Consider the following 57671-nt stretch of genomic DNA (forward strand, 5'->3'; position numbering starts at 1 on the left):
GTATTAATATCGCGCATAAGAACGCCGGTTTGTTAGATGTGTTTGCTCGCACGAACATCATCAATCAAATCGGCGTTCTTGTTTCTGTGTTTCCCGGGATTCCGTGAAGAACCAAAAAAAAGCCCCGCGACCGAATGAGGCACGGGGCAAAAAATTGGTTGGTTGCGGCCAACCAAAGGAGCATTTTTAAATGCGGTTACAGGCATTCCTGCGCGGCACGTTCGAAACTCGAAGGCATGAAGTTCGACGCCAGCAAGTGGCGCTCATACAAAAACACCTTGCCGCCGTTCGGGGCTTTGTAGGCTTCCAGAACGTTGTCCGCGGCGACTTTGCTCGGCACCACGATCCGGTAGCCGCGTTGGGTTTGCGAGACGGTCGGGCTCAGTGCGCTGCCTTGCAACTTCGGCACCACGCAATCAGCGTACTCGGCAGGCGTTTTTTTCGTCTGCAAGGTCAGCGTCGGGTTGTTCGGCGCGGAGGCGCAACCAGAGAGCAGCAAGGTGGCGAAAGCCATGGCAGGAACAAATAAAGGGCGCATCGGTGAAGTCCTGAAATAAAAGTCTGTTTCGTTGAGCAACGGTTCGGCGTCACGGTCGCTGTCGTTGCGGTTATGGTTTTGGTGTCTAGCCAGCGGTCACCAGGGCCTTGAGTGAGTGATCGAACTGCTTCAAGGCGCTTAGTTGCAGGTCGCGTTGCTGGTCAATCTGAGCGGCAATCTCGGCTGCAGCTCTGCTGTGTACCCAGACCGAAGGCATTTGTTTCTCGACGGCGCCTTCGGCCTTGCCGATGTATTGCAGGTTGGCGTCGTAGAACCGCGCGGCGAAACGGGCCTCGACCTGACTGTTGCGTTGGGTCAGCAGGCGGTTATGCGTATCGAGCATCACCACCACGTCCGGATGGGCCCGCACCAGCGCATCGAGGTTGTCGTAGACCGTCACGGACAGGAACTGCTGCTGCAACGAGTTCATCAGCCAGTCAATTGCCAGCTCCGGGTCGGAGCTGTTGATGAACGCGTCACGAATCCGCGCATCCAGCGCATCGCGCGCGCCGTTCACCGCCACATCGTGGTAACGCTCAAGGTATTGCAGGTTGTCCTGGGTGTTTTCGCTGTACAGCACACCCACGGTTTGCGAATGCTGCAACCCGGTGCTGGCGCCGGCGATGGGCAGAAAATGGCACGATTGGGCGTCGTCTGCGCAGGCAGTTGCAGCAGTAGCAACCCCGCCCATCAACAGGGCGACAATTGCCAGTCGGGTCAATGTCTTCATCGCGCAAATTCCTTGAGCAGCGTCTTCGATGGAGGCGATTTTCCGCCTTTACCTGACCAAGCAGAACTTGCGTTTCTTGATTGTCACTATTACTTGAACCGATAGTTGCGCCGCGTGCAGATTGCTCACACTCAATCACAACGACAAAACACGGCTTCAGTTCTTGCGTTCGCTCTTTCCTCCAGGTGCCTCCTCGATCACGCGATGCTCAGCTGATTTCTACCCTGCGACTTTGCCGAGTAAAGCGCGCGGTCTGCACGACCGATCAGTGACTTGTCATCAGGGTCGTTGCCGTCGGCGACATAAGTCGCCACCCCCAGGCTCACGGTCACGATCCCGAACGGACTCGCCAGGTGCGCCAATCCCTCGGCCGCGATACCCGACAGGATCGCCTCAGCCACCGTGCGAGCTCCAGGCCCGTCCGTATTGGGCATCACAATGGCTATTTCTTCTCCGCCGTAGCGAGCAGTCATGTCACCTGGACGACGGACACAGTGCTTGATCGCCTGACAAATCACGCGCAGACATTCGTCCCCCGCGAGATGCCCGTAGTGATCGTTGTAGCGTTTGAAAAAATCCACATCGATCAAGATCAGTGACAGAGGGCTTGCGAGTCGCTTGGAGCGTTTGAGTTCGATAGCCAGAAACTGATCGAAATGGCGGCGGTTGGCGAGACCGGTGAGCGTGTCCTCACTGGCGAGAATCTCCAGTGTCTGGTTAAGCTCGATCAGCGTGGTCTGGGTGGCGAGTAATTTATTCTCTGCCCGGATACGCCGACTGATGTGGGAAATCAACCTGCGCCCCAACGCGACCAAGAGTCCCAGCAGCAACAGCACTACAGCGACAGACTGTTTTGTCTGACTCAACCACGCTTGCATCGCCTCGTCCTGCCCCACTGCTACTGTCGTCACGAAGGGATATTGATCGCTTCTCTTGAACGCATAGAGGCGATGGATACCATCGACGTTCGAAGCAAAGTCCACGGTGCCTGATGAGGTGTTGCGCAAGTATCCGGAAAATATTGGCGCGCGAGACAGGTCACGACCGATGTCTTCCACCTGAAATGGATACCTCACCAGCAGGCGCCCTTCGGATGAGGTCAGGCTGATCGCACCGAATTGCCCCACGTGAATGCTTCGATAAAGTTTGAGGAAATGCTCGAGACTGATGGTCGCGGCGATCACCCCGGCAAAACTGCCATCCGGGTGATCGATCCGTCGGCTGACCGAAATCACCCAGGCGCACGTGGCACGGCTGAGAATCGCCGGGCCGACAAAGATGCCGCGGTCCGCAGTGTCGCGGTGATGCTGGAAGAACGCACGATCGGCGTTGTTGCTATTGGGTGAAAACGGCCTGTTGGTCGAAAATACCCAGTCCCCTTGGGCGTCATACAGCACCACGCTATTCAATTGCGGGAGTGCATCCATCTCTTGCTCAATCAACAGGCTCAGCCGTTCGAGCTGCTGCGGGCCACTGCCGTCTTTCTCGATCCTTTCAGTCAGGCCCAGCAGTAGCACTTCACTTTGCTTGAAGGTGCCCTCGGTGTAAGTGTTGAGTGCATGGGTCAGATTCAATGTGTCGGTTCTGATATCACTCAAGGTGTTCTGTCGGGCTGTCCATATTTGCCAGGCCGTCAGCAGCACCACCGATACACACACCAGGAAGATCAGGAAAGTGGCAAGTCGAAGATCACGTTTCAAGGGAGTACCGGGCGGTTGAATACACTTGTGTCAAAGGCTTGCGCATTATAGAGGGCTTTCGCACAGCACTGCTGATGCATGGAAAGGTCAGACCTACTCAATGTTGCCTTGCGCCGGGAATGCCTCCACCCTCAGCTTCTCCATCACCAGCTCAATGAAAGCCGATACCGCCAACGGCAGATGTGGCGCACGGCGGATATGCGTACGACTTTGACTCCTCGGGTGTACCCGGTCGGCGTAGGAGCTGCCGAAGGCTGCGATCTTGAGGCCCCATCGCGAGCAGGCTCGCTCCCACATATGACCGCGTTCTCGGGGTGGATACGGTTCAGTGTAGGAGCGGGCTTGCCCGCGAAGGCGTCCGTCGTTACACCGCTAAACAGCAGTCTTGAACCCCTCCTCCCGCTGCAACGCCCGAGCCTGGATCACATCCAGTATTGCGCAACCTTCACGCGTCAGCAGGTGCACCGCCCGGGTGACGCGGGTCAGGTCGCAGTCGGAAATGCCTGTGAGATTGAGGCTGGACAAGGTGTCGGTCAGATCGCGAACAACAGTAAAGCGGTGCATGGCGCAGGCGGCCAAGTCGCTGAGTTCTTTGTGGGTGTTGATGAAGAGCACCGGGGTTTCGGCGTCATAGGTGTCGATGGGGAGGTAACGTGGCATGACTTGGTCGTACATTGATGTAACTCCTGTAATTAGAGCTACCACCATTCGCGGCCAAACGAAGAAGGTGGCGGCCGTACGCGGGTTGGCCGACCGGACAGGAACCGGCACACCCGAAGGTGTCCCACGCACAGCCGCCATAACACAAAGGTGCTGGCTAGCTGAACGTTCCTGTATCCGACCGGCCAAGGTCGTTCGCGGTGTTTTCCGCGAGCCCGAACTATAGGGGTCGATACCGAAACGCGGCAACAGGGTACGTTGTAGGAAACGTCTTGGAAAGTTGTGCGCCACAAAGTTGATCGTTCCTACGCTCGCGTGGGAACGATCAACACTCAATCATCCTCATGCAATTTGATCCCGCGTTTATGCAGCAGGTACGGCACCAGCAACACCAACAGCGTCAGCACCAGAACCGACGCCGCAATCGGTTGTGTCACAAATATCATCCAGTCGCCCTGACTGATGGACAAGGCGTTGCGCAGTTGTTTTTCGGCCATTGGGCCCAGCAGCATCCCCACGATCACCGGGGCGACGGGGAAATCGAAACGCCGCATCAACACCCCGGCCCAGCCGATGCCCAGCATCAGAAACAAGTCGAACGTTGAGTGGCGCATGCCGTACACGCCGATGGTGGCGAACACCAGAATCCCGGCGTTCAGGTACGGTCGTGGAATCTGCAGGAGTTTGACCCACAGGCCCACCAATGGCAGGTTCAGCACCAGCAGGATAGCGTTGCCGATGTACAGCGAAGCCACCAGCGTCCAGACCAGGTCGCCCGAGGTCTGGAACAGCAACGGCCCCGGTTGCAGGTTGTAGTTCTGGAACGCGGCCAGCAAAATCGCCGCCGTGGCGGAGGTCGGTATGCCCAGGGTCAGCAGCGGCACCAGCGAACCGGTGGCGCTCGCGTTGTTGGCCGCCTCGGGGCCGGCAACCCCCTCGATGGCGCCCTCGCCTTTGCTGGCCGCGAACTCTTTCGGGTACTTGCTGAGTTTGCGTTCGGTCGAGTACGACAGAAACGTCGGAATCTCCGCGCCACCGGCCGGAATCGACCCGAAGGGAAAACCGATCAAGGTGCCCCGTAGCCACGCGGGAATCGAGCGTTTCCAGTCGGCGCGGGTCATCCACAACGAGGTCAGGCGATGTCGGCTGCCCGTTTCTTCCTTTTGGTAGAGCACGCTGTACAAGGCTTCACCGACGGCAAACAACCCCACCGCGACGAGTACCACTTCGATGCCATCGACCAGCTCGGGCACCTCCATGGTGTAGCGGGCAATGCCCGAGGTCGAGTCCAGGCCGATCATGCCGATGGTCAGCCCGATCCCCAACGAGACAAAGCCGCGCAGCATCGATGCGCCGAGCACCGCCGACACCGTAGTGAATGCCAGTACCAGAATCGCGAAATACTCCGCCGGCCCGAACTTCAGCGCCAGCGTGGCAACGAGTGGAGCGAACAGCGTCAGCAAGATCGTCGCGATGGTGCCGGCGACAAATGAACCGATAGCGGCCGTCGCCAGGGCCGGGCCTGCGCGCCCGTTGCGGGCCATGAGGTTGCCTTCCAGGGCCGTAACCATGGAAGACGACTCTCCGGGGGTGTTGAGCAGAATCGAGGTGGTCGAGCCACCAAACTGAGCGCCGTAATAGATGCCGGCGAACATGATCAGCGCCCCGGTAGGATCGACCTTGGCGGTAATCGGCAACAGCAACGCGACAGTCAGCGCCGGTCCGATTCCCGGCAAAACACCGATCGCGGTGCCCAGCAGACAGCCGATAAAACCCCACATCAGATTGATCGGCGCCAACGCGGCGCCGAAGCCGGTTGCCAGACTCGAGAGAATGTCCACCTTGTCGACCTCCTTCGGCCCGGATCAGATCCAGGCGTTGATCAAGGGCGGAAGGGAAACCCCTAGCCCGGCGGTGAAAAGCCAGTAAATCGGCAGCGTCAGGGCGATACCGATGGCCAGGTCCCGCACCGGGCTGCGACTACCAAAACCGCGTGCCGAACAGGCAAACAGCAGTGCAGCGGCCAATACGAAGCCGATGTAGGAAATGAGCAAAGCGACGCCCACCAGCCCCGCTGTGACCCAGCTCGCCCCGGCCTTGCCGCCGGGTTGAGCCTGGGTAGTCTCGTGGTCGTCGGAAAGGTTGCGAAAACCACCGGTGAGCGCCTGATAGCACAGCAACAGGCCGACGACGCCCAGAAACGCCGCGACGGCGTAGGGATAGACGTAGGCTGCCATAATGACGAAGCCCATCTCGGGAGGAAATCGCGAGGCGCCGAACGCCAATACCGCGCTGATGGCGACTACAGCGACGCCAATTGCCAGTTGGGCCGGCATGACTTTCCAGCGCCCGGCCATCTCAAAGCAGCCCGACTTTAACCAGCATCGCCCGCAGGCGCCCATGTTCTTCCTCGACGAACTTGCCGAAGTCATCGCCGGTCAGAATGCTCGGTGACCATGCATTGGTTTTTACGTTTTCTTGCCAAACAGTACTTTTGGTCGCGGTCAGGACGGCTTCGGTCAGTTCTTTGCGCTGTTCAGGCGTCAGGCCCGCTGCGCCGTAAACGCCACGCCAGTTGCCGATCGTCACGTCGTAGCCAGCCTCTTTGAGGGTCGGCGCATCAATGCCTTCAACGCGGTTGGGCGCGCCGATGGCGAGTAAACGGAATTGTTTGGACTGGACGTATTTGGCAAGCTCGGCGTAGCCGCCGGTGATCACCGTGATGTGGCCACCCAGCACCGCGGCGACGACTTCGCCGCCACCGGCGAAGGCGACGTAATTCACCTTGTTGACAGGGACGTCCATTTTGCTCGCCAGTTCGGCGATGCCAATGTGGTCGATCGACCCCTTGGAGCCACCGCCCCATTTGATGCTGGACGGGTTGGCTTTGAAGTCCTTGATCAAATCATCCAGGGTTTTGTACGGGGAGTCGTCGCGTACGGCGATCACGTTGTATTCGGTAAACAGCCGGGCGATCGGTGTCACGTCCTTCAAGGTGATTTGCGGTTTGTTCTGCTCGATGGCCGCGACCATGATCGCGCCGACCACAATCAGGGCATTGGCGTCGCCCTTGGTGCCGTTGGCAAATTGCGCCAACCCCAAGGTGCCACCGGCGCCGCCCTTGTTCTCGAAGGTCGCGGACTTTGCCGTTTTCGCCTCGACCATGGCTTTGCCCAGGACGCGTGCGGTCTGGTCATAACCACCACCGACCGAGCCCGGGGCCATGAACTTGACGGTGTCCAGCGCAAAAACCGGTGATGCAAGCGCGGCGGCGGTAGCTAAAACGGCGAGGTTGCTGCTGAATCGACGGGCCAATGCAAACATGAGTCGTCTCCGGATAGCTGTTCTTGTTGTTTTCGATCAGGGAAGAGCCCCTGCTCGTTGAACATGCGTCTGGAATAAGCGTAGGTCATAGTTGTGTTTGTTGGTGTGCTTTCAATGGTCTGTCTGCCCCTAATGCATGACAACTGCAGGCCTGTGGCGAGGGGGCAACCCCAATGCCGGTAAGTTAAGGTGCGCAAACTTGTGGGAGCGAGCCTGCTCGCGATGGCGGACTCACATTCAACATTTCTATCAGCTGATACACCGCTATCGCGAGCAGGCTCGCTCCCACAGGGATTGCGCCTGTCCCTGTGTTCTACCAAATGGCGGAAGGCAGCCGGAGTCGAACCTGCCCGGGAACGGATGCCGTCCCCAACCGGGTTTGAAGCCCGGCCGCGCCACCGGGCGCGATTGCCTTCCTTGATCTCAGTCTGTTGCTTGTTGAGCCAGTGCATTGTCGAGCCGAATGTGGCGCCGGTCGCCAAAGCGTCGGGTCAGGCCGAGCCGGTCGAAGTACTCAAGAATCTGAATGCTGCGCTTGCGCCCCAGGCCCACGGCATCGCGAAACGCGGCGACCTGAATCACCGGCTCATCGCTGGCCAGTTGCACCAGCATAGCCGCCAATCGGCGCACCAGCGTGTCGGTGTAAAACAGGTCACGGACCACTTGATGCAGCAGCCCCAACCGAGCCATCTTGCGCAGCAGCAGGCGCACGGCGGCCTCTTCATGGCCCGTCGCTTTAGCCAGATCACGCACCCATGGCGGATCGAAACCCGCTTGTTCGAACAGCGGCTGCAACTGTAGCCACAGGATTTCGTCGTCCTCGCTCAAACGCACTTGATGATCGGGTAAATGCAGCCATGGGCCGCTGGCGGCAATCGCACCGCTGGCCAGCAATTCGTCGAGCAGGCTGACAAAGGTCGGCCGGTCCAGCGCGGTGCCGGCGAAACGACGCAGGCGATCCCTGTCCGGTCCCATTTGATCCGGCTCGAGTTGATGAAAGCGTGCGAGGTGCTCCAGCAGCGGTGCTTTCAGGGCTTCCCAGCGCACAGCACTGAACAGTAACGGCCCCTGCCGCGTCTCGATCAAACGCACGTCATCGGGCAACACCCAGGTTTCGCGTGGACGATTGAACTGGCACTCCAGACGCTGCGGATCGAGGCCGGTGTCGCTGTTGGCCAGCAGCGCCGGCAGTGCGGCTTCCAGGCTGGTCGTGGTGGCCAGCGCTTGTAGCTGTGCCAATCGCTCGGGGCTGCGGCGGTGTCGGGCCGGGGCGAACGGGTCCAGTACCCGGCCACCGCCAAGGGTGCGTTGCGCACTTTGGTCACGCAGGATCAAACGGTCGCCCTTCACCGCCAGCATCGGCGCGTTCACCAGCAGTTGCGCGAACATCTGCTCCCCCGGTGCCAGGCTGGCGCCCTCCAGCAACGCCACGCGCCCGGTCACATCCTGAGTACCGAGGTGCACGTGCACCGGCTGAAAGTGCTCGAAGCTTCGCGCCTCGCTGGCCAACAAGGTCATCTCGATATCCAGACGCTGGGTCGGCGCATGCAGCCATTCAGCCAACAGCCAGTGACCACGGTGAACCTGCTCCAGGGCTAAACGGTCGGCACTCAGGTTCAGCGCAACGCGCTGCCCGGCCGTGGCGCTGTCGGCCGCCTGATTCTGCGCATGCAGGCCTCGCACCCGTACGGGTTTGCCCAGCGGGCTCAACATCAGCGTATCGCCCACGGCCACCAGGCCGGACAACGCGGTGCCAGTCACCACGATACCGGCGCCGGCCACGCTGAAAGCCCGATCAATCGCCAGACGAAAGCCGCCACTGACGCTGCGTTGAAGCACCTCATGTTGCGCATCCGGCAAGGCCTGACGCAGTGTCTCGATACCCTCGCCGGTCACGCTCGACAGCGCGATTTGCGGCGCGTCGGCATAAGGGCCGGGGGCGAGCAATGCTTCGATCTGTTCACGGACGGCTTGCACACGAGCAGGATCGACCCGGTCGCATTTGGTAATCGCAATCAGTGCCCGAGGAATGCCCAGCAACTCGACAATCGCCAAGTGTTCGCGGGTCTGGGGCATGACGCCGTCATCAGCCGCCACCACCAGCAACACCAGATCAATCCCCTGAGCCCCGGCCAGCATGTTGTGGGTGAAGCGCTCATGGCCGGGCACGTCGATAAAACCGGTCAGGGCGGCGCCCGGCTCCAGCGCCGCGTAGATATAGCCGAGGTCAATGGTCATGCCGCGTTCACGTTCTTCCCGACGACGGTCGCCGGCCTGGCCGGTCAATGCCTGGAGCAAAGAGGTCTTGCCGTGATCGATGTGCCCCGCCGTGCCGACAATCACCCGTCCCGGCCCTCCTCCTGCAACTGATCGAGTTGCGCCAGCCACGCGGCTTCGTCGTCGAGTTGACGCAGGTCCAGCCACAATCCGTCGTCATCGATGCGACCGAGCACGGCAATCGGCAGCTGACGAAACGCCGCCTCCAGCCCCAGCAATCGTCGCCCGCGCAGACGTTTGGAAACGTTGGGCCGCAGGCATAACGCAGCACTGGGCAGTCGCGCCACCGGTTGGCTGCCGCTGCCGATCATGCCCAGCGCCGGCACCGCGCTGACGCTCCAGCCATCGCCTAACACCTGCGCCAGTGACGGTTGCAGGCGTTCGGCCTGGGTGAGAATGTCGGCTTGAGGTCGGGTCAGCAGGCGCAGGCTCGGCAGGCGTTCGGCCAACCGATCGGGATCGCGGTACAGCGCCAATACGGCTTCGAGGGCGGCCAGGGTCAGTTTGTCGACCCGCAGTGCACGCTTGAGCGGATTCTTCTTGATCTTCGCGATCAGGTCTTTGCGGCCGACAATCAACCCGGCCTGAGGCCCGCCGAGCAGTTTGTCACCGCTGAAAGTGACGATGTCCGCACCATCGAGCAGCGCCTGGCGCACCGTCGGTTCGGCAGGCAAACCCCAGCGAGTCAAATCCAGCAGGCTGCCGCTGCCCAGGTCTTCGAGCAGCGGCAGCCCGTGACGGTGAGCCAGCTCGGCCAACTCTGCCGTCGGCACTCTCGCGGTGAAGCCTTCGATGCTGTAATTGCTCGCGTGTACCCGCATCAGCAGACCAGTGCGCGGGCCGATGGCGGCCTCGTAATCCCGGGCATGGGTGCGGTTGGTAGTGCCCACTTCGTGCAGCCGCACCCCGGCGCGGGCCATGATGTCGGGAATGCGGAAGGCGCCGCCTATTTCGATCAGTTCACCACGGGAAATGATGCCTTCCTTGCGCGCGCCCAGGCTGTTGAGGGCGAGCAACACGGCGGCAGCGTTATTGTTGACCACAGTCACCGCTTCGGCGCCGGTCAGCTCGCGAATCAGCCCTTCAATCAGGTCGTCCCGGTCACCGCGCTTACCGCTGTGCAGGTCGAATTCCAGATTGAGTGGATAGCGGGCGGCCAGTTGCATGGCTTCAATGGCTTCTTCCGGCAACAACGCGCGGCCAAGATTGGTGTGCAGCACCGTGCCGGTGAGGTTGAACACTCGGCGGACCTGGCTGCGATGCTGGATCGCCAGACGCTCACCCGCCCTGCCCGCCAATACGTCGGGGGCGATTTCAACAGCATTGAGTTCACCCTTGAGCACCGGTTCGCGCAAGTCATCGAGCAGTTGCCGCAGGCCGGCCAGCAGCGCGTCATGCCCATAACGTTCGGCCAGCGGTTGGCAGGCGGGATGGCGCAGCAAGCTGTCGATGGAGGGCAGCCGCAAGGCTTGGCTGGCGGAGGGTGCAGACATCAGAGGCTCCCGGAAGCGAATGACCGTCGCGTCTGAGTGTAGCCGCTGGGCTCATAGGGATAGGCTTAGGGGGATAAGCTCAAAGGGATGAGCTCAGTCACCTCCCGGTGCCAGCATCAGATTCGGCGATAGGCGCTGGTAGCCTTCCTGCTCCAGGCGCATGTCCAGCATCAGGCTGGACAGGTCCGCCGAGAGTGCTTCGGCTTCGGCGTCGTTTTCCAAGTAGATCAGTTTCAGGTAGCTGTTGCAGCCGGGGCAGACTTCCGCTCGCAACGGTGCCTGATTGGCAGCATGACGGTCATCCTCGAAGCTGACGTATTGAAGCCCCTTGCTCTGTTCGCAATACACGCATTTGACCCGCACCGCATGCCATTCGCAGGCGCACAACGAGCACACCAGATAACGCAAACCGTTGTATTTGCCGCGATGACGAATCACTCCGGCCATCGCCGGCGAACCGCAGGCCGGGCACTGGCTGAGGCTGTCGCCGCGCTTGAGTTCGAGGTCGGGTGAGCTCAGCAGCCAATGACTCCAGGCGGCTTGCAGCGCTGCACCGAGGAACGGCACCAGCGCTGCCGGCAGCATTGAATACTGGCCGCTGACCAAGGCAATCGCCCACGCTTTGAGCAGGCCTGGGTTGGCGCTGCGCAACGTCGCCACGGCGTTTTCTACCGCTGATTGTGGCGGTGGCTGATAGCGTTGCAACAAAGCTTCGAGAAAGGGTAGCCAAACATTTTCGCGCACCAGACTGTCGGCGGCGAACGGTGGCAAGCCATGTTCCACGCACACCCGAAGACGTTCGGGATCGGGCATGGCGGCCACGGGCGGATCGTCCATCAGGTGCTGCTGGACGTGACACAGCCCCGCGATCAAACGCAAATAGGCCGCCATCGGATGCCCGTCGGCCAAGCGCTCCAGACGCAGCGCTCGCAACGTGAACAGGTTGTTCGGTGGCAGGTACAGAAACGGCGGTGAACTCGCCGCCGCTTCTATCTGCCCAGGCTCGAGGATCGTGGCCAAGGGGTCATCCTTTTTTGGTGATCGGTCGCTCAGGCGTTTCGTCTTGGGTCACTTCCCGGTACCAGAGCTCATGGTGTTTTTTCGCCCAGGCGCGGCTGACTCTGCCACGCACCATGGCGTGGACCGAGCCGCGAATCCAGATACCCGCATAGATGTGGACGATAATGCTCAGCACCAGGATGAACCCCGCCAGCGCATGCAGCAGCATCGCCCAGCGAATACCGGTGATGCCGAAGTACGCACTGAACCAGGCACGCCAGATCACCAGCCCGCTGAACAGCAGCACCAGCATGCAGATCAGCAACACCCAAAACAGTAGCTTCTGTCCCGGATTGTATTTGCCGATCGGCGGCACGCCCTCCTCCTCGTTACGCATGACAGTCCCGACGCGCCTGAGCCACAACCGGTCGTTGGCGATGAAGTAATTCGCCCGCCAGAAACTGAACACCAGGCCGAGGAACAGCACAAACATCGCCACGCCCATGTACGGATGCAAGATGCGCGTCCACGAACCGCCGCCAAACAGGTTGCTGAGCCAGAACAACCCTGGATGAAACAAGGCCAGCCCCGACAGCGCGGCCATGAAAAACACAATCGCCACCAGCCAGTGATTGGTGCGCTGGTTGGAGGTGTAGCGCAGGATCGGTTTGTCGTTCACGGCCTGTCCTCCCCGCCGGGTTTCGTCGGATCAAAGGTGTGCACCGATGGATCGAATTCATGCACCGCTGGGTCGACGATGACTGGATTTTCGTCTTCCTCGACCAGTTGCGGCCCGACGCGCACATAGTGGAAGAACCCGGCCAGCACCGCCGCGCCCATGGCCAGTAACGCCAGGGGTTTGCTCAGGCCTTTCCACAGGTCCACCAGTGGACTGATCGCCGGGTGATCCGGCAGCCCGGCATACAGCCTGGGCGTGTCGGCATGGTGCAGCACATACATGACGTGGGTGCCGCCAACCCCTTCGGGATCATACAAGCCGGCGTTGTCGAAGCCGCGGCTCTTGAGGTCGACGATGCGTTCGGCGGCGTGTTCCTTCATGTCTTCCTTGGTGCCGAAAACGATGGCGCCGGTCGGGCAGGTTTTCACGCAGGCCGGTTCCAGCCCCACCGCCACCCGGTCCGAGCACAGCGTGCATTTATAAGCCTTGTGGTCCTTTTGCGAGATGCGCGGAATGTTGAACGGGCAACCGGTGATGCAATAGCCGCAACCGATGCAGTGGTCCTGATCGAAATCGACGATGCCGTTGGCGTGCTTGATGATCGCGCCGGGGCTCGGGCATGCCGCCAGGCAGCCGGGTTCGGCGCAGTGCATGCAGCCGTCCTTGCGGATCAACCATTCCAGGTTGCCGGCGTCGGTTTCATGCTCAGTGAAGCGCATCAAGGTCCAGGTGTCTGCGCTCAGGTCATGAGGGTTGTCGTAGGTGCCAAGGTTGTGACCGACATCGTCACGCAGCTCGTTCCATTCCGAGCAGGCGACCTGGCAGGCCTTGCAGCCGATGCACTTGGTGGTGTCGATCAGCTTGGCCACTTCCTCTTGCGTGCGCACCGAGGGCGGCACGGTGGTGGTGGCCGAGCGGGCGATGATGTCTTGGCTGGCCATTTAGATTTTCTCCACGTTGACCAGGAATGACTTGGATTCCGGGGTCTGTGTGTTGCCATCGCCGAGGAACGGCACCAGGGTGTTGGTCAGGTAACCGTGGCGGGTGGCGCCGGTGAAGCCCCAGTGCAACGGGATACCGATCTGGTGCACCACCTGATTGTTGACCTGCAGCGGACGAATCCGCTTGGTCACCACCGCCACCGCTTCGATATGCCCGCGCTTGGAACTGACCCGCACCCGGTCACCGGCAGCGATGCCCTTCTCCTTGGCCAGCACCTCGCCGATTTCGACAAACTGCTCAGGTTGGGTCACGGCATTGATCGGACAATGCTTGGTCCAGAAGTGGAAATGTTCGGTCAGCCGGTAGCTGGTCGCCGCATAGGGGAAGTCCTTGGCCTGCCCCAAAGTGTCCCAGACCGAATCGAAGATCCGCCCGGCCGGGTTGCTGGTCGCCTGCTTGTTGTTGGGGTGCATCGGGTTGATGCCGATGGGCGTCTCGAACGGTTCATAGTGTTCCGGGAACGGCCCTTCGTTCATCTTGTCGAGGGCGAAGAAACGCGCCACGCCTTCGGGGTTCATGATGAACGGGTTCATCCCGGCTTCCGGCGGCACATCGGCCTTGTAGTCGGGCACGTCGGTACCGGTCCAGACCTTGCCGTTCCACCACACCAGCCGTTTGTTCGCGTCCCACGGTTTGCCTTGAGGGTCGCTGGAGGCGCGGTTGTAGAGAATCCGTCGGTTCATCGGCCAGGCCCAGGCCCAGCCCAGGTTCTGCTTCATGCCGAACGGGTCGCTGTTGTCACGCCGGGCCATGTTGTTGCCCTGCTCGGTCCAGCTGCCGCAGAAAATCCAGCAACCGGACGCCGTGCTGCCATCGTCCTTGAGTTGGCCGAAGCCGGACAGCTGCTGACCGGCCTTGACCACCGCGCCCGAGGCGTCAGTGACATCGGCGATGGCGTAGCCGTTGAATTCCCGAGCCAGCTCTTCCGGCGTCGGGTCATCCGCCATTTTGTAAGGCCAGTCGAGCTTGAGGATCGGCTCGGCCCAGGCACCGCCGTTGGCCTGATAACGCTGGCGCAGACGCAGGAACAGCTCGGCCATGATCTTTATGTCTGTGCGCGCCTGCCCCGGGCCATCGGCGCCCTTCCAGTGCCATTGCAGCCAGCGGCCGCTGTTGACCAGTGAGCCGTTTTCTTCGGCGAAACAGGTGGTGGGCAGACGAATGACTTCGGTCTGGATGTTGGCGGTTTCCACATCGTTATAAGGCCCGACGTTGCGCCAGAACTCCGAAGTTTCGGTGGCCAGTGGGTCCATCACCACCAGCCACTTGAGTTTGGCCAGCGCCTTCATCACCCGGTTCTTGTCCGGCAAGGCGGCGATCGGATTGAAGCCCTGGCACATGTAGCCATTGACCTGGCCCTTGCCCATCATGTCGAACATTTTCAGGATGTCGTAGCCGGGAATGTCCAGTTTCGGCAGCCAGTCGTAACCCCAATGGTTGTCTGCGGTGGCATTGGCGCCATACCAGGCTTTCATCAGGCTGACATGGAACTTGCCGTAGTTCTGCCAGTAAGACATCTGCCCGGGACGCAGCGGTTTGAGTGCGCGCTTGGCGATGTAAGCGTTGTAGTCCTGTTCGGCCTCGGCCGGCAGGGTCAGGTAACCCGGCAGCAGGTTGGACAGCAAGCCCAGGTCGGTCAGGCCCTGAATGTTGGAGTGCCCACGCAAGGCGTTGACGCCCCCGCCCGGCATGCCGACGTTGCCCAGCAGCAGTTGCACCATGGCCGCGCTGCGGATCATCTGCGAGCCGGTCGAATGCTGGGTCCAACCCAGGGCGTAGAGAATCGTCATGGTTTTGCCCGGTTGCGAGCAGGTGGCGATCTCTTCCCAGATTTTCTGCATCGCGTCCGTGGGCATGCCGCAGACCTGACTGGCCAGCTCCAGGGTGTAACGGCTGTAATGCTGCTTCATTAATTGGTAGACGCAGCGTGGGTCCTGCAAGGTCGGGTCGACTTTGGCAAAACCGTCCTCGCCGATTTCGTAGCCCCAGCCGGACTTGTCGGTGTAGCTGCGCTTGCTCGCGTCGTAACCGCTGAACAACCCGTCCTCGAAACCGTAGTTGGCCTTGACGATGAACGACACGTCCGTATAGGCCCGCACGTATTCGTGCTGGATCTTGTCTTCGGTCAGCAAGTAGTTGATCAGCCCGCCCATGAAGGCGATGTCGGTGCCGGTACGGATCGGCGCGTAATAGTCCGCTACCGAGGCCGTACGGGTGAAACGCGGGTCGACCACAATCAGCCGCGCCTTGTTGTGGGCTTTGGCTTCCGTGACCCATTTGAAACCGCAAGGGTGCGCTTCTGCTGCGTTGCCACCCATCACCAGAACCAGATTCGCGTTGGCGATATCGGTCCAGTGGTTGGTCATGGCACCACGGCCATACGTCGGGGCAAGACTTGCCACCGTCGGGCCATGTCAGACACGTGCCTGGTTATCGAACCCCAGCATGCCGAGACTGCGAATCACCTTGTGGGTGATGTAACCCGCTTCGTTGGACGAGGCCGACGCCGCGAGAAAACCGGTGGTCAGCCAGCGGTTCACCGTTTGCCCCTGGGCGTTCTTTTCGATGAAGTTGGCGTCGCGGTCGGCCTTCATCAGGTCGGCGATGCGATCCAGCGCTTCATCCCAGGAGATTCGCGTCCACTCCTTGGTGCCGGGCTTGCGCACCTGCGGGTATTGGAGACGGCTGGGGCTGTGAATGAAATCGAGCAAGCCTGCGCCTTTGGGGCAGAGGGTGCCGCGATTGACCGGGTGGTCGGCATCGCCTTCGATGTGGATGATGCTCTGGGCGACATTCTTCGCGTTGTCGCCCTGGCTGTACATGATCAAGCCGCAACCGACCGAGCAGTACGGGCAGGTGTTGCGGGTTTCATGGGTATGGGCGAGCTTGAAATGACGCACTTGTTCGGCGAAAGCTGGCGTCGGGGCCATGCCCAGCGCGCCGAGGCTTGAGCCCGCAAGGCCGATACCTGCGACCTTGAAGAACTGACGACGGTTGAGGTCCATCGTGCACTCCTGATCAGGTGGAAACCCGGTGCGTTGGCCGGATTTTTCTGGACGATCACGGTGACGGCAACGGAACTACCGCCACTTTAAACTGTAGACAATGCTGTTTTGTGCTGTGGAAAAACCGACCGTCGGGTAATACCGCAAGCCAGCCGGACACACAATTAATGTGGGAGCGAGCCTGCTCGCGATAGCGGTTGGCCAGGCAACATCAACGCTGGCTGTGATGGCCTCATCGCGAGCAGGCTCGCTCCCACAGAGGTTGGCGCTTATCATGGCCACCGGATTCACCCCCGCCTTTTATGAGACTGAGCATGACTTTCGATTTTGATCAGGTGTTCGACCGCCATGGCACCGGCAGTACCAAATGGAGCCGTTACCCGGCCGACGTGCTGCCGATGTGGGTCGCCGACATGGATTTTGCCGCGCCGCCAGCGATCATCCAGGCCCTGCAACAACGCCTGGAACACCCGATGCTCGGTTACAGCGTGGCCCAGGACAACTTGCGTGACGCCATCGTCGCCGACTTGTGGAACAAGTACGCCTGGCGCGTACAGCCCCAGGAGCTGATCTTCCTGCCGGGTGTCGAGTCGGGTTTCAACATGGCCCTGCATGCGCTGGTTCAGCCGCAGCAGAACGTGGTCGTGCAGACGCCAAACTACCCGCCGCTGCGCCATGCACCGGGCCACTGGCAGCTGAACAAAGTCGAACTGGATTTCGACGCGTTGGCCGATGGCACGTATGCGACGCCACTCGATACCTTGCGGCAGTCGCTGCAAGGTGGCGGCGCGTTGCTGCTGAGCAACCCGCATAACCCGCTGGGCAAGGTCTTCCCCCGCGAAGAACTGCAAGCAGTCGCCGACATCTGCCTGGAACAGGACGCCTGGATCATCTCCGACGAGATTCACGCCGAACTGTGCTTCGACGGGCGTGTGCACATTCCGATCGCCTCGCTCAGCCCGCAGATCGCCAAACGCACCATCACCCTGATGTCGGCGAGCAAGGCTTACAACATCGCCGGCCTGAAGACTTCGTTCATGATCATTCAGGACGCGGCGCTGCGCCATCGGGTCAACAGCGCCCGCTGCGGCATGGTCGACAGCGTCAACCCGTTGGGCATGGAAGCCACCCGCGTCGCCTACAGCGAAGGCGGCCCGTGGCTGAACGGGCTCATGGCCTACCTGCAAAGCAATCGCGATTATCTGGTGGAGGCGGTTCGCACGCGGTTGCCGGGCGTGACCATGAACATACCCCAGGGCACTTATCTGGCGTGGCTCGACTGCACGGCGCTGGGGCTGGACAACCCGCAGCAGTTCTTCCTTGAACAAGCGAAGGTCGGGCTGAGCGCGGGGCTGGATTTCGGCGATAACGCCCGGCAATTCGTGCGCCTGAACTTCGGCTGCCCACGGGCGCTGCTGGAGGAAGGGATCGCGCGGATGGAGCGTAGTTTGCGTAACCGCTGACTCCTGCGGCAACAACGATCAAATGCAGGAGCTGGCGTAGCAGCTCCTGCGTCGTCGCCCACGCTTTCTGGCAAGTCACCGCGTTGCATCAACGGCAGTCTTGACCGTCCACCAGCGCGGCAGCAATTGCTTGACCTTGCTCTCACCAAACCGGTCATCGATCAGCATCACTACCCCTTGATCCTGCCGGGTGCGGATCACTCGCCCCGCCGCTTGCACCACTTTCTGCACACCCGGAAACAGGTAGGTGTAGTCATAACCGGCCCCGAAAATCGCCGCCATGCGCTGTTTCATCTGTTCGTTGACCGGATTGAGTTGCGCAAGCCCCAGGGTGGCAATGAATGCACCAATCAACCGCGCGCCGGGTAAATCGATGCCTTCGCCGAATGCTCCACCCAGCACCGCAAACCCTACGCCCTGACTATGGACGGTGAATTGATCGAGAAACGCCTGACGCGGCCCTTCCCCCATTCCCCGGGACTGCGACCACAGCGTGATGTGCGGATGCCGTTCGGCCAGCAACTGGGCCACTTGCTGCAAATAATCGAAGCTGCTGAAAAATGCCAGGTAGTTGCCGGGGCGCTGGGTGAACTGTTTGGCGATCAGCTCGACGATGGGTTCAAGGGATGCCTGACGGTGGACATAACGGGTCGAAATCTGGCTGACGATGTGCACTTGCAGTTGTTCTGCGCTGAACGGCGACTCCACATCAATCCAGACTGTAGTCGCCGGTGTTCCCAGCAAATCGGTGTAGTAATGCCGAGGGCTCAAGGTGGCGGAAAACAGCACGGCGCTGCGCGCAGCAGTCAGGCGCGGGCGAATGAAACCGGCGGGTACCACGTTGCGCAGGCACAGCTGCGACAGGTTGCGTTTGCGCTCGAGGTCGCGCTTGCTGATGTCGAACAGGAAATGCTCATCGAACAGTTCAGCCACGCGGCCGAATTGCAGCATGTCGAAGTAAAAATTCTGCAATCCGCTGTCCAGGCCTTGGGGATGATCGTTCAGGTAATCGCCGATGCTCGCGCAGCACAAGGACAGCGCCTGAAGCAGTTTTTCCGGGGCTTTGTCGTAGGCCTGATACGGGCTGAGTTGCTGATCATGCAGGGCATTCCATTCACGATTGACCCGTTGCAAGGATCTCTTCAGTGGCTCAGGCGCGTTTTTTCGCACGCTGTTCAACGTTGCCTGGTCGAGGCTGGCGCTGTACATCTGCCGGCCACGCTCCACCAGATTGTGGGCTTCGTCCACCAGCACCGCGACGTTCCAGTTATTGGCCTGGGCCAGCCCGAACAGCAACGCGCTGAAGTCGAAATAGTAGTTGTAGTCGGCGACCACCACGTCCGCCCATCGGGCCATTTCCTGGCTCAGGTAATAAGGACAAACCTCGTGCTGCAGGGCAACTTCGCGCAAGGCACTCTGGTTCAGCAGGCTCAATTGGCGAGCGGCCTGACGCGCGGCCGGCAGACGATCATAAAAACCCTGGGCCAACGGGCAGGATTCGCCATGGCAGGCCTTGTCCGGGTGCTCGCACGCCTTGTCCCGGGCAATCATCTCGAGGACTCGCAAGGGCGGAGCGTCGGCGCTGTCGAGGATGACCTGAGCCGCATCCAGCGCCAATTTGCGCCCCGGAGTTTTCGCCGTGAGGAAAAACACCTTGTCCAATTGCTGCGGCGCCAGGGCCTTGAGCATCGGGAACAGCGTGCCGATGGTCTTGCCGATCCCGGTCGGCGCCTGGGCCATCAGGCAGCGACCGGTGCTGACAGCCTTGAACACCGATTCGGCCAGATGCCGTTGGCCGGGTCGAAAATCGGCATGGGGAAATGCCAGCTGTTGCGCCGCCAGATTACGCCCCTCGCGATGGGCCATTTCCTGCTCGGCCCAGTGCAGGAATAACCCGCAGTGGCGCTCGAAGAGCCGCTGCAAGTCGGCGGCGTTGAAGGCCTCGACCAGACGGGTTTCCTTCTCGCTGACGATGTCGAAGTACACCAGCGCCAAGTCGATCTGCGCCAGATCCAGTTTCTGGCACATCAACCAGCCATAGACTTTCGCCTGCGCCCAGTGCAGCTGTCGGTGGTTGGCCGGTTGTTTACTCAGATCGCCACGGTAGGTTTTGATTTCTTCGAGGCAGTTTTGCGCCGGATCGTAACCGTCCGCCCGGCCTTTCACGGTCAAGGTTCGATACTGGCCCTCAAGCGCGACCTCATTCTGGTAACCCTCGCTGCGTCGTGACGCGACGGTGCGATGCCCGACGATGCCTTCCAGCGCGGTCGGCGACGGGGTGAAACGCAGGTCGAGGTCGCCGACCTTGGCGGTGAATTCACACAACGCCCGCACCGCGATGCTGTAGCTCAAGCGCCCTGCTCCGCCCATTGCACGTAGCAAACGGCAATAGGCATCTGGTGCTCGTGACAAAACTCCAGCCAGCGCAATTGATTGTCTTGCAGGCGATCGCCGGGGCCTTTGACTTCGATCATTCGGTAGGTTTTGTGTTGCGGCCAGAACTGGATCAGGTCCGGCATGCCGGCGCGGTTGGCCTTGATGTCGAGCAGCAGTCGATTGAACCAGTGCTTGAGGTGTTCGGCGGGTAGACAGTCGAGCGCCTGCTCCAGCAGTTCCTCGCTCAGCACGCCCCAGAATACGAACGGTGACTGCACGCCCCACTTGGCGTTGTATCGCTCGCGGATGGTCTGGGTGTAACGCCCGTCATCAAGTTCATCGAGGCAGGCCTGGAACAGATCCGCGCGCCGCGCATGGAAATCTTCGTTGTGCAGGTCCACGGGCCCACGCTGGAACGGGTGGAAAAACGCCCCCGGCAACGGGGCGAAGATCGCCGGCCAGCACAGCAGCCCGAACAGCGAGTTGATCAGGCTGTTCTCGACGTAATGCACCGGCGCCGACTCGTCCGCCAGGTGCGCTTGAACGTAATACTCCACCGACAACGCCGGATCGTGCCGGGGCAGTTCAAGGTCCAGACGCTGCATGGCCCGAGGAGCTGGCCGCTTGATCGGCGGCCCACCCAGTTTGCGCCGCAGTCTGGGCAGCACACGCGATAAATGCTGATGCTCGGTGGCGCTTTCCGGGGCTTGCTCGGCGTGTGCGGCCAAATCCATGGCCAGTTGAAATTCACCACAGCGCTCCAGCACGCGAATCAGCCGCAGACGCGCGCCGGGGTAGGCGCAATCGCGGTAGAGGCCCAGGGCGGTGGAAAAATCCGCGAGGCGTTCGCAGTGCTGAGCGATCTGGAACAGCAGCTTGCCCCGACGTCTTTGCAGCCAGGGATTGGCGAGTTCCAGCCCGTTGATCTGCTCGACGATCGCCGCCACGTCTTCACCGGCCTCGAAACGCTGCTGGCAGCTGTGCAGGAACAGGCACGCGTCGACGTCCTCGCGACTGCGCAAGCCTCGGGATTCGGCGCAAAACTCGACTTTCTCGTAGGTGTAGATGCCAAGGTCGGCCAGAACGAACTCCGACCAGTCCTGGTAAAGGTTGCCGAAGAACATCAGGCGCAGGCGGTCGCACAGGCCCATGATGGTCAGGCTGAATAATCGGTCATCCAGTGCCGGGCACCACTGGGCAAAACGTTGCGCTTGGTGAAACTGCTCGCTCAGGGCCGGCAGCCAATCGCTCTTCTTGCCTTTCGGTTGATCGATGGCTGCGCCAAAACACTGGAGAATCTCGGCCTTGAGCAGCACTTCGAACACCTCCTCGATGGGCAATGGCAACTGATCATCGATCCAGCCCAATGCCAGCAGCGGCGCCGCGGCGCTGGCGATGTCGCCGATCTCGACGTAACTCAGTTTGCCGGCCCTGAAATGCACGCCCTTGCGCATCACCATTCTGACCAGCAAGGCCCGGGGCTCGCGGGGCAGCCGATTGAAGTCGCGGATGAAGTCCTGTTCTTCGATGCTGAGTACATCGGCATAACGATGCTCAAGCCAATCAAGCACTTGCATGAAGTTGTTCAAGTAATAGAACGGGTCGTCGAGAGGATTTACAATCACGGGCAAAAGGGCCATGGCTAGCGAACACTGGTTATGCGTACAGATACCAGCTATGTCCCACCCGGTGCAAACGGAAAAGGATCAGTGGCGACGCTATTCGGCAATTTTCGGGTGACCATCGAACTTTCTGCCATTCCATCGCACCAACCGCGTTAGAAGCACAGTGACGATTGACCTCAAGCGAGGCGTTCGCGCTGTTTTTATTGAGTGATGTGAGGTGTGTATGAATTTCAAGACTCTGGGTTTGCCCCTGGCGGCAGCGGCCTTTTTGGCCCTGGCCGGTTGCTCGACGCCAACGGTCGTGACCCTGCAGAACGGCACCCAGTATTTGACCAAGGACATGCCGAACACCAAGGGCAAGGACGGTTTCTTCGAGTTTGAAGATATTTCCGGAGCGAAGGTGAAAGTCCGCGCCGATGACGTGGCCACGGTTCGCAAGGAGGACTGATCCTCTGAGCGGGCTACTCATCATGCCGGTAAGTTAAAACGCAGAACCTGTGGGAGCGGGGCTTGCCCGCGAAGAACGATGACGCGTAATACCTGAAAAACCGCGGTGCTTTTTTCGCGGGCAAGCCTGTTGTGGTCCAGTTTTTTTGGACCGTCCTGTAGGAGCCAGGCTTGCTCGCGAAGAGGCCCTTACCGGCGCCGCATCACCCTCAGGCGATCACAACCCCACTTCCGGACAAACTGTCCAGCCCAACCCCCACCAGGGTCACCGAATCACCGCCAAACGTCAGCAGCGTATCCTGCCCCACCGCCGTGGCATGGGCCCGGTAGTCGTCGTTCGGCGCAACGCCCTGAACCCCGAGGAACACCAGTTTGTCGTTGGCTTGATAGCCCACCACCCGGTCCTGGCCAAACGCGCCACTGAACAGGAAGGTATCGACCCCGCCGCCTGACTCGATCAGGTCATTACCCGCGCCGCCGACAAACACGTCGTTGCCGGTGCTGCCAAGCAAATGGTCGTTGCCATCGAGGCCAAACAGCCAGTCGCCCGTTGCGTGGGCCTTGAGGGTGTCGGCTCCGGTGGTGCCCTTCACGCTTGAGGCGTACTGGGTCAGGTTGCTACCGACGGTGAGGCCATTGGCGGTGACGCTGTGGGTCACGTCATCCTTGAACACGCCCCAGAGAAACCCCGGCTCCTTGGTGACGATGCTGCCGATGTCACGGGTGATGCTGATGCCGCCATTGGCATCGCGCACGTACAGGTTGCCGGCACCGTCATTGGCAAAGACGAAGTTCTTCACCGACTGCTGCAGGTCCAGCACGTTGCTGCCCTTGCCGCCCAACAGGATGTTGTAGCCACCGCCATCCCTGAAGGTGTCGTTACCGTCGCGACCTTCCAGGTAGTCGTTGCCTTTGCCGCCCTGGATCAGATCACTGCCGTCGCTGCCGATGATGAACGTGCTGCCTTTGTGGGTTTCGGCGTTGCGGTTCAAGTCCTGGACCCAGGTGTTGCTGCGCGCCGGGTCCGAGAGGTTGGCGACGATGATCGTCGAATCCTTGCTGGTCAGGTCGTAGAACGTCGACTCCAGCACCCGGGTCATGCCGTCGCCGTAACCGGTGGGCAAGTGCGAGATCCAGGTGGGAATGTTGAGGATGGAATACGGCAGCACGTTCCACGCCGTCGAGGCGTAGTGGTCGTTAAAGCTGACGATGTTATCGGTCGTCGAATCCTTGGCGGCATCGTGCACGCCTACCGAGGACAGGTTGAACGACGAGCCATCGAGGGCACGGAACACCGGGTCGTTTTCATAACCGACGTTCAGCACTTTGTCGTTGCTGCTTTGGGTCGGCGAGGCGTAGGCGATGTAGTTGGAATCCTGGTAGAACCCGGACCATTTGTTGCTGCTCAAGTCCGCCAGGCTGTTGACCGCCAACCCGCCGAGGCTGTGGCCGCTGACCAGCACGTCCTTGCCCGACAGCCCATTGGCCTGGGCAAATGCCGCGACGTTGCCGAGCAAATTGCCGAAGGCCTCGCCCACGTAGTTTTTCGCGTAATCCTTGGGCCCCAATGCCGCCAGCAAATCGTTGATCACATCACCGATGGAGTCGCCGATCTGGATTTCCCGTGGACCGCTGGTGCCACGAAAGGCGATGCCGATTTCGGTGAGATGGCCCTGGGCGTCGTACTTGCCAAGGATCTCTACTTGAGCGCTGGTGTAACCGTCCTTCTCGCCGAAGAAGGTTCCGCGAGCGTCGGTCTTGCCGTCATAGCCCAGTTGCGCGGCGGTGATCGGCGTCCAGCCGGCTTTTTGCACGGCGTCGAGTGCGGCCTTTTCCGAATCGGGGTTCCAGGGAATGCCGGGGATGACCCCCTGGGAATCGGTGCCGCCGATCAGCGCAGTGACCAAGGTTGCCGGCAAACCCAGGCCGAAACCGTTTTGCTGGTAACCGGTGGCGAAACCGTTATCGAGGTTGTGATAGGAATACAGCGTGATCGCCATGGCGTCGCTGAACAACGCCTTGGAGTCTGCCGTACCGAAGTTTTTGTAGTCATACACACCCATGGGTATTGCCTCTCTCTTTGTTGGAATTGTCAGAGATAGCTCACAACCGAGGCGCCTCACTGACGAGGCGCCCCGGAGCATTTAGTGCATGCAGCCTTTACGCAAACGTAATTCCCGAAGCCGAGAGATTATCCAGACCCACGCCCACCAGCGTTACGGCGTAATCGCCAATCTTGAGCACCGTGTCGTTGCCGGCCTGTGAAGCGTGCTGGGTGTAGTCATAGCCCTGCCCCGCGCCCTGGACGCCCATGAACACCAGTTTGTCGCTGCCCTGATAGCCATTGATCGCGTCAAAGCCGAAGGCGCCGCTGAACAGGAAGGTGTTGCCGCCGCCCGAGGCCTGCATCACGTCATTGCCCGCGCCACCGACGAGGGTCACGTGGCTTTTGTCGCTACGCAGCAGGTCGTCGCCGGCATTGCCGAACAACCAGTCACCGTCGACGCTGGCCACCAGCGTGTTGCCGTAGGCATTGCCGTTGAGCGAGTGGTTGTAGTGGGTCAGTTCAGTGCCATTGATCAAGCCATTGGCGGTGACGTTGTAGGTCACCTCCTTGCTGCCCCACCACGAACCCGACTCCTTGCTCACCAGCGCGTCGATGTCACGGGTCATGCTGATGCCACCGTAGGCATCGCGCACATACAGGGTGCCGTCGCCGTCATGGGCAAAACTGAAGTTCTGCAACGGCTTCTGCAGCTCGAAGGTGTTGCTGCCCTTGCCGCCCAGCAGCAGGTTGTAGCCACCGTCATCGCGGAAGCGGTCGTTACCGTCACGGCCTTCGATGAAGTCATTACCCGCGCCGCCCTTGAGCAAGTCATTGCTGTCGGTGCCGATAATGAAAGTGCTGCCGGTGTGGGGCTCGCCGCTGCGGCCCAGGTCCTCGACCCAGGTCGTGCCTCGGGACGATTCCGACAGGTTGGACACGATCAGTGTCGAGTCCTTGTCGGTGAGGTCGTAGAAGCGCGAGTCGATCACCCGGTTCAGGCCGTCGGCATAGCCCAACGAGCCATGGGCCGACCAGTTCAGCGGGTTAAGGATGCTGAACGGCACCAGGTTCTGCGCGGTGGAGGCGTACTGGTCATTGAAGTTGACGATGTTGTTGGTCGCCGACTCCTGATGGCCGTCATGCTTGCCCAGCGAGCCACTGCTGAAGGTGGTGCCGTCGAGTACGCGAAACACCGGGTCGTTTTCGTAGCCGATGTTCAGCACGTTGTTGCCGGTGGCGCTTTGGGTCGGCGAGGCAAAGGCAATGTAGTTGGCGTCCTTGAAGAAGCCGCCCCAGTTATTGCCGCTCAACTCCGCCAGGCTGTTGACGCCCAACCCGCCGAGGCTGTGCCCGCTGACCAGCACGTCCTTGGCGCTCAGGCCGTGGGCGATGGCAAACACGGCGACGTTTTTGAGCAAGGTATCGAAGGCGTTTTTCGCGTAGTTCGCCGCGTAATCCGCCGGGCCGACTGCGGCCAGCAGGTTGTTTTTCATGTCGCCGAAGGTGTCGCTATACCCCAGGCCGCCGGTGCCACGGAAGGCGATACCGAGGCCGATCAGCTTTCCTGCCCCGTCGTATTTACCGAGGATTTCGGCTTCAGCGCTGGTGAAGCCGTCCTTCTCGCCATAGAAGGTGCCTTGAGGCCCGACCTTGCCCTGATAGCCCAACGCTGCCGCGCCAATCGGTGCCCAAGCGGTTGCCGGCAATGGCTGGCCGGTGGGCGTGTACGCGTAGAGCGTCAGCGCGATTGCGTCGGAGTACAACGCCTTGCCGGCCTCACTGCCGGCATTTTTATAATCAAACAGTCCCATGTTGTTGCTTCCTTTGCGTCAAATCAGAACTGCCAGTCCAGGGTCAGGCTCACACCGTGGTCCTTTTCCCGGGAGCCGAGCATTAGTTGCGTTGCCAAAATCCCTGTGGCTCGAGGCCTGCCCAATCCTGTCAGTCAAGGTGCGGGACCTGTGGGAGCGGGCTTGCGGCTACTGAGTTTTCGGGCCTTGGCCGAACGCCTCATCCACTTTGGCAAGGTCCTGCTCGCTCAAGGTGCCGGCGTAGTAGTGCAATTTGGTCCAGGCCATCAAATAGTCGTAGCGCGCCTGGGCCAGGTCCCGGCGGGTGGTAAACAGTTGTTGTTCGGCGTTGAGCGCATCGAGGTTGACCCGTTCGCCGCCCAGAATGCTTTGCTTGGTCGAGACCACCAGCGCTTCGGCCGACGTCAGGGCCTTCTGATAAGCCCGCAACTTGTTGACCCCCGACAGGCAGGCGCTGAACTGGCGGCGCAGCTGGATCAAGGTTTCCCGGGTCTTGCCGTCCAGTTCGTACTCGGCCTGTTCCATGGTGCGGCTGGCCTGCCGGGTCGAGGCCGAGACGCCGCCACCGGCGTACAGCGGCATGTTGACTTCGATGCCGATGGTGTTGGTGTCGTAGCGCTGGTTATAGGTGTTACCGCTTTCCGATTCGTTCTGGCGCATCGAGGCGTAGGCGTTGACTTTCGGCAGGTGCCCGGCGCGGTTGCGCTCGACCTCGTAGCGCGCCACTTCCACCGCCTGACGCTGGGAGGCCAGGTTCGGGTTGTTGGCCACCGCCATCTCGTGCCAGGTGTCGTAATTGGCCGGTTGCAGGGTGAAGGTCTGGAAGTTCTGGTCCAGTGGCGTCAGGTCGCCAATGTCGATGGCGGCTACGCCAATCAGGGCGCCCAGTTCCCGCAGAGCTGCATCCTGTTCGTCACGCGCCTCGATTTCCTCGGCGGTCGCCAGTTCGTAACGGGACTCGGCTTCGAGGATATCGGTGCGCGTGCCCTCCCCTTGGCGGAACATCTGCTCGTTCTGCTGAAACTGCTGCTCGAAGGCTTTTTTCTTCGCTCGCGCAATGTCGATCTGGTCCTGAGCGAACAACGCCTTGGTGTAGTTCTCCAGCACCCGAACCAGCAGCTCCTGGCTCTTGCCCCGGAAGTTTTCATCAGCAAACAGCGATTGCGCCACGCCTTTGCGATACGCCGCGTAAGCCTCGTAATCGAGCAATGGCTGTTGCAAGGTCAAGGTCGAGCCGTAGCTGCTGTAGTTGCGATCTTCACTCTGGCTGTTACCGCGGTCATTCAGTTGCGTGACCTTGGAGGAGTTACGGCCCTTGTTGTAGTTGTAACCCAGCCTAGGCAACAGCCCGGCGCGGCCAATGGCACGGTTTTCAAGGCCCGCATCGCGCTCCTTGATGGCACCGAGGAACACCGGATCATTGCGTAAGGCTTGCTCGTAAATGTCGAACGGTCCCATGGCCATCGCGCTGTTGCACGTCAGCAACCCCAGGGTCGCTGCGAGCAGGGAAAGCTTTTTCATACAACCGAACATCCTTATTCCTCGGTCAACGCGGAGCCTGCCCGGTCGAGCAGCGGTTTGAACAAATAGTTGAGGAGTGAACGTTCACCGGTGCGCACGAACATCTCTGCCGGCATGCCGGGTTTGATCACCAGGCCGTTGAGTTTTTCCATGGCCTGATCGCTGACGCTGCTGCGCAGCACGTAATACGGCACACCGGTTTTCTCATCGACCATCTGGTCGGCGGAGATCAGGCTGACTTCACCCGGCACTCGCGGGGTGCGGCTCTGGTTGAACGCGGTGAACAGGATGTCCACCGGCAAGTGCGTGCCGACTTTGTCGATCAGGTTGATCGGCAAATGCCCTTCCACCTCAAGACTCGTGCCTTGCGGGACGATCTCCAGCAGGGTGTCGCCCTGACGCACCACCGCGCCTTCGGTGTGAACCCCGAGGTTGACGGCGATGCCGTCGGCGGTGGCGATGATTTCGCTGTGTTGCAGGTCGAAGCCGGCGGAAGTCAGTTGCTCTTCCAGGGTCACGCTTTTGAGCTGCGCGTCGGCCAGTTGGCTGCGCACTTCCTTCTGGTATTCCTCGCTATGCTGTTGCAGCTTCAGCCGGGATTCGAGGATGCCCTGCTCCACCCGACCGCTTTCGCCGGTGTTCTCGGCCAGCTGTTGCTGCACTTGCGACAGCTGACGCTGGTATTCCATCAAGCGGTTGCGCGGGATGTAGCCGTTGTCTGCCAAGGGCTGAAGATTGCTCAACTGTTGTTGCAGGGAACTGGCCTGGGCCGTCAGGTCGGTGCGCGCGCGGCGCATGCCGGCCAGTTGCGCGCCGGCACCTTCGATGTTCGCGCGCAGGGCCGCTTGCTCACGGGAAAAGGCTTCGCGACGGCTGCTGAACAATTGCCGTTGGCCTTCGAGCACCAGGGCCAGGCGCGGATCAGGATCGTTGCTCAGTTCGGCGGGGAAATTCACCTGCTTGAGGTTGTCCCGTTCACTCTGCCAGCGCGCCAGGCTGGCCCACGCCATGCGGTATTGCGCTTGCAGCGATTGCACGTCGGCGGCGACCTGGGTCTGGTCGAGGCGGAACAGCGGCTGGCCCTGCTTCACCACTTGCCCTTCGCGCACCAGAATCTGGCTGATCACGCCGCTGCTCATCGATTGCACGGCTTTGCGCTTACCCGAAACGACCACGGTGCCCTGCACCGGAATGCCTTGATCGAGCGGCGCCAGGCTCGCCCAGGTGAAAAAACTGCCGGCGCCGACAATCGCCAGAATCCAGCCCATGCGGGCGAAGAAACGGGCGTCGCGCTCAGGGCGTTCGGCAATGTAATCGTGTTCCATCGTCGCTTCGCTGTCGTTGTTCATGCGTGCGCTGCTCATACACCCGAATTCCTGGTCGTGGGCTGATACTGCCGGCTCATGCTGAGCCCGCCCGGTGCCTGCGCGGCTTTTTCACGTGGTGGTTCCTGATTGGCAGGCTGATTACCCGACAGGGCCTTCAGCACTTCCTGGCTTGGGCCGAAGGCCTGCAAGCGACCTTCGTTGAGCACCAGCAACTTGTCGGCCTGGGCCAGGGCCGAAGAACGATGGGTGACCAGAATCACGCTGGTGCCACGGGCCTTCATGTGCGCGATGGCGCCAGCCAGTGCTGCTTCGCCGACGGTGTCGAGGTTGGAGTTCGGTTCATCCAGCACCACCAGGCTCGGGTTGCCGTACAGCGCGCGAGCCAGGGCCACACGTTGCTTCTGGCCACCGGACAAACCGCTGCCGTCCTCGCCAAGCACGGTGTCGTAGCCCTGGGGCATGCGCAGGATCAGTTCATGGACGCCGGCCTGTTGCGCGGCTTCGACGACTTTTTGCGGATCCGCCTCACGGAACCGGGCGATGTTTTCGGCGATGCTGCCGCTGAACAGCTCGATGTCCTGGGGCAGATAGCCGATGTAAGGACCGAGGTCGTCGCGGTTCCAGCGATGAATGTCCGCGCCGTCGAGGCGCACCGTGCCGCCCAACGTCGGCCAGACGCCGACCAGCACCCGTGCCAGGGTCGATTTACCAGACCCGGAAGCCCCGAGCACGCCCAGCACCTCTCCGGCGCCCAGGTTGAAATTGACCATGTGCAAGGTCGCTGCCCGTTGCCCTGGCGGGCCGGCACTGACTTGCTCGAACGTGATCTGGCCTTTCGGCGCCGGCAGCGCCATGGCCTCGTCACTCGGTGGAAAGGCTTGGAGCAAGGCGTCGAGCCGGCGGTAAGCGAGTTTGGCGCCGCTCCATTGTTTCCACACGGCGATCAACTGATCGATGGGGCTCAGCACCCGGCCCATCAGGATGGAACCGGCGATCATCATCCCGGCGGTCATGTCGCCCTTGATCACCAGCAAGGCGCCCAGCCCCAGCACCAGGGATTGCAGGCACAGGCGCAGGGTTTTGCTCAGGGAACTGATGACCGCGCCGGTGTCGCTGGCCTGATTCTGCAAGCCGAGAAAACGCGAGTGCACCTCAAACCAGCGCTTGCGCAACGCGCCGAGCATGCCCATCGCCTGAATGGTTTCGGCGTTATGCAGGTGACTGGTGGCCAGTTGGCTGGACTTCTGGGAAAAACCCGCGGCTTCGCCCAAAGGCTTTTTGGTCATGGCCTCGTTGAGGCAGGCCAACCCGATCAGCAGCACCGCGCCTGCGGTGGCCAATACGCCGAGCCAGACATTGAACAGAAAGATCACGAACAGATAGACCGGAAACCACGGCGCATCGAAGAAGGCAAACAGCGCCGGGCCGGTGACGAATTGGCGAATGTGGGTCAGGTCGCCCAGCGATTGCCCAGCGTTGCCCTCGCCTTTGAACAGGTTGCGCTCGAAAGCGGCCTGATACACCCGCAGGTTGAAGCGGCGCTCCAATTGGCTGCCGATACGGATGACGATGAAGCTGCGCACGATCTCCAGCAGCCCGATAAAGGCAAAGAACCCCACCACCATCAACGACAACATCGCCAGTGTGGTTTCGTTTTGCGAAGACAGCACCCGATCATAGACCTGGAGCATATAAATCGACGGGACCAACATCAGCACATTAATCAACGCGGTAAAACACCCGACGCTGATCAGGATGCTTTTATAGTCGCCCAGTGCCTTGAATAACGGTGCAGTGGCCGGGCTCTTCGCCATCTTCATTGGTTTTTCCTGAGGTGTTATTCCTCGCCTTACTTGGCGAGTTTCCAGTTAACTGTCCGCACACGGGCCGAGACATTCTTTTGCCGGTTATCGCTGACACATCCATAACAACTCTTATGTTCTTTAAAGAATTCCAGTTATTGATCGGCTGCTTATAACTGCAACAATGGGCTTTATATTCAGCGCCTGATGCCGGTCCGGTTGTTTTCGCCTAATGCGCTTCGCGCTTGAGCGTAATAATCAGGCCCGACTTCAAGGTACTTTTATAAAGCCCCTCATGCTGTCGGCTGAAGAACACTATTCTTGAGCCTTCTTTGCCGGTCACGGCAATGCCATCCGGTTCCGGAAACCAGCCAATCGCCGACTCGTTCAGCCAGGCGCCGAGGCAGTCGGCCCCCTCACCCAGGGTCTGGTTCGATTTAAGCTCGACCGTGCATACATTCGACGGCTTGTCTTGTAGCGCCCGGGACTCCGCCGAGTCTTGTGCGGTGTTCAAGGTGGCCTGCCATTTCCCCGCGAGTTCCGATGGGTCGGCTAATTTCAGACTGCGTGCCATGGCTGCATCTCCAAGAAACATCATCAGCGTCGCCAACAGCCACGCGGTTGCTTTGTAGGTAAAAGCGTTATGGATCATAGGGCGTTTTACTCTGGGTTGTAGCCTTGGCACCTGCCGTTCAAGGGACAGAGAGCGGCGCGTCAGGCGCCGCCCTCTTTTTTGCCTTGAATCAGGCCACGATGTCCGAGTACGCCGCCTGGCCAACGGTGCTGACCAGGAAGTCAGCCACGCCGTGCCCGGAGAAGTCCACCGACAACAGGCTGTTGCCGCCCGAAGTGGTCAACACTGCATCGCCTGCCGCACCGGTGAACGAATTCACGAAGTGCAGGCCCGCACCGTTGGTGATGCCGGTCAGGTCAATCTTGTCCAGGCCACTGACGAAATCGAGGATCTGGTCGACGGCACCTGGCTTGGAATCGCTGCTGGCCGCGAACACGAAGGTGTCCGAACCCGAGCCGCCCCACAGTTTGTCCGCACCGCCCGCGCCGTAGAGGATGTCGTTGCCGGCACCGCCCTTCAGCTCGTTGGACACGCTGTTACCGATCAACAGGTCGCTGCCCGAACCGCCAACCGCGTTCTCGACGGTGACGCCCTTGGCGATGGACACGTTGCCCACCAGGCCGCCAACGTCGGAGAACGAGGCTTCATTGAGGTTGATCTTCTGGTTCTGGGTGAAACCGGAGAAATCCAGGGTGTCCTTGCCGCCCGCATCCCACACCGAGAACACGACTTTATCCGACGACGAAGACGCGCTCAGGAAGTCGCGACCGGCATTGGAGTTGAAGCCGTAGGTGGTGTCACCCGTACGGGTGGTGGTGTTGGCACCGTAGAGTTTCTGGATGGCAGCGATATCGTCCATCAGCGGGCCGGAGGAATAGGCTTCCACGCCGCCCTTGCTGAAGTTCTGGTCGGTATTGCTTTCACTCCAGTAACTCATGACGCTGTAGCCGCGGGTGTCTTGCCCGTAAGTCGCGTCATTGTAGGTCGGCGTGCCTTCACCGGCGTTGTAGTCGCCGGGGTGAGCCAGGCCCAGAGAGTGACCGATTTCGTGAGTCAGGGTCTGACGGCCGTAGTTGTTCAGGTCCGGCGTCTTGTTCGGCGTGTAGCTGCTGTTGGTCAAGTACCAGGAAGTACCGTCATAACCTGCCCCTGTGCCAGGCAGATAGGCGAATGCCGCCGCGCCGTCCTGACCGCCGCTGTAGTTGCCGAAAGTCATGTGACCGTCGCCGCCAGTGGTTTTTTCAGTGAAGGTGACTTTGGCCACGTCGGCCCAGGATTGCATGGCGAGTGCGGCTTGGGCTTTCTGTTGCGTATTGAACTGGCTGAACCCGGTAATGCCATGCTTGTTCATGGTGCTCGACGAGGCCGAGGTCAGGAACGTATAGGTCAGTTCGATTTTGCCGCTGCCGTCCTTGTCCTGGTAGGCAGCCCCGTCGCGCAGCAGCTGGGTAGCGGCCTCTTCGACGGAGAAGGAGGGTTTGCCATTGACCGTGAGATTGCCGCCCCGATCATACTGATGGCTGAAACTATCGATCTGGTTGTAGGCGGAACTGGGTGCAGCCAGCGCTTGCAATGGCGCAAAGGCCTGTTCGGCAAGATCAATAGCGTTGTCTTTTACTTTCGACATAAACACACTTCCTTGTTTAGCAATGGAACAGTTTTTGTCCGATACGACAATCTCTGGCGAGATCGTCCTATCACTCGCCCAATGAAGGCGTATAAAAACTGACACAATTCGAAATCAAACGTCTACGTTTTTTTTGACGTCAAATTGAACTATTCCAGACAACCCCCCGTAAACAGTGCGTGCGCTGTCGAAATATTGTTTGTAGTTCAGGGTTTCAACCTGATTGTCTGACAATCTTCTATTTAAATATTAAATAGAAATAAGTTGTTTTTTGTTGAGGTGTTCTCGTTTTTCGGACTAGTTAATATAAGTGCCAGTGCATTGCCATCAACTAATTAAACGTTCAGTTAGTTGTAGTAGTGGCCAGGGGCAGTGCTCCGTGACTACACGGGAAAATACCGGCACCGCGCATCACATTTCCCGCGGCCGAAACGGGCCTCAGACCATCCTCGTCATCCCGAGCTGCTAGAATCATTACGCCTTGGCCGCTGATCAGCGTTGCCCGACCGTCCCCTTCCCTGGCTCCGTCGCAGCCTCCGAGCCGCCAAAGCCCTTGTCTCCTGATCTGGAGGTATCCCATGAGTGGCAACACCGAACTCACTACATTCACCGGCTGGGCCGCAACGGCCCTTTCACATCCTCCTCCTGCCGAACCGCTCGATCGTGATAGCCCTTCTGCCACAAACGCCCGCTTCGCCCTAGCGCCTGATTAACGGCCAGACTACTTCGGGACTTGATTCGACACATCAGCTCGGGCAGCGTTTTATCCCGAAGTTCTACCAAACAGTGCATAGGGTCTGGCATCACCACCCAAGTCAAAAAGTCGTCCGGGCTTCAATGACCAACGGGATGCCCGGCGATGCTGGTCTTTGGCCGAAATGCCGGTATCTCATGACCTGCGTCAAAAAAATTGAACCAATCGCTAAACGGACTGAAAAATTCCACATGATTTTCACATCCGGGTGCTACTTTTAAAGGCAGTCACCGGTTGAGCCATTGAAGGCTCTTCCCTCCTAACATGAGCTAAAGGAAGCGCTCGATGAAGAAGGTGGGCAACACATGAATCAAGGCTCATTCAGTAAGGTCACTTTTCCAAATGCCTGCCAGCTGATGCGCTGGCATTTTCATCCCATGGGTTTCGAGGCGACCATGGATGCGCCGGGCAGCATGGTTGCCCGCCTGTTCGATCGCGCCAGTGGCGAAACCATGATCGCCATTGCCGGTATTCCTTGTGCAACGGTCATGAATGCTGCCGATGTAGAACGGATAATCGAAGCCGTGGAAGATGAACTGGAGACGTTCATTCCACCGGCGGCGCTCGGGAATTACGCCTGACAGTCGCTGTTCCACAAAACCTGTGGGAGCGGGCTCGCTCGCGAAGAGGGAGTATCACTCGACATTGATGTTGCCTGGCACACCGCCTTCGCGAGCAAGCCCGCTCCCACATGGATTGCGCTTAACCCATCAGCAACAGGGCCTGAGCCAGATCGGCGCGCAGGTCTTCGACATCCTCGACCCCCACTGACAAACGCACAAGCGCATCGCTGATACCGAGCTTCGCGCGGGTTTCTGCCGGGATGGTGGCGTGGGTCATGATCGCCGGGTGCTCGATCAGGCTTTCCACCCCGCCCAGGCTCTCGGCCAAGGCGAAGATCCGCACACTCTCCAGGAAACGTCTGGCACCAGCCAGGTCGCTGTTCAGCTCGAGGGAAATCATCCCGCCGAATCCGCGCATCTGCCTCCGCGCCAGTTCGTGCTGCGGGTGCGATGCCAGGCCCGGATAAAAAACGCGCGCCACCTGCGGTTGCCTCTCCAACCATTGCGCCAGCTCCAGCGCGTTGCTGCAATGGCGCTCCATGCGCAATGCCAACGTCTTCACGCCGCGCAGGGTGAGAAAAGCGTCGAACGGTCCGGCAATCGCCCCCACCGCGTTCTGCAGAAACCCCAGGCGCTCGCTCAGTTCGGCATTCTGCCCGACCACCGCGATGCCGCCGATCACGTCGGAGTGGCCGTTCAGGTACTTGGTGGTCGAGTGCAACACGATGTCGAAGCCCAGTTCCAGCGGACGCTGGATCCACGGGCTGGCAAAGGTGTTGTCAGCCACACAGATGATGCCTCGCTCGCGACAGATCCGCGCGACGGCGGTGAGATCGGTGAGGCTTAGCAAAGGATTGCTCGGCGTCTCGACCCAGACCATTCGCGTGTCGTCCTGCAGCGCCGCTTCGAAGGCCGCCAGGTCCGTCAGTTCGACGAAACTGAAGCGATGCCCGGCGCTGCGTCGGCGCACCCGTTCAAACAGTCGGAATGTTCCGCCGTACAGATCATTGCCAGAAACGATGTGCGCGCCAGCGTCGAGCAGCTCGAGCACCGTCGCGATCGCCGCCAGCCCGGACGCGAAGGCAAACGCCTGGGTGCCACCCTCAAGGTCCGCCACACAACGCTCCAGGGCAAAGCGCGTCGGGTTGTGCGAGCGCCCGTAGTCGAAGCCCTTGTGCACACCGGGGCTCTGCTGCGCATAGGTGGAGTTGGCGTAAATCGGCGGCATCAGCGCCCCGGTGGTAGGGTCCGGCGTCTGCCCGGCATGGATCACACGGGTGGCGAAGCCGCGTGGCGCGACGGTTTCATCGTGCTGGCTCATGCGAGGGATCTCCGCAAGTGATTGAGCATGTCGACACGAGTAATCAAGCCGTGAAAGCCCGAGGTGTCGGCGATGATCGCCACCAGCCCACGGTCGAGCACCACCTCCAGTTCAGCAAGACTGGCGCCGGGAGGCAGGGTTTCGAGCTTGTCGGTCATCGCGCTGGTCACGGTCATTCGGAAGTGCGTAGCGTCTTCGTGCACGCCAAGCAGAATGTCAGACTCGTCGATCACCCCGACCAGCCGCTGCCCATCCACCAGCACCGGCAGTTGCGATACATCCGCCAGGCGCATGCGCTGGAACGCTGTGAGCAAGGTGTCGTCCGGCCCCACGCTGACCACCCGGCCATCCTCGAAGCGCCGGGCGATCAGGTCACGCAAATCGCCGTAGCGCTTGCGCGCAAGCAGACCCTGATCGTTCATCCACTGGTCGTTGTAGATCTTCGACAGGTAGCGGGTGCCGGTGTCACAGACGAAACTGACCACCCGCTTCGGCTCGGTTTGCTCGCGGCAGTAACGCAATGCCGCCGCCAGCAAGGTACCGGTCGAAGAGCCGCCAAGAATGCCTTCGGCGCGCAGCAGTTGGCGGGCATGATCGAAACTTTCCTCGTCGCTGATCGAATAGGCGTGGCGCACGCTGGACAGGTCGGCAATCGACGGAATGAAATCCTCGCCGATGCCTTCCACCGCCCACGATCCGGGCGTGCCGAGGGTGCCGCTGCGGCTGTACTCGGCCATCACCGAGCCGACCGGATCGGCCAGTACCATTTCCAGGTTCGGCTGTACGCGGCGGAAGAAGCGGGTGAGCCCGGTCAGCGTGCCGGCCGAACCGACGCCGACGACGATGGCATCCACATCATGCTGGGTTTGCGCCCAGATCTCCGGCGCGGTGCTGCATTCGTGGGCCAGCGGGTTGGCCGGGTTGTTGAACTGATCGGCGAAGAAGGCGTCGGGAATGTCTTTGGCCAGCCGCGCAGCGACGTCCTGGTAATAATCGGGATGGCCCTTGCCGACGTCGGAGCGGGTGATGTGCACCTCGGCGCCCATCGCCTTGAGGTGCAGGACCTTCTCGGTGGACATCTTGTCCGGCACCACCAGCACCACCCGGTAACCCTTGGCGCGGCCGACCAGTGCCAGACCCAGACCGGTGTTGCCAGCAGTGGCCTCGACAATGGTGCCGCCAGGGCGCAGGCGACCATCGCGCTCGGCGGCGTCGATCATCGCCAGGCCGATGCGGTCCTTGATCGAACCGCCGGGGTTCTGCGATTCGAGTTTGAGAAACAGTGTGCACGGACCGGTATCGAAGCGGCTGACACGCACCAGTGGCGTATTGCCAATCAGTTCGAGCACGGCAGGACGGGAGTCGTTAGGCATGTCGTCACCTCGCTGCGGATATCCGCACTGGATGGACAGCGACCTGCGGCCAGCCAAGCGCGCCAGTCGCAAGCAAAGTCTCGCTTGGACCATAGGCCGGGATTGCGCCCCTCGCAACTTTTCGCAGCCAGTCGGTAGCGTCTCTGTGGCGAGCGAGCTTGCTCGCGCCGGGTCGCGTAGCGGCCCCAAAAATCCGAGAACCATTGCCGATTTTTGTGAGTGCTGCGCACTCAAGCGGAAGCAAGCTCCCTCGCCACGGGTTCTTCTGACTCAAGACTCTCTTAAGGGTCAGGCCAGCACTTTTCCTTGACGGTGATCGGCAAAAAACACTTTGCCCTTGCCGATCCTATCGGAGGCCTTGGGCATATTCACCGCCTGGGTATCCTGGCCATCGACATACCAGTAGCAATGGCTCACCGCGCGGGTGATGCCCACGTAGGCCAGCCGCAAAATCTCGTCTTTCTGCGCGCTGTCGTAGGGCTCGCTGTCGCCGGCCTTGCCGAGTCCGGCCATGCGATAGACCTGGTTCTTGTAAGGCGAGCTGGTCAGATGCTGGCAATCGCCCAGCAGGAATACCGCATCAGCTTGCAGGCCCTTGGCGCTGTGATAGGTCAGTTGCTTGAGCCTTCGCGCGTCGTACGGCAAGCTAGAATCCACATTAACTACGGACTGAATATGCTCTTCTATCAATGACTTATCGCTACTTTTTCGATAAAGCATCAAGATTGAATCGCCTTTTTTGTAGTGCTCGATCAACCGCTGGGCCATGCCCTGGTCATCCCGATCGAGAACGTTCACCGGCAGCAGCGCCTTGGGCTCGCCGCTGGCCTTGGCCTTCTTGCCGGCGATTGCCGGCGCCGCGCGGACGATATGCTCCGCCGCGTCGATGATGTGCTGATGGCTACGGTAGTTGTCGCTGAGCATCACCTTGGTCGTGCTCGGCGACGGGAACGCCTTGTTGAACTCCATGAAGTAGGTCGGCGAGCTACCGCGCCAGCCGTAAATCGACTGCCAGTCGTCCCCCACACAAAGCAATGACGAACGTTGCGCGCCGCGCCCCACATGCATGGCCGGGCCACGACTGCGGATCTCGGCCAGGCTGGCGCGGATCCAGGAAACGATCTGCGGCGACACGTCCTGAAACTCGTCAATCATCAAGTGCGACATCGGCCTGAGCAGCTCATCGCTGAGCAGCTTGAGATTCTCCGGTGAATGCTCGCTGAACAGGGCAAACATCCGATTGTAGGTCATCACGGGTGGCGATTGATCCAGCAGATGATCTTCCAGCGCTCGCCAGAACAGGCTCAAGGCCTCGAAGAAAAACCGGTCCGGATCATCCTTGGCGAAACTCATCTGGCCCACGGCACTGGGCACATCCAGGCCGAGGTTTTCGATAAACCCGGCAGCCGCGACAAAACAGTCCAGCAACGGCGCGGAACCGAGCTCGCCCTTGACCTTGTAATCAAAGCCCGGCCCGGCGCTGGCGTCACCGGCAAGAGAGGCCAGAACACGCTTTGAAGACTCGTAACTATCAAGCCATATCAATGGCTTACGACAGAAAGCTTGAAACAGGGTGCGTTTTACCGCCCATTCCGCGCGCACGGTAAGTTTGGTATTTGGACGGCTGACCTGCGGGTTTTCCCGAGGGTCGAAACCCAACACCACCCAGGCATCCAGCGCCGGAATGTAACCGTGGCAATGAAAGGTCGAGCCGTTGATGTCGAAGGTCTGGCGATTCGGCTCGATGCCCTTGATTGGCCAAGCACCCGCGCGAAACCACAAATCCTCGATGGTGTCGCACAGCTCTTCATCGCGCTTGGCGGCGAGCTCCGTCACTGCCATGCGCTTCTGCACGTCCGGGTGATCACGCTCCAGCTCCTTGAGCTGCAAGGCGTGGCGAGACAAAGGCTTGATCAACTCGCGAAAGCGCTCATCGCGGGTGTGCAGGCTGTGATAGCAGGCATTGAGTTGCTGACGCTGGGCGTCATTGATGCGCAGGTCGAAGGGATTGCTGTCGACCTCCTCATCGCCGCCCTGCACACGAAAGCTGAGGTTTTCGAAGGCTTGCAGCCGCTCGAAACCCGGCAGGCTGCGAACCATCGGCAGGATGCGCGAATGAAAGGTGCGCACCAGGTCCCGCGCCTCTTTAAGGCTGAGCGTCCGGCCCCACAAGGCAAACAGCTCGATCAGCTTGTTAATGAAGTCCTTGCGCGATTCGCGGGTGAAGGTCACCACGGTCATCGAACTCAGCTCAAACCCCAGGTAATGGCTGAGCAGCAGGATTCGCAGCACCAGCGTGGTTGACTTGCCCGCGCCCGCCCCGGCGATCGCCGAGGTCGACGGTGTGTCGCTGAAGATCATCTTCCATTGGGCAGCGCTCGGCTGGGCATGCGCGGGCAGCAGCCTAGCAACGTCGGCCTTCATGCGTTTTTTCAGCTCAGCGTTCAATGGCAGGCGCCAATCGTCGAACAGATTGTCATCGACATTGGGCGGTCGATGCTCGGTTGAGCGCGAGTCGCGGATCAGCAGAACCTGCCGACCTTCCTCCAACCCTTCGAGCTTGCCTTCCTTATAGCCGTACTCCACACCGGCGCTGTGGCCGCTGCGAAAACCGTCGGCTTGCCCGTGCAGCCAGGACGCACGGTGTTGCGCGCGCAGGCGGGTCAGGCCGTGGCCAAAGAACCGGGCGGCCAGGCGCTTGAGCAACGGCATCTCGGCCAATGGACGAAGTTCGGGAGGAAGATCGGGGGTGTGTTGCGGCACGCTGACGGACTCCAGGGTGTGAGGCTGTTGAGGGCTATGGTGTCTGCATTTGCCGTTGAGTTCTAGTGAAATGCTTACAGGTCATTGGCTTATGCGATGAAGTGAAGGCTGGATGAGAATATTTCGAGGTTATTTGATATCAACTAATTCGATTGTATTGAGGCATTTTTTACGCTTTTTATCGATTAGTACCTGATAGATGATGCTTGCCATCAACCACCGGTTCTCGTTTTGTGGCTCAGGCGTTCTGCCCCATGACGAACCTTTTCAGGAGACGATCATGCTTGAACTCAGACCTTTCAACTCGCTGGGCGGCGCGCACCATGGCTGGTTGGATGCCCATCACCACTTTTCGTTCGCCGAATACCACGACCCCAAACGCATGAACTGGGGCAACCTGCGGGTGTGGAACGACGATGTGATTGCCGCCGGTACCGGGTTCCCGCAACACCCGCACCGGGACATGGAAATCATCACCTACGTGCGTGAAGGCGCGATTACCCACCAGGACAACCTCGGCAACAAGGGCCGCACCGAAGCGGGCGACGTTCAGGTCATGAGCGCCGGCACCGGGATCGCCCACAGTGAGTACAACCTGGAAACAACCGAGACCCGGATCTTTCAGATCTGGATCATCCCCAACGAAGCCGGTTCGGCACCGTCGTGGGGCGCCAAGCCATTCCCCAAAGGCCAGCGCGAAGGTTTCGTGACCCTGGCCAGCGGCAAGGCCGGTGACGATCAAAGCCTGCACATTCGTGCCGATGCGCGTCTGGTGGCGGCCAATCTGAAAGCCGGGGAAACAGCGGAATATCGTCTGGACAACGGCCGCCGCGCTTATCTGGTGCCGGCAACAGGTGTCATTGAAGTCAATGGCTTGCGTGCACAAGCTCGAGACGGTGTCGCGGTTGCCGATGAGCAGGTGTTGCGCGTGACGGCGATTGAGGACAGTGAAATCGTGTTGGTGGATGTGGCTTGATGCGGTAAATGCAGGACAAAAAAAGGGGCGACCATGGATGGTCGCCCTTTTTTATTCATTTTTCATTGTGGCGAGGGAGCTTGCTCCCGTCCGGCTGCGAAGCAGTCGCAAACCCGCCGATGCAGTATGCCTGACGGATCGCGTCGCCTGATTTGAGGGCCGCTCCGCGCCCCAGCGGGAGCAAGCTCCCTCGCCACAGAGCCCTCAATCACTTCGCAGAAATTGCGCCATCCACCAGTGTCTGAGCCTCGGCCACCAGTTGCTTGAGGTGATCGTCACTGACAAAGCTTTCTGCGTAGATCTTGTAGATGTCCTCAGTGCCCGACGGCCGTGCCGCGAACCAACCGTTCTCGGTCATGACTTTCAGACCGCCGATGGCCTGGTCGTTGCCCGGTGCGTGGCTGAGGATGCTCTGGATCGCTTCGCCCGCCAGTTGAGTCGAGGTGACCTGGTCCGGCGACAATTTGCTCAGCAGCGCTTTCTGCTCAGGATTTGCCTTGGCATCGACCCGTACCGAGAAAGGTTCGCCCAGTTCATCGGTCAATGCACGATAAGCCTGGCTTGGATCCCGGCCCGTACGAGCAGTCATTTCGGCGGCCAGCAGCGCTGGAATCAACCCGTCCTTGTCGGTGCACCAGACCCCGCCGTCCTTGCGCAGGAACGACGCGCCGGCGCTTTCTTCGCCGCCAAAACCGAGGGAACCGTCGAACAGACCGTCGGCAAACCATTTGAAGCCGACCGGCACTTCGTACAGACGGCGGCCCAGACGTTTGGCAACGCGATCGATCAAGCCACTGCTGACCACTGTTTTGCCCACGGCCGCATCGGCGCGCCACTGTGGACGATTCTGGAACAGGTAGTCGATCGACACCGCGAGGTAATTGTTCGGTGCCAGCAAACCACCGGACGGGGTCACGATGCCATGGCGGTCGTGGTCAGGGTCGCAGGCAAAGGCCACGTCGAAGCGCTCCTTCAGACCGATCAGGCCTTGCATGGCGTGGCTGGACGATGGGTCCATGCGGATCTGCCCGTCCCAGTCGACGGTCATGAAACGGAACGTCGCATCAACCTGTTTATTCACCACTTCCAGGTCCAGGCGGTAGTGCTCGGCAATCGCCGACCAGTAGCGCACCCCTGCTCCACCCAGCGGATCGACACCCAGACGCAGCTTCGCATCGCGGATGGCGTCGAAGTCGATCACGTTGATCAGGTCGGCGACATAGGTGTTGAGGTAATCATGACGATGGGTGGTGCTGGCCTTCAGGGCCTGTTCGTAGCTGATGCGTTTGACGCCGGCGAGCCTGGCCGCCAGCAGCTCGTTGGCCTTGGCTTCGATCCACTTGGTGATGTGGGTGTCGGCCGGGCCGCCGTTGGTTGGGTTGTACTTGTAGCCACCGCTTTGCGGCGGGTTGTGGGACGGCGTGATGACGATGCCGTCCGCCAGGCCCGAGGTGCGCCCACGGTTGTAGCAAAGAATCGCATGGGAAATGGCTGGCGTCGGGGTGTACTCGTCGCCTTCGGCGATCATCACCGTCACGCCGTTCGCCGCCAGCACTTCCAGGGCGCTGGCACCGGCCGGCGTGGACAACGCGTGGGTATCGATCCCGACGAACAGCGGACCGTCGATGCCCTGGGCTTCGCGGTACAGACAGATCGCCTGGCTGATGGCCAGAACGTGCCATTCATTGAAACTCAGGTCGAACGAGCTACCTCGGTGTCCGGACGTGCCGAAGGCGACACGCTGGGTAGAAATGGCTGCATCGGGCTGGCCGGTGTAATAGGCCGTTACCAGTCGCGGGATGTCGACCAACAGTTCTGCCGGTGCCGGTTTGCCCGCAAAAGGACTGAGTGTCATGCAAAACCTCTGAAAGAGAGTGGTTCGGGAATAGGGATGCAGTTTACTGACAGTTTGACCGTAGCGCGATGTTATCGAATGTCAGGTATCGAGGATGTTTGGCGTCCCGGTTCAATCGATCGATTCCAGGCGCAAGGCATCCCCCAGCAGCCCCAGTGCGGCGATGAGGTCGTGATCGTCGCCGAACGTATGACTCAGGCGCAAGTGCTGCCCGTGCAGGCCATGCAGGCTGAACAACTCCCCCGGCGCGATGACCACTTGCTGCTTGAGCAGTCGCTGGAACACTCGATGTACATTGACCTGGCGCAACGAGCGGATCCAGATCGTCGCCCCGCCCCGGGGTTCGACGAAGTGCAGCGCATCAGGCAGACGCTCTTCAAGCAATTGGGTCATCTGCACCATGCGTTCCTTGAGCAGTCGACGCAACACCTGCAGGTGTTGATCGATACGTCCGTTGCTGTACAGCCGTGCGATGGCTTTCTGACGAATCAGCGACAAACGGAAGGCACGCAGCAAGAAGTGCCGTTGCAGGTCGGCGCGCAGCCGTCGCGAAAGCACATAGCCATAGGGCGCCTCCGACCCGATGATTTTCTCGAACGTGGAAAACACGATCAGCCGGTCAGGGTCCAGCAGATCGCGAAACCGCAGGCCGTTCGGCTCGAATTCGAGTTCGCCGTAACAATCGTTTTCCAACACCCAACTGCCATGTCGCTCCAGCAGCCGTGCGGTGGATTGCCTGTTGCTGTCAGGCGCCACACTGCCCCTGGGCATGTTCAGTCCCGATGAAAGCATCACCAGTCGCACCCGCTCGGTCTCAAGCAAATGGTTCAATTGCTCAAGATCCAGACCGCCATTGGCTTGCAACGGCAATTCGATCACCTTCACATCCGCGCCCTGGAGCAGGCGCAGAATCACCCAGTCGCACGGCGACTCGACCACCACTACCGTGTCTTTGAGGCCAAGGGCGGCAATCAATATTTCCAGGACGCCACGCAGGTCTGCGCCGATATAGACATCATCGGCATGCCAGCAGCGTGTCGGCGAAGTGGTGTAGCGCGCCGCGAGGGCTGTGCGCAGTTCCAGCTCGCCGCAGGGTTGTGAAGGCGGTTGTGGCTGGCGCGGATACTGGCGCAGCAATTCTCGCTCCAGCAACAACAACGGGCTATCCAGGGGCTGTAACAACGCCGGCTCATCGGCGCTCAGCACCAGCATGCCAGGACGTCTGGCGTTGACATAGACCGTTTCGAGCAGGTCCTTGCCGCTGCCGGGCATGCCGACGGAGGACACCGGTAGTGCGTAATAGCCCGACTTGGCGACTGAATAGACGCGCCCTTCCTTCTCCAACAGCGAATAGGCGTACTGGATGGTCGAGATCGACACATTCAGACGGTCCGCCAACTGTCGCAACGAAGGCAGCCGCACGCGTGCATCACTGCCCGGCTCATTGATCAGGTTATTCAGGTAACGGTATACCGCCTGGTACGCAAAATCGGTCTCTCGTGATCCTTTCATGGGTAATAGCCGAACACGCTACAAACGCCGAGATGCATCCTTGATGAATCCGTCAAACCAGGCACGTTCACCGGCCCGTCGACCATTCGCCCGTCACGGCCGTTTCATTTTCAGGGTCGATCACTTCCGCGTGCACACCCACGTCGCCGCCTCCCGTGTCAGGCGCCCCGCCCTCATTGCGAACCACCGACCCCATGCGGTAAAGCTTTCCGATCAGACTGACCGGCAACCCGCTGACATCAACCATCCACTGCAGAACCTGCTCGGGCGCCGAATTGCCCAGCATCGCCCGGTGCAAATCCGGCAACGCCACGAGCATGCCGGGGTGGCGCTGACGGAGAAAATGCTCAAGCGCCGCGCCGTTATCGACAAACGGGGCGAAGAGCAGACACACCAGTTGGGCTTCGCTCAAACCGAGGTTCTTCTGGGCCTCGGCCGCCGCCAATTCGCGCTGGTCGGCCATTGTCAGCGGATTGCCAAAGGCCTCCATTGCCTGCTCGCAAAAGCGCTCGGGCAGCCGTTTACGACGCATCATCACCAGCGCCCGCTGCACGTACTCGCCGACACCCGACTCGTAGGTGCGACCGTGCACAAAGCACGCTTGCAAGCCCCGAAGGTGCGCGCAGATCGACGGGCTGACGTAGTCGTTATCACTGAGTTGAGCGGTCAGTTCGTCAGGTTGAAACCCGAGGAAGTCGGTGAGCAGCGGCCAGCGCTCCTCCAGATTGCTGACCAGCATGTCGTGAATGTCGATGAAGGTCGTGCGACGGCAGGCTTCAAAACAGTCGGCGGGACGCCATGCAACCTGAGCAGAATCAGGATAAAACTCGCGATAGCAGTCGCTACCCAGCTCATCGAGCCGTGCGAACAACCCTTCGTAGCCCGTTTCATTGCGATTCGATGCCTTGAGCCCCGCCTTGGCCGCAGCACGGTTCAAGCCGTCGAGAAACTGCGCCTGCCGACGGGGTGTATCGCTACTGACCCATACATCGACGCCCCTGTCCCAGCGGGCGATTTGCCCATAAAACTCGCCGGTTGCCAGGTACCCGTCATCCCACAGATCGAGTGGTCCGTCCCAGCTGCGACGGTGCCCGACCATCAGCAGATTGAGCCGATTCGACTCGCGACCGGCTTCGGAGATCGGCGCCAGGTGGTTGAACGGCAGCACCTCGCGATTGTCGACCATCAACACTTCGACCCGAGGATCGTCGTAGAGGAACAATGCACTGCAGCTGCGATGGATGTTTTCCAGGGCGGTAGAGGACGTGCCGTTCAAGCGCAACGTCGCCACACGCAACTGGAACGTTGCCGGTGCCCGGCCGGCGATACTCAGCTGCGCGGCGCGCAGCAGCGCCAGTGTGTAGCAGCTGTCGCGGGATCCGGACTGGACCGCCAGTACCTTGTAATCACCGATACGCTCCATACCTCCGGCGGACACCACCAGGCGCTGAATCATCAGTTGCAATGCCGTGCGCTCGGCGCGAGAAAAAAAACTCAGCAAGCGCTGCAGTACTTGTTGATAAACATAGTTCATTGCCTGTTCATGGGTATGGGTCATCATTGTTTACCTGTTACTCATAAGTTCGATGCCACGCAAATAATGGTATGTACCGCGCGACGGGTTGCCTGTCATGAATGGAGTGCCGGGGTTAGTGTCGAATGCTAGCACTTAAGCTTTGCGTAATTATTTGAAATGATTGCACGTCACGGATACCCCAGACAGGGCAAGGTCGTCGCAATGCCCCGTAGAATGGGCGTGTTGCGCTCGCACGGGATTTCCTAGGAAATTTCCGACAACATCCCACAGACAGGTAACACAAGAAATAAAGAAAGAAGTTGCCAGCAAATGCATGACAACCGAGGGAGGCGAAACTATTTGTTGAACATGTATTGCCAACATGCATTGAGAAGTTTCAAGCTGATACCCAGCCATGACTCTTTCCTTGAGATGAAATAATCATTCAATTATCAGGGCTTATATGATGATTAGAAGATACAGATCGAGAGCAAAAACCAGTTCAGTTGCTGAACCGGCCCACTGACTGATCAATGGGATGTCTCATTTGGGAGGTGTTGCGAGCAGCAGAGTCCGTGCTGGCACGGACTCTTGGAGGCGCTTATACAAAAAGGCTCATGCAAAGGGCTTAGGCAGGTTCGACCTGAAGGGCGACCCGTTCGCGACATGGGCATTCGTCCATATAGCGGTGCGCTTCGACAAACTCGGAAAACGGAAAGACCCGAGTCTTGAGCGGCAGCAGCACACGATCGGCAGTCAACTGGTTGATGTCGCGCAGAGCACGTTGCAGTGCAGCCTGATCCTGGATAATGCCCAGTTCCGGTTTGCCGGTGAAGTTGCCGATGCAGTGCACGAAGAATTGAATGTTTTTCTGGAACGCTGCGCAGGCCGGGAACGGCGTCTGATTACCCCCTTGCAGGCCATAGAGCACCAGGCTGCCGCGAGGTGCGAGCACATCGCCGAGCATCGACATCTGCGGCCCGCCAAGGCCATCGAACACCACGTCGACGCCGCGGTTATCGGTGATCTTGTTGATCTGCATCAGCAGATCCTGTTCTTCGGTGACGATGACTTTCTCGGCACCCAGGGACAGCAGGTATTCACGTTCTTCCGCGGATTTGGTCGCGGCAATCACGCGCACGCCGAGAGCTTTGCCCAATTGCACGAACGACGGCCCGGCGCAATGACTGGCGTCGGTCACCAGAGCGAATTGCCCGGGCTTGACGCGTGCCAGATCGGCATAAGCAAAATAGGCAATCAACAACGGCGTGTAGTGCACGCTGGCTTCGATCGGGCTGAGCACGTCCGGATAAGAGGTCAGTGCCGAGCGCGGCAGAACGATCTGTTCGCCGTAGACCGGATAGTCGTTGGGGCTTTCGGCCGGGAAACTGGCGACCTTGTCACCGACAGCCAGGTCATCGACACCCTCGCCAAGCGCCGTGACCACGCCGGCCATTTCATGACCCAGGCCTGAAGGCAGGCGAGCATGGGACGAAGCCAGGTTCTGGCGCCAGAGAATGTCGTACCAGCTGATGCCAATCGCCTCGACACGCACCTGCACTTCGCCCGGCGCAGGCAGAGCGGCCGCATGCTCTTCGCATTTGAGCACCTCGGCTGGACCAAACTTGTGAAAACGGATCGTGCGGGACATCGCAAACCTCGTCAAAATAACCTCTAATGCCCTGAACTCTATCTGGGCTTTCTACCCAAGACCATCAGTGGCCATTAATAGTCGACATGCCTGTCATTGATTCCGCAGCGACGGCGACATCATCCAATGCCGTAAAAACCGAAGCAGCCTTCCAAGGAAAACTGAATTACCCTGTGCAGAGTACCAGTCTTTCCCCGTAAGATTCACGCCGGCCATTGTTCTCATATGGTCGCTCACGTCAAGTTTGCTGAATCTGCCAGGACTCCAGATGAATCGTAATGACCTGCGTCGTGTCGACCTGAACCTGTTGATCGTTTTCGAAACACTGATGCACGAACGCAGCGTGACCCGCGCCGCGGAGAAGTTGTTCCTCGGCCAACCGGCCATCAGTGCGGCGCTCTCGCGCCTGCGCGGGCTGTTCGATGACCCGCTGTTCGTGCGCACCGGCCGCAGCATGGAACCTTCCGCCCGAGCGGTGGAAATCTTCGCCCTGCTCTCGCCGGCCCTGGACTCGATCTCCACCGCGGTCAGTCGTGCGGCGGAATTCGATCCGGCGACCAGTAACGCGGTATTCCGCATCGGCCTGTCGGACGATGCCGAGTTCGCGTTGCTGCCAATGCTGCTCAAACGGCTGCGTGCCGAGGCACCGGGCATCGTGTTGGTGGTGCGTCGCGCCAATTACATCCTGATGCCGAACCTGTTGGCCTCGGGCGAAATTTCCATTGGTGTCAGCTACACCGCCGACCTTCCGGCCAACGCCAAGCGCAAAGTACTGCGCCGCAGCATGCCGAAACTGTTGCGGGCCGACACCGTGCCGGGGCCGTTGAGCCTGGATGATTTCTGCGCCCGCCCTCACGCACTGGTTTCGTTCGCGGGTGACCTGAGCGGCTTTATAGATGAAGAGCTGGAGAAACTGGGGCGCAAACGGCACGTGGTGCTGGCGGTGCCGCAATTCAACGGGTTGAGCACACTGATCAGCGGCACCGATATCGTGGCCACCGTCCCGGATTACACCGCCGAAGCGCTGACCGCGGCCGGTGGCGTTCGGGCGGAAGACCCGCCGTTGCCGGTGCGCAGTTTTGAATTGCACATGGCCTGGCGCGGGTCGCAGGATAATGATCCGGGTGAGCGGTGGTTGCGGTCGCGGATTCAGATGTTTTTTGGCGACCCTGAGAGTCTATAGGCGTCGTCGGACAGGCTGTTTATCTGATCATTTCTGCCTTTCCACAAACCATGGAGCTCCATTCACTTCCGGTGGATTGCTCCATTGGGGGCAAAGCCCTGCGCATGGTGCCCGCCATCGAAGCCAGCACGATGCTGGACCCAGCGGAGCCTTTTGGCGGCAAAAATCCTCGGGGATAGGCCGGCAGTTCGGCAGCGCTTTCGTTGATGATTACTTCGAGCTGAAGTCGTTGATGATTCGCTACTGAGCCCAACCTCGACATTTTTCGATTTTTATGTAACGGCTTTTGCAACTCTGGCGATCAAACAACGCTAGAGTACTTGCTGTCTCACATAAGGAATTGACAGATGTTCATTGGACGACTCGCCGAACTGACCGGCTGCACTCCAAAAGCCATTCGACTGTACGAGCAAATGGGCCTGATCAACGAGCCGGAGCGTGAGGGGCGGTATCGCCTCTACAATGCTCATCACTTGGAAATCGTCCACCTGATCCGCAAAGCGCAGACTGCCGGGTTCAAGCTGGCCGAGATGAACCCGCTGATTGCCGCAAAAAACAAACTGAAGTCATTTCCGCTGGCGTTGGCCAACCAGGCCGTCGACGACAAGCGCCGCCAGGTCCAGGACAGGATCGCTGAACTGCAGGCGCTTGATCTTCACTTGATTGAACTCAAAAGCGAGATGAACTCAATGTTTGCGCCTCGCCCTGTGGCGGGTTTTCATAAGGTTGATGCGCTTGTCTGTACAGATAAGCAAACGCTTGCCTCAAAGCCACTTCAGGCGGCCGAGGGTTGAAGCCCAATTCATGTTTCGCCTTGGTGATGTTGTATTCCTGCGCCACGTTGTGAAACAGGCGCACCTGGCTCAAGAGTAGCTGGGCGGGCTTGCCGACTAATTGCGCCCAGCGCTCCTGGAGCCAGGCCACGCCCAGCAATAACCAGCGTGGCGCTGAGACAGGCGGGAGCTTGGGTGTTGGCGGCCTCGATCAAATCGCTGAGCGGCGACGAATGCTCATTGGCCAGGATATAGCGCTGCCCCGGCCGGCCCTTTTCGGCAGCGAGTATCATCCCGTCTGCCACATCGCGAACATCCACGAAGTTGAAGCGAAACCCCGGATCAAACGGCATCTGCCGCTGCCGAACCGACTGAAGAAATCCCATGGTATCGGTGAGGTGACCAGCATTGGGGCCAACCATGGCCGAAGGTAATACCGACACCATGTTCACCCCCAACGTCTCAGCGCACTGCCAAGCCGCCTGCTCGGAAAGTATCTTCGATTTGTAGTAGGCGTTTTCGCTTTCCGTATTCCAGTGCGCCTCATCCAGCGCCGTACCATCATGACCGACGGCGGCCACCGAACTAACGTAGACCACACGCTGCACACCCGCCCGTGAAGCGGCTTGCAGCACACGCCGCGTGCCTTGAATATTCGGCTCGACAATCTCGGCCTCCGGGTTGCGAGCCCAGTGCTTGAACACGGCGGCCACTTGAAACAGCACCTCCACGCCCTCCATCGCCTTGTCCAAGGCCGCACGGTCCAGCAACTCGGCATACACCAACTCGCAGTCCAGCCCGGCAAAGGGTGTGTGGTTACATATGTCACGAACCCCGGCTCGAACCCGATAGCCCTGACCGAGCAGCGCTCGCACCAAAGTATTGCCCAGATGGCCGTTGGCACCTGTCACCAGACATAAACTTTTCACAGGAACTCCTTGTTGGCAGCGCGCCAGAGTGGGCGCTGGGAAAAAGCATACGAGGTGTCCCATGGGGCAGAGTCAAGTACCCATTGGCACGTTAGTTTCAGTTTTAGATTTCAGCATCTCGGACACCTCTAGACACGTTTATAGTGAGTATTTAGCAAAGTATTATTTGCGGGGCAGTTATGACACGGCGGTTTTCCAAGTCTCTGTTAAACGCTTGTCAAATGCTGACTGGGCCATCAGAACAGCATTTGAATGATTGAGGCTCCAGTCGTATAACGCTCGAAATGCCCCCCTCAGTGTTTGCCCCAATGGGGTGATGCTGTATCCACCGCGATCAGCGCGGAGGGGATGACGCGGCGTGGAAGGGAGTCCACTGAAAGCCAGCCAAAGCCACACTGGTGTTATCAGAAATCGCCATTCATGATCGCTAGCACAGCCGGTGCAAGTGGGGGCAAAAATGGGGGCATAACTCTTTTTTTTCCACCTGAAACAATCGTCCTAGAGCCCAGGCAAAATGTTTTTTGGCGACCCTGAGAGTCTCTGAATGGGCTGACGCGTCAGCCCATCTGATCAAACGCCTGAGCCAAATCCGCACACAGATCCGGCGCATGTTCGACCCCGATGTGCAGACGAACGAGATTCAGGGTTACGTTTTCTCATTCGAGCGTTTCCCTGGCCATTGGGCTGAGTACCAACGGGGGCTGCCACGCCCGCATTTGTTCCTGGGTGTGGGCGCCGATGCATTGGTGTCGGATTGCTTGCAGGCGAATATCGAATGCCACTTGGGCATCGTCGGGCCGAGCTCGTTTGATCTCCATCCTTTGAGTCTCCTTATTGAGCATATATTGCGTAGCAACCTGTTCAAGGGACGAAGTCCGCCTGCGATCTGATTCTTGATTCAATTAATGGTATTTTCGGCAAATGAACATACTCCGCAGCGTCATTTGTTTCGCAATACTTCTCTGCACTGGCTGTGCAAAAACGGCCAGCATTCCACCCGCCGACCTCACGTTATCGTCTTTCGGGCTTGGCCCCAGCAATTTGTTCACTGCCCGCTTTAGCTCCACTGTGGATTTGCAGAGCGCTTTCAATGACTACGAAAAGTCCAATCAACTCACACCTACCCTGATCTGCTCTCTCAATCGAGACATCGAATTTTCATCGGAGCATTCAATAGATATAAAAGCCGAAGGACGAGTGACCGCGAACAGTAAAGCCAAACCCAATTACAAGTTTTCTTCCGAGCTCATCTTTTACTACACCAATCCGAATGGGACTCAACGCGACTTGGATGACTATGACGCCATCAAGCCCCTGCTTGCGTCGCAAATTTCAATTCCATGCAAAGTCCGCATCACCGCCTATGGGTATAAAGCCTATTACACTAATACGTTACTCATCCCCTCCAGGCTCATGATTGAGCAGATGTTTAGATAAACATCGTAAAAGACCGGGCGATTGAACACGACGCTCAGGACTTGCGGTTGATCGTCTGGCCGTTCAATGTACGCGCTGCGCGGATGTACGCCGAGTTCGGGTTCGAGAGCCGCGCGTTCGAAATGGGAATGCGCCTCACGGCGGATCGAAGTTCTCCATCAGTTGATCCAGTCAAGGAAGATAAAAACAGTGAAAAAAGCTTTCACCCCCCTGCTTCTGATCTGTCTCTCCGCCCACGCACTCGCTGATGGCAACCCTATCGGCTTCCAGTCCTCGACCCTGCCAGACGCGCACAACGAGCGTGCGCTGGAGATGGTCGTCTGGTATCCGAGTGCAACCTCTGCCAAACCGCAATTGATCGCCGACAGCCCGGCGTTCGTTGGTGCCCTCGCCGTACGCAATGCGCCAGCGGCTGCCGGCGAACATCCGCTGGTGGTGCTCTCCCACGGCTTCCGTGGCAACTGGGGCAATCAGGATTGGCTGGCCAGCACACTCGCCCACCGAGGCTACATCGTCGCGGCGGTCAATCATCCGGGCACCACCACCAGGGATCGCAACCCTGAAGCGGCCGCCCAGTTGTGGCAACGACCTGCCGACGTGAGCCGGGCCATCGATGCGGTCATGGCTCAGCCGGAACAGTTCGGCGCGGTCGCGAAGCGTCGAATTGCAGTGGTCGGTCATTCCCTCGGCGGCTGGACCGCGCTGGAAATCACCGGAGCACGCTTCGATCCCGAGCGGTTTGCCCAAGACTGCAAGGCGCATCCGCAGTTGGCCAGTTGCCGCGTTTACCAACAGATCAACCCCGGCAGCATCCCAGAGTCAAAGACTCGATTAAGCTCTGACCTGAGCGACAAACGCGTCACCGCCGTTGTCTCGCTAGACTTGGGCCTGTCACGCGGGTTGACCGATGCGAGCCTCGCGGCGCTGCCGGTTCCGGCACTGGTGATCGCGGCGGGCGTGCCCTCTGAAGACCTTCCCGCGCAGTTGGAGTCCGCCGACCTGGCCAAACGGCTGCCGCATGCCTCGACGCGCTACGTCGAGATCAGCGACGCCAGCCACTTCAGTTTCTTGTCGCTGTGCAAACCGGGCGCGGTGAAGTTGCTCGAATCAGAGGCGCCGGGGGACGGCATGACTTGCCTGGATGGCGACGGCGGGCGATCGCGTGAGGTGATTCATCAGCAAGTGACGTCGCTGATTACTGAATTTCTGGGTCCGGCACCTCGTAATGAGCGGTAGCCTCACGTCGGTAGGTTTTTGACTATCGTATTCCAGCATATCGACCTGCCGAAGCTGCCGAAGCTGCCGAAACAGGCTTTTCCCTATTTCGGCAGGCCATAACTGTGCCCACTAACTGCCGGGCTACCACGCAGGCGAGTTCGTCCAACGCTCCGTAGGTGATCTGTCGGCCACTGATGGTCAGCGCAATCTTGTCCGGCATTCGCTCGGCGTGGTCTTTTATATAGTCATGGAACTGTTTCATCTGGCCACCTCGCTACCATCCGCCAAGGTTGACGACGAAGCGCCGTCTACCCTGTTCGCCTGTACGGCTTCGTTATCCTTGGGGACGAGCAGCACAATGGCCCCCACGATCACTTCGAAAATCCCGGCACCGACAATCACCAGGCCGGTTTCAAAACGGGCATACAGCGCAGCACCGCAGGCACCGGCAATCAGAATCGACGCACCCAGCGTGGCAAAGCGCAGCCTTGCCAGCCCGGCGATTTCGCTTTGCCTGAACCGGGTTTGAATGAGCAGAATGAATGAGATGTCGATCAGTGGCCCGCCGAGTGCCGCAAGACTTGCGCCGACCATCATCCCCGTCAAGACATGTTCCGGTGGCAGGTACAGCACGGCCGCACCGATGATCGCGATGCCCAAGCCGTTGACCACGGAGCCGAAGGTAAACCCGTGATACAAGCGACGGATCTGCAGATTGCCCACAACAAAAATGGAGATCAGGTTCCCTGCCCCGTATGCCCCCATGATCAGGCCGTAGGCAGCAAAACCCTGTACGCCGAATCCCTGGATATCGTATTTGACGACGGCCAGCGCCATGCCGATCGATATACCCACGCTCCAGGCGACATTGCCCAGTCCCGCACACACATACACCGCCTGCATCTGGCTGCGTCCCGCAAGACTTGTCCAACCGGCGGTAAATCCGGCACGCCGGCTTGTTGCCTTGACAGGTTGGCGCGGCAACGCTTTGCCCAACTTCATGACCGCCCACGCAGAGATCAGGAAGGTGATGCTGTTCAGGGTAAACAGATGCTCGATCGGAATCAGCAGCGTAATCGCCGCCGCCAGCATTGGCCCGATCACCCGGGCGACCCGGATGATCGCATCGAACAGCGCGTTGACCGATTGCAGCTGGTCCGGCGCCGCGGCAATCCGCGGAAGACTGGCGCGCAGCGCCGGCTCGAACAATGAGTTGACGATCATCATGAGCATGAGCGGCACCGCCAGCATCCACAGACTCATGATGCCGAGCCCCCAAGCCAGCACCGGAATCAAGGCAAGCCCGGCCCGCGCCAGGTCGGCGCCGATCATCGTGCGACGGTGGTCCCAGCGCTCTGCCCATATCCCCCCCAGCAAAGCACCTGCCAACGCGGCGGCACCGCGTAAAGCACTGAGCCAGCTTGCATCGGTTCCTGCGATCTGTACCGCCATCCAGGCGATGGCTATCGCGAAGAGTTCGTCACCGATCGAAGAGAGCGCCAACCCTCCCCACAGCAAGGCTACGGGCCGCTGAAGCAACGGCCTGAACAATTTCATATCATCAACTCCGCACAGTCACTCAACAGTCTGAAAAAAGCCTGTCGTCTCGTTACTCGCTGGTTGGAAACGACTGGCCCGTCGAACAGGCAGTCCATTTCGGAACTCAGTACGAAGAGGCACTCTGATTGTTTATAGAGTGGCGCTCGGTGCCTGCGAGGGGAGGATTGAAAACGCTGACCAGAATTAAGGTCCGTGAACTTTCCACCACGCAGATAGTGACGATCATGTTTGTCCAGAACGTACATATCTCCCGGACGGATTGCATGGATGGTGCCCTCCATGTCTTCGATTTCGCCCTCACCACCGATGCAATAGCAAGCCTCGAGATGATTGCGATAATGAAGCAGCGATTCCGTACCGGCTCGAACCACCGTGTGGCAAATGGTGAAGCCGACTCCGTCCTGCTCTGTCAGCAGGCGGTGGCTAGTGTCGACGAAAAAGTCGGTTTTCTCGACATCGCGAATGCTACGAACAAACATATTCAGTTCCTTTTGAATAGTTGGACTGACCGCTTCATAAGTGCGAGGCAAACACAGCGGCCGCGTCGGTAAACGCTAAACAGGTAACGCAGAGGCAGACTTGCGCACAGCAAAATGTTCGACAGTTCGTTTGAGGCGCCCACTCTAGGGAGTAGCGCTGTCTTTCGTAAGTCAAATGAAACACCAACCCTGATCAAGGACAAATCACAATCAGATAACAGGATGCTTTCCTACAGGAAATGCAGGAAATCTTGTCGAAGGACGTGCCTGTGGCACGCATGCCATTACGGCAGACCAGTCATTCCCTGACCCGGTTGTTGCTCCCTGAAGAGGCCTGATCCTACGTGGAAGAATTTATGGGTATCAACGGGCTTTTCCGACTGTTTCAACGCAGGCGACGGCACATTCGAGGTCCACACGCTTAGGTAGACTCTCCGAGTTGGCGCTTTCCTTGACGTAAGAGGCCGTATGCGTTTCAAGCCAATCCCTTACACTCCCTGCAACACTGATTTGTCATCATTTCATTTGATAGCCCACCAATGGAAGGTGCATGCTAGAGGGCTCGCTTCGGTCTTATATCATTCCGAATGATAGTTACCTTTGCTTCATTCGATTCGTGCCATACAACCCCGCCAAGCATCATCCGCCCATTCTCAATAAATTGGCGGATGCTTCCATGGAACAGTCACTCAAACATTTGCGCTTCCCCTTGGCCCTGTTGGCCGTATTGGTGATGAGCGCCTGCGGCAAGACCCCGGACGCTGCCGCCACCATGCCCGCGGCCAAAGTCAGCGTAGCCAAGGTGCTGGAACAACCGGTCAACGAGTGGGACGAATTCACCGGGCGCCTTGAAGCGCCGGAAACGGTAGAGATTCGTCCACGGGTTTCCGGGCAGATCGATGACGTGGCTTTCACCGAAGGCGCGCTGGTCAAGAAAGGCGATCTGTTGTTCCAGATCGACCCGCGCCCCTTCCAGGCTGAGGTCCGCCGCCTCGAAGCTCTGGTTGCCCAGGCTCGTGCCACGGCCACCCGCAGCGAAAACGAAGCTCAGCGTGGCGAACGTCTGCGCACCAGCAACGCGATTTCCGCCGAACTCGCCGACTCGCGCACCAGCGCGGCTCAAGAAGCTCGCGCCGCCGTCGGCGCCATCCAGGCCCAACTGGATCTGGCCAAACTGAACCTGAGTTTCACCCGCGTCACTGCGCCTATCAGCGGCCGTGTCAGCCGTGCGGAAATCACCGCCGGCAACCTCGTTACCGCCGATACCACCGCGCTGACCAGCGTGGTGTCCACCGACAAGGTCTACGCCTACTTCGACGCCGACGAGCGTGTGTTCCTCAAATACACCCAGCTCGCCCGCCAGGGGCAACGCGGCGCAACCACGCCGGTTTACCTGGGCCTGTCCAATGAAGACGGCAACCCGCACCAGGGCCAGATGAACTTCGTCGACAACCAGGTCAACCCGAAGACCGGCACCATCCGCGGTCGTGCGGTATTCGACAACAGCGACGGCACCTACACCCCGGGTCTTTATGCACGCCTGAAACTGGTGGGCAGCGGCACCTACTCCGCGGTGTTGATCAACGACGAAGCGGTCGGTACCGACCTGGGTAAAAAGTTCGTGCTGGTGATGGATGCCGACAACAAAACGGCTTACCGCCCCGTCGAGCTGGGTCCGAAAATCGAAGGTTTGCGCATCGTGCGCAGCGGCCTGAACAAAGACGACACCATCATCGTCAAGGGCTTGCAACGGGTTCGCCCTGGCTCACCGGTCACCCCTGAAGTGATCCCGATGGCCAGCAAGGAAACCCTCGCGGCCCTCGCTCAACAACGACAAGCGCTGGAAGCCAGCAACCTGCCCCAAGTCGCACCTGCCAAGGTCGCGCCGGGTGCAGTTGTGAAAGTGGCAGCTGCCACTCCACGCGGTTAAGGGACAATTACTCCGATGAATTTTTCCCAATTCTTCATTTCACGGCCGATCTTTGCAGCGGTACTGTCGCTGCTGATCCTGATCGCCGGCGCCATCTCGCTGTTCCAGTTGCCGATCAGCGAATACCCGGAAGTCGTGCCGCCGACCGTTGTGGTCCGTGCCAACTTCCCGGGCGCCAACCCTAAAGTCATCGGCGAAACCGTGGCCGCTCCGCTGGAGCAAGCCATCACCGGCGTCGAGAACATGCTGTACATGTCCTCGCAGTCCACCGCTGACGGCAAGATCACCCTGACCATCACCTTCGCCCTGGGCACCGACCTGGACAACGCGCAGGTACAGGTTCAGAACCGCGTGACCCGGACCGAGCCCAAACTTCCCGAGGAAGTGACGCGCATCGGTATCACCGTGGACAAGGCGTCGCCCGACCTGACCATGGTTGTGCACTTGACCTCGCCGGACAAACGCTACGACATGCTCTACCTGTCCAACTACGCCTTGCTCAACATCAAGGATGAGCTGGCGCGTCTGGGCGGTGTCGGTGACGTGCAGCTGTTCGGGATGGGCGATTACTCGCTGCGGGTGTGGCTTGATCCGAACAAGACCGCTTCGCGCAACCTGACCGCCACCGATGTGGTCACCGCGATTCGTGAACAGAACCGTCAAGTGGCGGCCGGTGCCCTAGGCGCTCCGCCTGCACCGAATGCCACGGCGTTCCAGCTGTCGGTCAACACCCAAGGCCGTCTGGTTTCCGAGGAAGAGTTCGAGAACATCATCATTCGTTCCGGTGAAAATGGTGAAATCACTCGCCTGAAAGACATCGCTCGCGTCGAACTCGGCTCCAGCCAATACG

At 59.8% G+C, this 57671-nt stretch carries 41 protein-coding genes, 1 tRNA gene and 5 pseudogenes (1 of these 47 running past the window's edge); 12 read left to right on the forward strand and 35 right to left on the reverse strand.

All coding sequences use genetic code 11. The annotated features are described in order from the left end of the window. Positions 1-196 precede the first annotated feature (196 nt). From AACY49_RS25335 to fdnG, 14 genes are all read right to left on the reverse strand, one after another. Complete coding sequence (locus AACY49_RS25335; RefSeq protein WP_258700601.1) at positions 197-538, reverse strand: hypothetical protein; 342 nt, start codon at positions 536-538, stop codon at positions 197-199. Between the two features lie 85 nt (positions 539-623). Next, positions 624-1268 (reverse strand): ATPase, encoded by a 645-nt coding sequence (locus tag AACY49_RS25340; RefSeq protein WP_339527122.1) that lies wholly within the window; start codon positions 1266-1268, stop codon positions 624-626. Positions 1269-1465: 197 nt separating this feature from the next. Beyond that, positions 1466-2968, reverse strand: coding sequence for a sensor domain-containing diguanylate cyclase (locus AACY49_RS25345; RefSeq protein ID WP_339527124.1), 1503 nt, complete (start codon positions 2966-2968; stop codon positions 1466-1468). Positions 2969-3340: 372 nt separating this feature from the next. Further along, the gene (locus AACY49_RS25350; protein WP_258700604.1) at positions 3341-3643 is read right to left on the reverse strand and encodes a hypothetical protein; all 303 of its coding nucleotides are present in this window, start codon (positions 3641-3643) and stop codon (positions 3341-3343) included. A 317-nt stretch (positions 3644-3960) separates the two neighbouring features. Further along, positions 3961-5469, reverse strand: a complete 1509-nt coding sequence (locus tag AACY49_RS25355) for a tripartite tricarboxylate transporter permease (RefSeq protein WP_258700605.1) — start codon at positions 5467-5469, stop codon at positions 3961-3963. A gap of 24 nt (positions 5470-5493) precedes the next feature. Continuing rightward, a complete protein-coding gene (locus AACY49_RS25360; protein WP_339527127.1) occupies positions 5494-5985 on the reverse strand; it encodes a tripartite tricarboxylate transporter TctB family protein in 492 nt (163 codons plus the stop codon). A 1-nt stretch (position 5986) separates the two neighbouring features. After that, entirely contained in the window at positions 5987-6952 is a 966-nt protein-coding gene (locus AACY49_RS25365) for a tripartite tricarboxylate transporter substrate binding protein (RefSeq protein WP_339527130.1), read from the reverse strand. Between the two features lie 321 nt (positions 6953-7273). Continuing rightward, positions 7274-7369, reverse strand: a tRNA-Sec gene (locus tag AACY49_RS25370). 6 nt (positions 7370-7375) lie between these two features. Beyond that, entirely contained in the window at positions 7376-9295 is a 1920-nt protein-coding gene (gene selB, locus AACY49_RS25375; RefSeq protein WP_339527132.1) for a selenocysteine-specific translation elongation factor, read from the reverse strand. Then, complete coding sequence (gene selA / locus AACY49_RS25380; protein ID WP_339527134.1) at positions 9292-10722, reverse strand: L-seryl-tRNA(Sec) selenium transferase; 1431 nt, start codon at positions 10720-10722, stop codon at positions 9292-9294. The genes selB and selA overlap by 4 nt, the downstream gene beginning before the upstream one ends. A 93-nt stretch (positions 10723-10815) precedes the next feature. Next, on the reverse strand, positions 10816-11742 hold the full coding sequence (gene fdhE, locus AACY49_RS25385; protein ID WP_339527136.1) for a formate dehydrogenase accessory protein FdhE: 927 nt from the start codon (positions 11740-11742) through the stop codon (positions 10816-10818). Positions 11743-11746: 4 nt separating this feature from the next. Continuing rightward, positions 11747-12400 carry a formate dehydrogenase subunit gamma gene (locus AACY49_RS25390; protein ID WP_258700611.1) on the reverse strand — a complete coding sequence of 218 codons (654 nt, stop codon included), beginning with the start codon at positions 12398-12400 and terminating at the stop codon, positions 11747-11749. After that, on the reverse strand, positions 12397-13341 hold the full coding sequence (gene fdxH / locus AACY49_RS25395; protein ID WP_320390636.1) for a formate dehydrogenase subunit beta: 945 nt from the start codon (positions 13339-13341) through the stop codon (positions 12397-12399). The genes AACY49_RS25390 and fdxH overlap by 4 nt, the downstream gene beginning before the upstream one ends. Further along, positions 13342-16407: a formate dehydrogenase-N subunit alpha gene (gene fdnG / locus AACY49_RS25400; RefSeq protein WP_339527137.1), complete on the reverse strand. Its 3066-nt coding sequence runs from the start codon at positions 16405-16407 to the stop codon at positions 13342-13344. 314 nt (positions 16408-16721) lie between these two features. On the opposite strand from fdnG, the gene AACY49_RS25405 reads away from it, so the two are divergent. Further along, positions 16722-17870, forward strand: a complete 1149-nt coding sequence (locus AACY49_RS25405) for a MalY/PatB family protein (RefSeq protein ID WP_339527139.1) — start codon at positions 16722-16724, stop codon at positions 17868-17870. Between the two features lie 75 nt (positions 17871-17945). On the opposite strand, the gene AACY49_RS25410 is transcribed toward AACY49_RS25405, so the two are convergent. After that, positions 17946-20222, reverse strand: coding sequence for an ATP-dependent DNA helicase (locus AACY49_RS25410; protein ID WP_339527142.1), 2277 nt, complete (start codon positions 20220-20222; stop codon positions 17946-17948). Beyond that, positions 20219-21886, reverse strand: coding sequence for a VRR-NUC domain-containing protein (locus tag AACY49_RS25415; protein ID WP_339527144.1), 1668 nt, complete (start codon positions 21884-21886; stop codon positions 20219-20221). The genes AACY49_RS25410 and AACY49_RS25415 overlap by 4 nt, the downstream gene beginning before the upstream one ends. Positions 21887-22094: 208 nt before the next feature. Between AACY49_RS25415 and AACY49_RS25420 the strand changes: the two genes are divergently transcribed. Continuing rightward, entirely contained in the window at positions 22095-22319 is a 225-nt protein-coding gene (locus tag AACY49_RS25420) for a YgdI/YgdR family lipoprotein (RefSeq protein ID WP_258700617.1), read from the forward strand. Between the two features lie 208 nt (positions 22320-22527). Here AACY49_RS25420 and AACY49_RS25425 read toward each other — a convergent pair whose 3' ends face one another. From AACY49_RS25425 to AACY49_RS25460, 8 genes and pseudogenes are all read right to left on the reverse strand, one after another. After that, a complete protein-coding gene (locus AACY49_RS25425) occupies positions 22528-24381 on the reverse strand; it encodes a polyurethane esterase (protein WP_339527146.1) in 1854 nt (617 codons plus the stop codon). A gap of 97 nt (positions 24382-24478) precedes the next feature. Then, entirely contained in the window at positions 24479-26176 is a 1698-nt protein-coding gene (locus tag AACY49_RS25430; protein ID WP_339527148.1) for a polyurethane esterase, read from the reverse strand. 168 nt (positions 26177-26344) lie between these two features. Next, on the reverse strand, positions 26345-27709 hold the full coding sequence (locus tag AACY49_RS25435) for a TolC family outer membrane protein (protein ID WP_258700620.1): 1365 nt from the start codon (positions 27707-27709) through the stop codon (positions 26345-26347). A 2-nt stretch (positions 27710-27711) separates the two neighbouring features. Beyond that, entirely contained in the window at positions 27712-29061 is a 1350-nt protein-coding gene (locus AACY49_RS25440) for an HlyD family type I secretion periplasmic adaptor subunit (RefSeq protein WP_339527152.1), read from the reverse strand. After that, the gene (locus AACY49_RS25445) at positions 29058-30845 is read right to left on the reverse strand and encodes a type I secretion system permease/ATPase (RefSeq protein WP_339527155.1); all 1788 of its coding nucleotides are present in this window, start codon (positions 30843-30845) and stop codon (positions 29058-29060) included. Before AACY49_RS25445 ends, AACY49_RS25440 begins: the two co-directional genes overlap by 4 nt. Before the next feature lie 211 nt (positions 30846-31056). After that, positions 31057-31479 (reverse strand): AprI/Inh family metalloprotease inhibitor, encoded by a 423-nt coding sequence (locus AACY49_RS25450; protein WP_339527157.1) that lies wholly within the window; start codon positions 31477-31479, stop codon positions 31057-31059. Between the two features lie 91 nt (positions 31480-31570). Next, a complete protein-coding gene (locus AACY49_RS25455; RefSeq protein WP_339527159.1) occupies positions 31571-33028 on the reverse strand; it encodes a serralysin family metalloprotease in 1458 nt (485 codons plus the stop codon). 630 nt (positions 33029-33658) lie between these two features. Then, a pseudogene (locus AACY49_RS25460) lies at positions 33659-33847 on the reverse strand (transposase); the annotation flags it as partial. Positions 33848-34087: 240 nt separating this feature from the next. Here AACY49_RS25460 and AACY49_RS25465 point away from each other — a divergent pair. Next, entirely contained in the window at positions 34088-34363 is a 276-nt protein-coding gene (locus AACY49_RS25465) for a DUF1652 domain-containing protein (protein WP_258700625.1), read from the forward strand. 121 nt (positions 34364-34484) lie between these two features. On the opposite strand, the gene AACY49_RS25470 is transcribed toward AACY49_RS25465, so the two are convergent. From AACY49_RS25470 to AACY49_RS25480, 3 genes are all read right to left on the reverse strand, one after another. Further along, positions 34485-35666 (reverse strand): cystathionine gamma-synthase, encoded by a 1182-nt coding sequence (locus AACY49_RS25470; protein ID WP_258700626.1) that lies wholly within the window; start codon positions 35664-35666, stop codon positions 34485-34487. Further along, a complete protein-coding gene (locus AACY49_RS25475; protein WP_339527163.1) occupies positions 35663-37039 on the reverse strand; it encodes a pyridoxal-phosphate dependent enzyme in 1377 nt (458 codons plus the stop codon). The genes AACY49_RS25470 and AACY49_RS25475 overlap by 4 nt, the downstream gene beginning before the upstream one ends. A 288-nt stretch (positions 37040-37327) precedes the next feature. Continuing rightward, a complete protein-coding gene (locus AACY49_RS25480) occupies positions 37328-39802 on the reverse strand; it encodes a UvrD-helicase domain-containing protein (RefSeq protein WP_339527166.1) in 2475 nt (824 codons plus the stop codon). Between the two features lie 280 nt (positions 39803-40082). Here AACY49_RS25480 and AACY49_RS25485 point away from each other — a divergent pair, with 280 nt between their 5' ends. Then, entirely contained in the window at positions 40083-40778 is a 696-nt protein-coding gene (locus AACY49_RS25485) for a pirin family protein (protein WP_339527169.1), read from the forward strand. A gap of 208 nt (positions 40779-40986) precedes the next feature. Here the strand turns inward: AACY49_RS25485 and pgm are convergent, their stop codons facing one another. From pgm to AACY49_RS25505, 4 genes are all read right to left on the reverse strand, one after another. Next, a complete protein-coding gene (gene pgm, locus AACY49_RS25490; protein ID WP_258700630.1) occupies positions 40987-42633 on the reverse strand; it encodes a phosphoglucomutase (alpha-D-glucose-1,6-bisphosphate-dependent) in 1647 nt (548 codons plus the stop codon). A gap of 111 nt (positions 42634-42744) precedes the next feature. Then, positions 42745-44145, reverse strand: a complete 1401-nt coding sequence (locus AACY49_RS25495; RefSeq protein ID WP_320390651.1) for an aminotransferase-like domain-containing protein — start codon at positions 44143-44145, stop codon at positions 42745-42747. 67 nt (positions 44146-44212) lie between these two features. Beyond that, the gene (locus AACY49_RS25500) at positions 44213-45703 is read right to left on the reverse strand and encodes a hypothetical protein (RefSeq protein ID WP_258695890.1); all 1491 of its coding nucleotides are present in this window, start codon (positions 45701-45703) and stop codon (positions 44213-44215) included. 586 nt (positions 45704-46289) lie between these two features. Next, the gene (locus AACY49_RS25505; RefSeq protein ID WP_258695891.1) at positions 46290-47312 is read right to left on the reverse strand and encodes a zinc-dependent alcohol dehydrogenase family protein; all 1023 of its coding nucleotides are present in this window, start codon (positions 47310-47312) and stop codon (positions 46290-46292) included. Positions 47313-47580: 268 nt separating this feature from the next. Between AACY49_RS25505 and AACY49_RS25510 the strand changes: the two genes are divergently transcribed. The 3 genes and pseudogenes from AACY49_RS25510 to AACY49_RS25520 all read left to right on the forward strand — a co-directional run bounded on the left by AACY49_RS25510 (position 47581) and on the right by AACY49_RS25520 (position 49289). Further along, positions 47581-48495 carry a LysR family transcriptional regulator gene (locus AACY49_RS25510; protein WP_258695892.1) on the forward strand — a complete coding sequence of 305 codons (915 nt, stop codon included), beginning with the start codon at positions 47581-47583 and terminating at the stop codon, positions 48493-48495. Positions 48496-48584: 89 nt separating this feature from the next. Then, positions 48585-48742: pseudogene (locus AACY49_RS25515) on the forward strand (aldehyde dehydrogenase family protein); the annotation flags it as partial. Positions 48743-48842: 100 nt separating this feature from the next. Next, positions 48843-49289 (forward strand): MerR family transcriptional regulator, encoded by a 447-nt coding sequence (locus tag AACY49_RS25520; RefSeq protein WP_339527175.1) that lies wholly within the window; start codon positions 48843-48845, stop codon positions 49287-49289. Here AACY49_RS25520 and AACY49_RS25525 read toward each other — a convergent pair. Together AACY49_RS25525 and AACY49_RS25530 are read right to left on the reverse strand one after the other, a co-directional pair. Continuing rightward, positions 49171-50197: pseudogene (locus tag AACY49_RS25525) on the reverse strand (NAD-dependent epimerase/dehydratase family protein); the annotation flags it as partial. The gene AACY49_RS25520 and the pseudogene AACY49_RS25525 overlap by 119 nt on opposite strands. Positions 50198-50901: 704 nt before the next feature. Beyond that, positions 50902-51015: pseudogene (locus AACY49_RS25530) on the reverse strand (GNAT family N-acetyltransferase); the annotation flags it as partial. A 103-nt stretch (positions 51016-51118) separates the two neighbouring features. Between AACY49_RS25530 and AACY49_RS25535 the strand changes: the two are divergent. From AACY49_RS25535 to AACY49_RS25540, 3 genes and pseudogenes are all read left to right on the forward strand, one after another. Then, positions 51119-51634, forward strand: coding sequence for a hypothetical protein (locus tag AACY49_RS25535; RefSeq protein WP_339527177.1), 516 nt, complete (start codon positions 51119-51121; stop codon positions 51632-51634). Continuing rightward, positions 51631-51771, forward strand: a pseudogene (locus AACY49_RS31970) (GNAT family N-acetyltransferase); the annotation flags it as partial. The gene AACY49_RS25535 and the pseudogene AACY49_RS31970, both read left to right, overlap by 4 nt. Positions 51772-51823: 52 nt before the next feature. Beyond that, entirely contained in the window at positions 51824-52870 is a 1047-nt protein-coding gene (locus tag AACY49_RS25540) for an alpha/beta hydrolase family protein (RefSeq protein WP_339527179.1), read from the forward strand. 240 nt (positions 52871-53110) lie between these two features. On the opposite strand, the gene AACY49_RS25545 is transcribed toward AACY49_RS25540, so the two are convergent. Both AACY49_RS25545 and AACY49_RS25550 read right to left on the reverse strand, forming a co-directional pair. Continuing rightward, a complete protein-coding gene (locus AACY49_RS25545; RefSeq protein WP_320390689.1) occupies positions 53111-54409 on the reverse strand; it encodes an MFS transporter in 1299 nt (432 codons plus the stop codon). Next, complete coding sequence (locus AACY49_RS25550; protein ID WP_408980515.1) at positions 54406-54891, reverse strand: ectoine synthase; 486 nt, start codon at positions 54889-54891, stop codon at positions 54406-54408. Before AACY49_RS25550 ends, AACY49_RS25545 begins: the two co-directional genes overlap by 4 nt. Before the next feature lie 676 nt (positions 54892-55567). Here AACY49_RS25550 and mexE point away from each other — a divergent pair. After that, complete coding sequence (mexE, locus tag AACY49_RS25555; protein ID WP_339527182.1) at positions 55568-56821, forward strand: multidrug efflux RND transporter periplasmic adaptor subunit MexE; 1254 nt, start codon at positions 55568-55570, stop codon at positions 56819-56821. 15 nt (positions 56822-56836) lie between these two features. Beyond that, positions 56837-57671, forward strand: the beginning of a protein-coding gene (locus AACY49_RS25560; protein ID WP_339527184.1) for an efflux RND transporter permease subunit. It continues 2357 nt past the right edge of the window; only the first 835 of its 3192 coding nucleotides appear in the window; it begins with the start codon at positions 56837-56839; its stop codon lies beyond the right edge, outside the window.

It is taken from the genome of Pseudomonas sp. EL_65y_Pfl2_R96, from assembly GCF_963970905.1.
Taxonomy (GTDB): Bacteria; Pseudomonadota; Gammaproteobacteria; order Pseudomonadales; family Pseudomonadaceae; genus Aquipseudomonas.

Excerpts from the sequence above, each read along its gene's own strand:
- AACY49_RS25365 (WP_339527130.1), bottom strand. The coding sequence starts at position 6,952 with ATGTTTGCATTGGCCCGTCGATTCAGCAGCAACCTCGCCGTTTTAGCT.
- AACY49_RS25545 (WP_320390689.1), bottom strand. The coding sequence starts at position 54,409 with ATGAAATTGTTCAGGCCGTTGCTTCAGCGGCCCGTAGCCTTGCTGTGG.
- AACY49_RS25430 (WP_339527148.1), bottom strand. The coding sequence starts at position 26,176 with ATGGGACTGTTTGATTATAAAAATGCCGGCAGTGAGGCCGGCAAGGCG.
- AACY49_RS25475 (WP_339527163.1), bottom strand. The coding sequence starts at position 37,039 with ATGCCTAACGACTCCCGTCCTGCCGTGCTCGAACTGATTGGCAATACG.
- fdxH (WP_320390636.1), bottom strand. The coding sequence starts at position 13,341 with ATGGCCAGCCAAGACATCATCGCCCGCTCGGCCACCACCACCGTGCCG.
- pgm (WP_258700630.1), bottom strand. The coding sequence starts at position 42,633 with ATGACACTCAGTCCTTTTGCGGGCAAACCGGCACCGGCAGAACTGTTG.
- AACY49_RS25470 (WP_258700626.1), bottom strand. The coding sequence starts at position 35,666 with ATGAGCCAGCACGATGAAACCGTCGCGCCACGCGGCTTCGCCACCCGT.
- AACY49_RS25425 (WP_339527146.1), bottom strand. The coding sequence starts at position 24,381 with ATGGGTGTGTATGACTACAAAAACTTCGGTACGGCAGACTCCAAGGCG.
- AACY49_RS25360 (WP_339527127.1), bottom strand. The coding sequence starts at position 5,985 with ATGGCCGGGCGCTGGAAAGTCATGCCGGCCCAACTGGCAATTGGCGTC.
- mexE (WP_339527182.1), top strand. The coding sequence starts at position 55,568 with ATGGAACAGTCACTCAAACATTTGCGCTTCCCCTTGGCCCTGTTGGCC.
- AACY49_RS25450 (WP_339527157.1), bottom strand. The coding sequence starts at position 31,479 with ATGATCCATAACGCTTTTACCTACAAAGCAACCGCGTGGCTGTTGGCG.
- AACY49_RS25550 (WP_408980515.1), bottom strand. The coding sequence starts at position 54,891 with ATGTTTGTTCGTAGCATTCGCGATGTCGAGAAAACCGACTTTTTCGTC.
- AACY49_RS25440 (WP_339527152.1), bottom strand. The coding sequence starts at position 29,061 with ATGAGCAGCGCACGCATGAACAACGACAGCGAAGCGACGATGGAACAC.
- AACY49_RS25335 (WP_258700601.1), bottom strand. The coding sequence starts at position 538 with ATGCGCCCTTTATTTGTTCCTGCCATGGCTTTCGCCACCTTGCTGCTC.
- AACY49_RS25535 (WP_339527177.1), top strand. The coding sequence starts at position 51,119 with ATGAACATACTCCGCAGCGTCATTTGTTTCGCAATACTTCTCTGCACT.
- AACY49_RS25340 (WP_339527122.1), bottom strand. The coding sequence starts at position 1,268 with ATGAAGACATTGACCCGACTGGCAATTGTCGCCCTGTTGATGGGCGGG.
- AACY49_RS25445 (WP_339527155.1), bottom strand. The coding sequence starts at position 30,845 with ATGAAGATGGCGAAGAGCCCGGCCACTGCACCGTTATTCAAGGCACTG.
- AACY49_RS25485 (WP_339527169.1), top strand. The coding sequence starts at position 40,083 with ATGCTTGAACTCAGACCTTTCAACTCGCTGGGCGGCGCGCACCATGGC.
- AACY49_RS25435 (WP_258700620.1), bottom strand. The coding sequence starts at position 27,709 with ATGTTCGGTTGTATGAAAAAGCTTTCCCTGCTCGCAGCGACCCTGGGG.
- selA (WP_339527134.1), bottom strand. The coding sequence starts at position 10,722 with ATGTCTGCACCCTCCGCCAGCCAAGCCTTGCGGCTGCCCTCCATCGAC.
- AACY49_RS25500 (WP_258695890.1), bottom strand. The coding sequence starts at position 45,703 with ATGACCCATACCCATGAACAGGCAATGAACTATGTTTATCAACAAGTA.
- AACY49_RS25415 (WP_339527144.1), bottom strand. The coding sequence starts at position 21,886 with ATGGCCCTTTTGCCCGTGATTGTAAATCCTCTCGACGACCCGTTCTAT.
- AACY49_RS25495 (WP_320390651.1), bottom strand. The coding sequence starts at position 44,145 with ATGAAAGGATCACGAGAGACCGATTTTGCGTACCAGGCGGTATACCGT.
- AACY49_RS25455 (WP_339527159.1), bottom strand. The coding sequence starts at position 33,028 with ATGTCGAAAGTAAAAGACAACGCTATTGATCTTGCCGAACAGGCCTTT.
- AACY49_RS25505 (WP_258695891.1), bottom strand. The coding sequence starts at position 47,312 with ATGTCCCGCACGATCCGTTTTCACAAGTTTGGTCCAGCCGAGGTGCTC.
- AACY49_RS25420 (WP_258700617.1), top strand. The coding sequence starts at position 22,095 with ATGAATTTCAAGACTCTGGGTTTGCCCCTGGCGGCAGCGGCCTTTTTG.
- AACY49_RS25350 (WP_258700604.1), bottom strand. The coding sequence starts at position 3,643 with ATGTACGACCAAGTCATGCCACGTTACCTCCCCATCGACACCTATGAC.
- AACY49_RS25510 (WP_258695892.1), top strand. The coding sequence starts at position 47,581 with ATGAATCGTAATGACCTGCGTCGTGTCGACCTGAACCTGTTGATCGTT.
- AACY49_RS25405 (WP_339527139.1), top strand. The coding sequence starts at position 16,722 with ATGACTTTCGATTTTGATCAGGTGTTCGACCGCCATGGCACCGGCAGT.
- AACY49_RS25465 (WP_258700625.1), top strand. The coding sequence starts at position 34,088 with ATGAATCAAGGCTCATTCAGTAAGGTCACTTTTCCAAATGCCTGCCAG.
- AACY49_RS25520 (WP_339527175.1), top strand. The coding sequence starts at position 48,843 with ATGTTCATTGGACGACTCGCCGAACTGACCGGCTGCACTCCAAAAGCC.